The 57,671-nt window shown below is 64.0% G+C and carries 49 protein-coding genes and 1 tRNA gene (1 of these 50 running past the window's edge); 21 read left to right on the top strand and 29 right to left on the bottom strand.

Translation table 11 applies throughout. The features are described from left to right. Positions 1 to 1,055 carry the 5' portion of a glycoside hydrolase family 15 protein gene (locus QX010_RS03835; RefSeq protein WP_315805430.1) on the bottom strand. The gene continues 757 nt to the left of window position 1, outside the view, so the window shows 1,055 of its 1,812 coding nt (coding positions 1–1,055); it begins with the start codon at positions 1,053 to 1,055; its stop codon lies beyond the left edge, outside the window. A gap of 39 nt (positions 1,056 to 1,094) precedes the next feature. Beyond that, on the bottom strand, positions 1,095 to 3,047 hold the full coding sequence (gene malQ, locus QX010_RS03830) for a 4-alpha-glucanotransferase (RefSeq protein WP_316177734.1): 1,953 nt from the start codon (positions 3,045 to 3,047) through the stop codon (positions 1,095 to 1,097). Positions 3,048 to 3,401: 354 nt separating this feature from the next. Here malQ and treS point away from each other — a divergent pair, with 354 nt between their 5' ends. From treS to treY, 5 genes are read left to right on the top strand one after another with little or no spacing between them, the layout of a single operon-like run. Then, a complete protein-coding gene (treS, locus tag QX010_RS03825) occupies positions 3,402 to 6,707 on the top strand; it encodes a maltose alpha-D-glucosyltransferase (RefSeq protein WP_316177732.1) in 3,306 nt (1,101 codons plus the stop codon). Next, positions 6,704 to 8,842: a 1,4-alpha-glucan branching protein GlgB gene (gene glgB, locus QX010_RS03820; protein ID WP_316177730.1), complete on the top strand. Its 2,139-nt coding sequence runs from the start codon at positions 6,704 to 6,706 to the stop codon at positions 8,840 to 8,842. The genes treS and glgB overlap by 4 nt, the downstream gene beginning before the upstream one ends. Before the next feature lie 4 nt (positions 8,843 to 8,846). Then, a complete protein-coding gene (gene glgX / locus QX010_RS03815) occupies positions 8,847 to 10,922 on the top strand; it encodes a glycogen debranching protein GlgX (protein ID WP_316177729.1) in 2,076 nt (691 codons plus the stop codon). Next, on the top strand, positions 10,919 to 12,685 hold the full coding sequence (treZ, locus tag QX010_RS03810) for a malto-oligosyltrehalose trehalohydrolase (protein ID WP_316177727.1): 1,767 nt from the start codon (positions 10,919 to 10,921) through the stop codon (positions 12,683 to 12,685). Before glgX ends, treZ begins: the two co-directional genes overlap by 4 nt. A 2-nt stretch (positions 12,686 to 12,687) precedes the next feature. Beyond that, positions 12,688 to 15,489 (top strand): malto-oligosyltrehalose synthase, encoded by a 2,802-nt coding sequence (gene treY / locus QX010_RS03805; RefSeq protein WP_316177725.1) that lies wholly within the window; start codon positions 12,688 to 12,690, stop codon positions 15,487 to 15,489. Here treY and QX010_RS03800 read toward each other — a convergent pair whose 3' ends face one another. Then, on the bottom strand, positions 15,490 to 15,801 hold the full coding sequence (locus tag QX010_RS03800; RefSeq protein WP_315717996.1) for a polyhydroxyalkanoic acid system family protein: 312 nt from the start codon (positions 15,799 to 15,801) through the stop codon (positions 15,490 to 15,492). A gap of 170 nt (positions 15,802 to 15,971) precedes the next feature. Here QX010_RS03800 and QX010_RS03795 point away from each other — a divergent pair, with 170 nt between their 5' ends. After that, complete coding sequence (locus tag QX010_RS03795; RefSeq protein ID WP_006614022.1) at positions 15,972 to 16,136, top strand: DUF3309 family protein; 165 nt, start codon at positions 15,972 to 15,974, stop codon at positions 16,134 to 16,136. Positions 16,137 to 16,184: 48 nt separating this feature from the next. Here the strand turns inward: QX010_RS03795 and ligD are convergent, their stop codons facing one another. After that, on the bottom strand, positions 16,185 to 18,881 hold the full coding sequence (gene ligD / locus QX010_RS03790; protein ID WP_316177722.1) for a DNA ligase D: 2,697 nt from the start codon (positions 18,879 to 18,881) through the stop codon (positions 16,185 to 16,187). Positions 18,882 to 19,549: 668 nt separating this feature from the next. On the opposite strand from ligD, the gene QX010_RS03785 reads away from it, so the two are divergent. Next, positions 19,550 to 20,428, top strand: a complete 879-nt coding sequence (locus QX010_RS03785) for a Ku protein (RefSeq protein ID WP_316177720.1) — start codon at positions 19,550 to 19,552, stop codon at positions 20,426 to 20,428. 238 nt (positions 20,429 to 20,666) lie between these two features. Here the strand turns inward: QX010_RS03785 and QX010_RS03780 are convergent, their stop codons facing one another. The 8 genes from QX010_RS03780 to QX010_RS03745 form a co-directional block, all read right to left on the bottom strand. Beyond that, positions 20,667 to 20,957: a DUF6496 domain-containing protein gene (locus QX010_RS03780; protein WP_315805422.1), complete on the bottom strand. Its 291-nt coding sequence runs from the start codon at positions 20,955 to 20,957 to the stop codon at positions 20,667 to 20,669. A gap of 84 nt (positions 20,958 to 21,041) precedes the next feature. Beyond that, positions 21,042 to 21,731 (bottom strand): response regulator transcription factor, encoded by a 690-nt coding sequence (locus QX010_RS03775; protein ID WP_316177718.1) that lies wholly within the window; start codon positions 21,729 to 21,731, stop codon positions 21,042 to 21,044. After that, positions 21,728 to 24,445, bottom strand: a complete 2,718-nt coding sequence (locus tag QX010_RS03770) for a sensor histidine kinase KdpD (protein WP_315805420.1) — start codon at positions 24,443 to 24,445, stop codon at positions 21,728 to 21,730. Before QX010_RS03770 ends, QX010_RS03775 begins: the two co-directional genes overlap by 4 nt. A 55-nt stretch (positions 24,446 to 24,500) precedes the next feature. Continuing rightward, positions 24,501 to 25,103: a K(+)-transporting ATPase subunit C gene (locus QX010_RS03765; protein WP_315805419.1), complete on the bottom strand. Its 603-nt coding sequence runs from the start codon at positions 25,101 to 25,103 to the stop codon at positions 24,501 to 24,503. A gap of 114 nt (positions 25,104 to 25,217) precedes the next feature. Beyond that, complete coding sequence (kdpB, locus tag QX010_RS03760) at positions 25,218 to 27,338, bottom strand: potassium-transporting ATPase subunit KdpB (protein WP_315805418.1); 2,121 nt, start codon at positions 27,336 to 27,338, stop codon at positions 25,218 to 25,220. A gap of 16 nt (positions 27,339 to 27,354) precedes the next feature. Then, positions 27,355 to 29,058: a potassium-transporting ATPase subunit KdpA gene (kdpA, locus tag QX010_RS03755; RefSeq protein WP_316177716.1), complete on the bottom strand. Its 1,704-nt coding sequence runs from the start codon at positions 29,056 to 29,058 to the stop codon at positions 27,355 to 27,357. A 34-nt stretch (positions 29,059 to 29,092) separates the two neighbouring features. Then, positions 29,093 to 29,182 carry a K(+)-transporting ATPase subunit F gene (locus tag QX010_RS03750; RefSeq protein ID WP_042340291.1) on the bottom strand — a complete coding sequence of 30 codons (90 nt, stop codon included), beginning with the start codon at positions 29,180 to 29,182 and terminating at the stop codon, positions 29,093 to 29,095. A 10-nt stretch (positions 29,183 to 29,192) separates the two neighbouring features. Further along, positions 29,193 to 29,348, bottom strand: a complete 156-nt coding sequence (locus QX010_RS03745; RefSeq protein WP_316177714.1) for a hypothetical protein — start codon at positions 29,346 to 29,348, stop codon at positions 29,193 to 29,195. Positions 29,349 to 29,645: 297 nt separating this feature from the next. On the opposite strand from QX010_RS03745, the gene QX010_RS03740 reads away from it, so the two are divergent. The 4 genes from QX010_RS03740 to dapA all read left to right on the top strand — a co-directional run bounded on the left by QX010_RS03740 (position 29,646) and on the right by dapA (position 31,748). Continuing rightward, positions 29,646 to 30,086 carry a hypothetical protein gene (locus QX010_RS03740; protein ID WP_316177712.1) on the top strand — a complete coding sequence of 147 codons (441 nt, stop codon included), beginning with the start codon at positions 29,646 to 29,648 and terminating at the stop codon, positions 30,084 to 30,086. Between the two features lie 18 nt (positions 30,087 to 30,104). Then, positions 30,105 to 30,389 carry a hypothetical protein gene (locus QX010_RS03735; RefSeq protein ID WP_316177710.1) on the top strand — a complete coding sequence of 95 codons (285 nt, stop codon included), beginning with the start codon at positions 30,105 to 30,107 and terminating at the stop codon, positions 30,387 to 30,389. A 136-nt stretch (positions 30,390 to 30,525) separates the two neighbouring features. Beyond that, positions 30,526 to 30,801 (top strand): hypothetical protein, encoded by a 276-nt coding sequence (locus tag QX010_RS03730; protein WP_316177708.1) that lies wholly within the window; start codon positions 30,526 to 30,528, stop codon positions 30,799 to 30,801. Next, positions 30,798 to 31,748: a 4-hydroxy-tetrahydrodipicolinate synthase gene (gene dapA, locus QX010_RS03725; RefSeq protein WP_316177706.1), complete on the top strand. Its 951-nt coding sequence runs from the start codon at positions 30,798 to 30,800 to the stop codon at positions 31,746 to 31,748. The genes QX010_RS03730 and dapA overlap by 4 nt, the downstream gene beginning before the upstream one ends. A gap of 25 nt (positions 31,749 to 31,773) precedes the next feature. On the opposite strand, the gene QX010_RS03720 is transcribed toward dapA, so the two are convergent. From QX010_RS03720 to mobB, 4 genes are all read right to left on the bottom strand, one after another. Next, positions 31,774 to 32,019: a hypothetical protein gene (locus tag QX010_RS03720; protein WP_316177704.1), complete on the bottom strand. Its 246-nt coding sequence runs from the start codon at positions 32,017 to 32,019 to the stop codon at positions 31,774 to 31,776. A 172-nt stretch (positions 32,020 to 32,191) separates the two neighbouring features. Then, positions 32,192 to 33,847 (bottom strand): OFA family MFS transporter, encoded by a 1,656-nt coding sequence (locus QX010_RS03715; protein ID WP_315805413.1) that lies wholly within the window; start codon positions 33,845 to 33,847, stop codon positions 32,192 to 32,194. 732 nt (positions 33,848 to 34,579) lie between these two features. Then, positions 34,580 to 34,819 carry a sulfurtransferase TusA family protein gene (locus QX010_RS03710; protein ID WP_315805442.1) on the bottom strand — a complete coding sequence of 80 codons (240 nt, stop codon included), beginning with the start codon at positions 34,817 to 34,819 and terminating at the stop codon, positions 34,580 to 34,582. 116 nt (positions 34,820 to 34,935) lie between these two features. Next, on the bottom strand, positions 34,936 to 35,469 hold the full coding sequence (gene mobB, locus QX010_RS03705) for a molybdopterin-guanine dinucleotide biosynthesis protein B (RefSeq protein ID WP_316177702.1): 534 nt from the start codon (positions 35,467 to 35,469) through the stop codon (positions 34,936 to 34,938). Positions 35,470 to 35,710: 241 nt separating this feature from the next. Here mobB and mobA point away from each other — a divergent pair, with 241 nt between their 5' ends. The 5 genes from mobA to QX010_RS03680 all read left to right on the top strand — a co-directional run bounded on the left by mobA (position 35,711) and on the right by QX010_RS03680 (position 39,644). After that, positions 35,711 to 36,340, top strand: coding sequence for a molybdenum cofactor guanylyltransferase MobA (mobA, locus tag QX010_RS03700; RefSeq protein WP_316177700.1), 630 nt, complete (start codon positions 35,711 to 35,713; stop codon positions 36,338 to 36,340). 9 nt (positions 36,341 to 36,349) lie between these two features. Continuing rightward, complete coding sequence (locus QX010_RS03695) at positions 36,350 to 36,940, top strand: cation transporter (protein WP_316177697.1); 591 nt, start codon at positions 36,350 to 36,352, stop codon at positions 36,938 to 36,940. 186 nt (positions 36,941 to 37,126) lie between these two features. Beyond that, positions 37,127 to 38,338: an ABC transporter substrate-binding protein gene (locus QX010_RS03690; RefSeq protein WP_316177696.1), complete on the top strand. Its 1,212-nt coding sequence runs from the start codon at positions 37,127 to 37,129 to the stop codon at positions 38,336 to 38,338. Positions 38,339 to 38,421: 83 nt separating this feature from the next. Next, the gene (locus QX010_RS03685) at positions 38,422 to 39,393 is read left to right on the top strand and encodes a tripartite tricarboxylate transporter substrate binding protein (RefSeq protein WP_316177694.1); all 972 of its coding nucleotides are present in this window, start codon (positions 38,422 to 38,424) and stop codon (positions 39,391 to 39,393) included. Between the two features lie 175 nt (positions 39,394 to 39,568). After that, a tRNA-Ile gene (locus QX010_RS03680) sits at positions 39,569 to 39,644 on the top strand. A gap of 13 nt (positions 39,645 to 39,657) precedes the next feature. Here QX010_RS03680 and QX010_RS03675 read toward each other — a convergent pair. From QX010_RS03675 to QX010_RS03665, 3 genes are all read right to left on the bottom strand, one after another. Next, a complete protein-coding gene (locus tag QX010_RS03675) occupies positions 39,658 to 39,813 on the bottom strand; it encodes a hypothetical protein (RefSeq protein ID WP_410051918.1) in 156 nt (51 codons plus the stop codon). 266 nt (positions 39,814 to 40,079) lie between these two features. After that, the gene (locus QX010_RS03670) at positions 40,080 to 41,168 is read right to left on the bottom strand and encodes a hypothetical protein (protein ID WP_316177692.1); all 1,089 of its coding nucleotides are present in this window, start codon (positions 41,166 to 41,168) and stop codon (positions 40,080 to 40,082) included. Positions 41,169 to 41,392: 224 nt separating this feature from the next. Further along, on the bottom strand, positions 41,393 to 42,628 hold the full coding sequence (locus tag QX010_RS03665) for a hypothetical protein (protein WP_316177690.1): 1,236 nt from the start codon (positions 42,626 to 42,628) through the stop codon (positions 41,393 to 41,395). Between the two features lie 230 nt (positions 42,629 to 42,858). Between QX010_RS03665 and groL the strand changes: the two genes are divergently transcribed. The 3 genes from groL to QX010_RS03650 all read left to right on the top strand — a co-directional run bounded on the left by groL (position 42,859) and on the right by QX010_RS03650 (position 46,023). Continuing rightward, positions 42,859 to 44,481 carry a chaperonin GroEL gene (gene groL / locus QX010_RS03660; protein ID WP_316177688.1) on the top strand — a complete coding sequence of 541 codons (1,623 nt, stop codon included), beginning with the start codon at positions 42,859 to 42,861 and terminating at the stop codon, positions 44,479 to 44,481. 152 nt (positions 44,482 to 44,633) lie between these two features. Further along, a complete protein-coding gene (locus QX010_RS03655) occupies positions 44,634 to 45,488 on the top strand; it encodes a universal stress protein (RefSeq protein WP_316177687.1) in 855 nt (284 codons plus the stop codon). A 109-nt stretch (positions 45,489 to 45,597) separates the two neighbouring features. Continuing rightward, a complete protein-coding gene (locus QX010_RS03650; protein ID WP_315805378.1) occupies positions 45,598 to 46,023 on the top strand; it encodes a DUF2267 domain-containing protein in 426 nt (141 codons plus the stop codon). Between the two features lie 173 nt (positions 46,024 to 46,196). On the opposite strand, the gene QX010_RS03645 is transcribed toward QX010_RS03650, so the two are convergent. The 4 genes from QX010_RS03645 to QX010_RS03630 form a co-directional block, all read right to left on the bottom strand. Beyond that, complete coding sequence (locus QX010_RS03645) at positions 46,197 to 46,544, bottom strand: c-type cytochrome (RefSeq protein WP_316177685.1); 348 nt, start codon at positions 46,542 to 46,544, stop codon at positions 46,197 to 46,199. A 163-nt stretch (positions 46,545 to 46,707) separates the two neighbouring features. After that, a complete protein-coding gene (locus QX010_RS03640; RefSeq protein WP_316177683.1) occupies positions 46,708 to 47,037 on the bottom strand; it encodes a hypothetical protein in 330 nt (109 codons plus the stop codon). A 75-nt stretch (positions 47,038 to 47,112) separates the two neighbouring features. Then, positions 47,113 to 48,828 carry a DNA polymerase/3'-5' exonuclease PolX gene (gene polX, locus QX010_RS03635; RefSeq protein WP_315805375.1) on the bottom strand — a complete coding sequence of 572 codons (1,716 nt, stop codon included), beginning with the start codon at positions 48,826 to 48,828 and terminating at the stop codon, positions 47,113 to 47,115. Positions 48,829 to 48,895: 67 nt separating this feature from the next. Further along, positions 48,896 to 50,239, bottom strand: coding sequence for a nicotinate phosphoribosyltransferase (locus QX010_RS03630; protein WP_316177681.1), 1,344 nt, complete (start codon positions 50,237 to 50,239; stop codon positions 48,896 to 48,898). 20 nt (positions 50,240 to 50,259) lie between these two features. Between QX010_RS03630 and QX010_RS33035 the strand changes: the two genes are divergently transcribed. Continuing rightward, positions 50,260 to 50,622, top strand: a complete 363-nt coding sequence (locus QX010_RS33035; protein WP_410051917.1) for a ChaB family protein — start codon at positions 50,260 to 50,262, stop codon at positions 50,620 to 50,622. A 12-nt stretch (positions 50,623 to 50,634) separates the two neighbouring features. Here QX010_RS33035 and QX010_RS03620 read toward each other — a convergent pair whose 3' ends face one another. Next, positions 50,635 to 51,297 carry a phosphoribosyltransferase gene (locus QX010_RS03620; protein WP_316177680.1) on the bottom strand — a complete coding sequence of 221 codons (663 nt, stop codon included), beginning with the start codon at positions 51,295 to 51,297 and terminating at the stop codon, positions 50,635 to 50,637. Positions 51,298 to 51,349: 52 nt separating this feature from the next. Between QX010_RS03620 and QX010_RS03615 the strand changes: the two genes are divergently transcribed. Beyond that, positions 51,350 to 52,477, top strand: coding sequence for a hypothetical protein (locus QX010_RS03615; RefSeq protein WP_316177678.1), 1,128 nt, complete (start codon positions 51,350 to 51,352; stop codon positions 52,475 to 52,477). Between the two features lie 10 nt (positions 52,478 to 52,487). Here the strand turns inward: QX010_RS03615 and QX010_RS03610 are convergent, their stop codons facing one another. The 5 genes from QX010_RS03610 to QX010_RS03590 form a co-directional block, all read right to left on the bottom strand. Beyond that, a complete protein-coding gene (locus tag QX010_RS03610) occupies positions 52,488 to 53,480 on the bottom strand; it encodes a ribose-phosphate diphosphokinase (RefSeq protein ID WP_316177677.1) in 993 nt (330 codons plus the stop codon). 56 nt (positions 53,481 to 53,536) lie between these two features. Then, entirely contained in the window at positions 53,537 to 54,103 is a 567-nt protein-coding gene (locus tag QX010_RS03605) for an HPF/RaiA family ribosome-associated protein (protein ID WP_316177675.1), read from the bottom strand. 287 nt (positions 54,104 to 54,390) lie between these two features. After that, on the bottom strand, positions 54,391 to 54,639 hold the full coding sequence (locus QX010_RS03600) for a hypothetical protein (RefSeq protein WP_315805369.1): 249 nt from the start codon (positions 54,637 to 54,639) through the stop codon (positions 54,391 to 54,393). A gap of 23 nt (positions 54,640 to 54,662) precedes the next feature. Further along, positions 54,663 to 56,111: a radical SAM/SPASM domain-containing protein gene (locus tag QX010_RS03595; RefSeq protein ID WP_316177673.1), complete on the bottom strand. Its 1,449-nt coding sequence runs from the start codon at positions 56,109 to 56,111 to the stop codon at positions 54,663 to 54,665. 20 nt (positions 56,112 to 56,131) lie between these two features. Continuing rightward, positions 56,132 to 57,334 (bottom strand): C39 family peptidase, encoded by a 1,203-nt coding sequence (locus tag QX010_RS03590; RefSeq protein ID WP_315805367.1) that lies wholly within the window; start codon positions 57,332 to 57,334, stop codon positions 56,132 to 56,134. Positions 57,335 to 57,671: the final 337 nt, after the last annotated feature.

Below are 57,671 nucleotides of genomic sequence, written 5' to 3'. Positions count from 1 at the left end.
GCGTCCATCAGCTCGCCGTAGACGTCGAGCTGGAGCTGGGCGTGCGCGGCGTTGCCGATCCGCACCGGCCGGGCGCCTTCGTAGCCGGGCAGCCACTCGGCCTCCCACTCCATCAGCCGCCGCTGGCCCATGATGCCGTACATGATCTGCATATAGGCCGGTGCGCCGGCGGCGGCGCGCAGCAGCCAGTTGTGCCAGGCCAGCGCTTCCTCGGTGTAGCCCGAGTTCATCAGCGCGAGCAGCGTGAACGTCGCGTCACGCAGCCAGCAGAAACGATAGTCCCAGTTGCGCCGGCCGCCGAGCTTCTCCGGCAGCGACGTGGTCGGCGCCGCGACGATGCCGCCGGTCGGCGCATAGGTGAGCGCCTTCAGGGTGATCAGCGAGCGCATCACGAGTTCGCGGTGCTCGCCCTGATAGGTGCAGCGGCGCGACCAGTCGGCCCAGAAGGTCTCGGTGTCATCAAGCGCCTGAAGCGGATCGATCGCCTTGGGCACCGGTAGATGCGAGGGACCGTAGGTCAGCACGAACGGCACGGTGTCGCCGGCCGCGACCTCGAACTCCGCAACCGTGGTCATGTCCTCGCCGCGGGTGGCGATCGGCGTATGCAGCACCGCCATGTCCTGGCCGCAGATGGCAAGCAGCGCGGAGCGATCCTCGGAGCGCTTGACCCAGGGAATCTCGATGCCGAAGCCGAAACGGATGATCAGCTCCATCCGCATGGCGACCCGGCCGGCGACGCCGCGGACCAGCCGGACGACGTCGGAGGCGCTGCCCCGCGGCGGCATGAAATCGACCAGCTCGACGGTGCCGGTCGCGGTTTCGTACCGCGTCTCGAGGATGAGGCTGTCGCCACGATAGCGGCGGGACGTCGAGCGGATATCGCCGCGTGGCGCGATCAGCCAGCGGCCATGGCTGCGATCGCCCAGCAGGGAAGCGAAACAGGCGTCGGAATCGAACGCCGGCCAGCACAGCCAGTCGATCGAACCGTTTCGGCTTACGAGGGCAGCCGTCTCACAATCACCGATCAGCGCGTAGTCTTCGATCCTGCAGGACATTCGGCATCCGCGTGCAATTGCCCCCTCGATCCCCGCATTCTAAACGCCGGCCGGGCTGATCCGTTCGGCGGTCGCCGCCTTCAACGCCGCGACGCTGGTCGCACCCGTGATGTCCTCGAGCTTGACCGGCATCTTGCGGCGCCAGTTCGGATGCTCGTCGATCGTGCCGGGAATATTGGGCTGATCGACCACCTGCAGCAGATCCTCCAGGGAAATCACCAGCAGCCGCGACCGTGTCCGCGACAGGAAGGCGATCGCCGAGTGGACGTCGTTGGCCTGAATGCCGTTGTGGCGGAGCACCTCGTCCCACAGCCCCAAGGCGTCCCAGCGATCCTGGTCGCTTTCGCCGGGATCGATACCGAGCCCGCGTTTGGTCTTGAGATCGCCGAACGAGCGCCAGCCGGCATAGGTCGAGAGGTCGTGGGTGTTCAGCGTCACCAGCGCATTCGGCGGATAGAAGTCGACGTCGCGAAAGCGGCCGTTGTCGTCGCGTTCGAAGATCATCACCTTGTAGGACCACAGTCCCCAATCGGCCATCTGCTCGCGAAAGCCTTCCGGCACGGTGCCGAGATCCTCGCCGATGACGATGCAGTCGTTGGCCACGCTCTCGATGACGGTCGCGGCGAGCAGCGCATCGAACGGCATCTGCACATACGCGCCCTGCTTGGCCGGAAATCCGTGCGGCACCAGATAGAGCCGCTTCAAACCGAGCACGTGGTCGAGCCGGATCGCGCCGGCATGGCGCATCGACGCCCTGATCATCTCCCGGAACGGCTCGAAATTCCTCAGCGCCAGCCCCGGCGCGTTGAAGCCGGCCAATCCCCAGTTCTGCCCGACCGTGTTCAATGGATCGGGCGGCGCTCCGACCGACAGCGTGCGCGAGATGGCGCCCTGCTCGTTCCAGGCATCGAAGCCGTCGGATTGAACGCCGACTGCGACGTCGAGATACAAGCCGACCTTCATTCCCAGCCGATGCGCGAGATCCCGGCAATGGCGCAATTGTCGCTCGGCGAGCCACTGCACATAGGCGATGAACTCGGCCTCCCTCCGGTCGGCGCCGCTGAGCAGCGCCGCGCAGCGCGCGGCATCGGGCCGCCGCCACTCCTCAGGCCAGTCCCACCAGGGCTTCTGGAAGCGATGCCGCAACACCTCGAAGCAGGAGAAGCGCGCCAGCAGCTCGCCGCGCTCGGCCCGATAGGCCTTGAACTCCGCAGCGGCCGCGGCGTCGGGCGCGGCCATGAAGGCGTCGAAGGCGGCGCGCAGGGCCGGCCATTTCAACGCCGCCACACCCTTGTAGTCCACCAGCTCGGCTTGTCGCAGCGGCTCCAGCGCCTTGCTGCCGGGCCCCTTCGCAAAGCCCGGCGCCTGCTCCACATCGACATAGAGCGCATTCAGGAACAGCCGGCTGTTCGGTGCATAGGGGCTGAAGTCACCCGGCCGGTCGTCGAACAACGCGTGCAGCGGATTGAGCCCGACACCATCGGCGCCGAGCTTGGCGCAAAGCGTGATGAGATTGGCAAGGTCGGTGAAGTCGCCCATGCCCCAGTTGCGGGCCGAGCGGATGCCATAGAGTTGGATCGCCAGCAGCCAGACGCGGTCGAAATCGCCGGCGAAGGCCTTCGCCGGCGCGACCAGCAGCGGCAGCTCCTCGCGGTAGGATGACGCATCCACCAGCTCGAGGCGGTAGCTGCCGACCGGCAGATCACCCGGCCACTCGACCAGGGCCTCGCCGGCGTCTCCCTTTGCGATCTCGGTGTCGCCACGCCTGATGGTCCACCTGACCGGCAGCTTCGCCGCCTCGTTCAGGCGGCTTCGCGCCGGCTGGCCGGACCGAATCACGATCGCACCGCTCAGCAGCCGGTGCGGCGTGGGCCTGGGAAAGGCCTCCACGATGATCTTGAGTGCCGCTTCGTCAGTGACGCGACGCTGCCCCTGACCATCGTAGAATTCTGTCAGGATTCCGAGACTATGGGCTTCGCTGTAGAGATCCATTCGGCACGCGATCTGGACGTAACGGCAAGTCGTACGTCGTAAAATTGTTGTGGGACAGCAAGAGGATAAGCCTCTAACGCCGCGCCAAGGCCGTCGTTCCCCGGGGAACAAAACGAGCCTTGCAGCTTTGTAAGGGGGTCGTCTCGGTTTCTAGCGAACCGGGACGCCGTTTTCTTGTCAATGGCATCACCGTGAACAAATTTGCGCACACGTTCGAGAGCGTCGCCCTCAAGGACGCTTTCTCCCCTATTCTGCCCTCTTTTGAGGAGAGCCGCATCTGTCGAGGCCGAGACATCTTTCGAGACGCCTCCGATCGCAGCCGCATCATCATCCTCTCTCCTAGGTGAGGGCCTCATGAACCTGATGTCATCCCTGGATACGCCGAGCCTGCAGACCGAGACCGACGGCGACGGTCTCTGGTACAAGGACGCGATCATCTACCAGCTGCACGTGAAGGCGTTCGCCGACAGCAACAATGACGGCGTCGGCGACTTCGCCGGCCTCACGGACAAGCTGGATTATCTGCAGGACCTCGGCGTCACCACACTGTGGCTGCTGCCGTTCTACCCCTCGCCCGGCCGCGACGACGGCTACGACATCGCCGACTACGGCAGCATCAATCCCGATTTCGGGACCATGAAGGAGTTCAAGCGCTTCATCCAGGAGGCCAAGCGGCGCGGCCTGCGGGTGATCACCGAGCTCGTGGTCAACCACACCTCCGACCAGCATCACTGGTTCAAGCGCGCCCGGCGCAGCCCGCCCGGCTCCAGCGCCCGCGACTGGTACGTCTGGAGCGACACCGACCAGAAATATCTCGGCACGCGAATCATCTTCACCGATACCGAGAAGTCCAACTGGACCTGGGATCCCGAGGCCGGCCAGTTCTACTGGCACCGCTTCTTCTCGCACCAGCCGGATCTCAACTTCGACAATCCGCGCGTGGTCAACGCGATCGTCCAGGTGATGAAGCGCTGGCTCGATGCCGGCGTCGACGGCTTCCGGCTCGACGCCATTCCCTATCTCTGCGAGCGCGACGGCACCAACAACGAGAACTTGCCGGAGACGCATGCGATCATCAAGCGCCTGCGTGTCGAGCTCGACAATTACGCCAAGGATAAGCTGCTGCTGGCCGAGGCCAACCAGTGGCCCGAGGATGTGCAGGAGTATTTCGGCCAGGGCGACGAGTGCCACATGGCCTATCACTTCCCGCTGATGCCGCGCTTCTACATGGCGATCGCCCAGGAAGACCGCTTCCCGATCACCGACATCCTGCGCCAGACGCCCGATATCCCCTCGACCTGCCAATGGGCGCTGTTCCTGCGCAACCATGACGAGCTGACGCTCGAAATGGTGACCGATGTCGAGCGCGACTATCTGTGGTCGACCTATGCCAACGATCCGCGCGCGCGCATCAATGTCGGCATTCGCCGCCGCCTCGCGCCGCTGATGGACAATGACCGGCGCAAGATCGAGCTGATGAACTCGCTGCTGATGTCGTTTCCGGGCACGCCGATCATCTATTACGGCGACGAGATCGGCATGGGCGACAACATCTATCTCGGCGATCGCAACGGCGTGCGTACGCCGATGCAATGGACGCCCGACCGCAATGGCGGCTTCTCGCGTGCCGACCCCGCACGGCTCTACGCACCGATGATCATGGACCCGGTCTACGGCTACGAGGCGGTCAACGTCGAAGCGCAGTCGCGCAGCCTGTCGTCGCTGCTGAATGCCACCAAGAAGCTGATCTCGGTGCGCAAGTCGACGCTGGCCTTCGGCAGGGGCACCATGAGCTTCATCCGCCCGGCCAACCGGTCGGTGCTGGCCTATGTGCGGCAATACAAGGACGAGGTGATCCTCTGCGTCGCCAACCTGTCGCGCTCGGCACAGGCGACCGAGCTCGATCTTTCGCCGTTCAAGGATCGCGTGCCGATCGAGATGCTCGGCCGGTCGCGCTTTCCCGCGATCGGCGAGCTGCCCTACATGATCACGCTCGCGCCCTACGGCTTCTACTGGTTCCAGCTCAAGGAGCGCGACAAGTCCGAGCCGGTCGTTCAGCGCGCCGTGCCGGAATTCGAGACGCTGGTCGTCCCGCTCGGCTCGACCTGGGTGTCGCTGGCGCGCACCCGCAGCCTGTTCGAGCGCGACGTGCTTCCCGGCCACCTCGCGCGCACGCGCTGGTATCCCGAACGCTCGCCTGAGGCGATCCATCCGACGTTGACCTCCGCGATCCCGTTCTGTGACATCGGCGACAACAGGCCGTGGCTGATCTTCTTCAAGTCGGCCGAGCGCAAGGACGAGCAGCGCTACCTGCTGCCGATGCAGATCGAGTGGGTCCGCTTCGACCGCGAGCGCTATAATCCGCAGGCATTCGCCGCCGTGCGCCAGGGCGCCCGCGAGGGCACCCTGCTGGATGCCGCCACCAATCCCATCTTTCTGGCGCTGCTGCTGCGCAACCTTGCACAGTCACTTGTGGTCGAAGAGAACGGGATACGACTGGAATTCCGTCCGACGTCGCGATTTCCCGACAAGCCGATCCGCGAGTCGGAACAGGTGCGCATCATCGAGACCGACCGTTGCAGCAGCAAGGCTGTCGTCAACAACGAGTTCTTCATCAAGCTCCATCGCGAGCTCGAGGCCGGATCGCATCCGGAGATCGACGTCGGTCGCTTCCTGACCGAGACCATCGGCTTCGCCAACGTGCCGCCGCTGCTCGGCAGCGTCGAAGTGATCCAGGACGGTGAGCGGCAGACGATCGGCTGCGTCCATGGCTTTGTCGAGAACCAGGGTGACGGCTGGACCGTGACCGCCGCCTATCTCGACCGCTACATCGACGATCAGCGCGTGTTCGCCGCGAGCGGCGACGCGCGCCAGAGCGAGGAGCTGCCGCCCTATCTGCGCTACATGACGCAAGCCGGACGGCGGGCCGGAGAGCTGCATGCGGCCCTGGCCTCACGCAACGACATCGCCGATTTTGCGCCGGAGCCGACCACCGCAGATCATCTCGATCACTGGATCGATCGGCTGCGCGCCCAGGCAAGCCGAGTCCTGACGGGCCTGAGCGAGCGCCGCGATCGCCTCAAGGACCCGGAACGAGGGCTGGCCGATCAGGTGCTCGCGAGGCGTGGTGAGATATCGGAGCGCCTGAGCAGCCTGATCCCGCACCAGATCGGCGGCTGCGACATCCGGCTGCATGGCGATTTCCATCTCGGCCAGATCCTCATCGTCAAGGACGATATCTTCATCATCGATTTCGACGGGGACGAGGAGCAGCCGCTCGCCGAGCGTCGGCGCAAGGCGCCGCCGGCGCGCGACATCGCAGGCTTCCTGCGCTCGATCGATTGCTCGGTCCGCGTCGCCCAGGAGCGCGCTCTGAGGGCGGGCCCGGACGATCACGGCCGTATCGCCGCGGCGCTGTCGGAATGGCGCGACCAGGCCGCGACGGCCTTTTTGGCCGGCTATCGCGAGATCAAGGCCAATCAGCGCCTCTGGCCGGACGATCCGCATACGGCGGAGGCGCTCCTTAACTTTTTCATGCTGGAAAAAGCGCTCGGAGCGCTCGAATATGATCTGGCTCACCGGCCGGACTGGTTGCGCATCGCTTTGAGCAACCTGCTTCGCGTCCTGTCCGAGCCAGCATCAGTCAGCGAGTCCTCATGACCCATCTTTCTCCCGAGGCGTTTGCGATCATCGAGGGCCGGCACGCCGACCCGTTTCGCTATCTCGGTCAGCACAATGTCGACGGGCGCGCTGTCGTGCGCGCCTTCCTGCCCGAGGCGTCCCGCGTCGAAGTGGTCGGCGAGCACGGCGACGTCGCCCCGCTGACGCGCATCCATGATGCCGGCCTGTTCACCGGGACCATGCCATCGCTGCAGCGCTATCGCTTTCGGGCAACATTCGGCGACCACGTCACCGACCTCGAGGACCCCTATCGCTTCCTGCCGATCCTGAGCGACTTCGACCTGCACCTGCTCGGCGAAGGCAACCACGAGCGGCTCTACGACAAGCTCGGCGCGCATCCCATGGTCATCGACAGCGTCGATGGCGTCGGCTTCGTCGTGCTCGCGCCGAACGCGCGCCGCGTCAGCGTGGTCGGCGACTTCAACTTCTGGAATGCGCGGCGCCACCCGATGCGCGTGCGCGGCAACGGCTATTGGGAGCTGTTCATTCCCCGCGCCAGGGCCGGCGACCACTACAAATTCGACATCATCGGTCCGCAGGGCGAGCACCTGCCGCTGAAATCCGACCCGATGGCCTTCGCGGCCGAGATGCGTCCCAAGACCGCGTCGATCGTGGTCGACGAGACCAGCCTGCCGCGACCTCGGCCGGCGCCGCATGACATCAACAAGCTGAACAGGCCCGTCTCGATCTATGAGGTGCATCTCGGCTCCTGGCGGCGCAAGGACAACAATCAATGGCTGACCTATCGCGAGCTCGCCGAGCAGCTGCCGGCCTATGCACGCGACATGGGCTTCACGCACATCGAATTCCTCCCCGTGAGCGAGCATCCGTTCGACGGCTCCTGGGGCTATCAGCCGACCGGCCTGTTCGCGCCGACCAGCCGCTTCGGCAGTCCTGAGGACTTCTGTGCGCTCGTCGATGCGTGCCACCGCGAGGGCCTCGCGGTATGGCTCGACTGGGTGCCCGGCCATTTCCCGGATGATCCGCACGGCCTCGGCCATTTCGACGGCACCGCGCTCTACGAGCACGCCAACCCGATGCAGGGCCGGCATCTCGACTGGGGCACGCTGATCTACAATTTCGGCCGCACCGAAGTCGCCAATTTCCTGCGCTCGAACGCGCTGTTCTGGCTGGAGCGCTACGGCGTCGACGGCCTGCGCGTCGATGCCGTCGCCTCGATGCTCTATCTCGACTACAGCCGTCCCTCCGGCGGCTGGATTCCGAACAAATATGGCGGGCGCGAGAACCTCGAGGCCATCGAGTTTCTGCGCCGGACCAATATCGAGGCGTTCGGCCATTTCCCGCAGGCGACCACGGCTGCCGAGGAATCCACGGCGTGGCCTCAGGTGTCCCGCCCGGTCGACATGGGCGGGCTCGGTTTCGGCTACAAGTGGAACATGGGCTGGATGCACGACACCTTGCGCTACATCAGCAAGGACCCGATCCACCGCAAATATCACCACGGCGAGATCCTGTTCGGCCTGCACTACGCCTTTTCGGAAAACTTCATCCTGCCGCTGTCGCATGACGAGGTGGTGCACGGCAAGCGCTCCATCCTCGGCCGGATGCCCGGCGACGACTGGCAGCGTTTTGCCAACCTGCGCGCGTATTACAGCTTCATGTTCGGGCATCCCGGCAAGAAGCTGCTGTTCATGGGCTGCGAGATCGCCCAGGAGCGCGAGTGGAATCACGACACCTCGCTCGACTGGCACCTCCTCAGCGACGCCCGATATGCCGGCATCCAGGCCCTGATCCGCGACCTCAACCACCTCTACCGCAACGTTCCGGCGCTGCACGAGCGGGACTGCGAACCGGACGGCTTCGAGTGGCTGATCACCGACGACTCCGACCGCAACGTCTTCGCCTGGGCGCGCAAGGGCTTCGATGAGCACGCGCGCTGCGTCGTGGTCGTGAACTTTTCGCCCAACGTGTATTACAATTATCGGGTCCGCGTGCCGTTCGGCGGCAGATGGAGGGAAGCTTTCAATTCCGACTCCCTGCATTATGGCGGCAGCAATGTCGGCAATGTCGGCCAGGTCCATGCCTCTGAAGAACACCAGCTCAACCTCATCCTCCCGCCCATGGCAGCGGTATTTCTCCTCCCGGAAGCCTGACGCAATGCGCCTGGCCGCTGGAAGCCACGCCCGTCTCGGAGCAACCTGGGACGGACGGGGGACCAACTTTGCGTTGTTCTCCGCCAATGCCGAGAAGGTCGAGCTCTGCCTGTTCGACAGCCAGGGCCGGCGCGAGATCGAGCGGATCGAATTGCCGGAGCGGACGGAGGATGTCTGGCACGGCTATCTCAACGACGTCTCGCCAGGGCAGCTCTATGGCTACCGCGTCTACGGCCCGTACGAGCCGGAGCGCGGCCACCGCTTCAATGCCAACAAGCTGCTGCTCGACCCCTATGCCAAGCGGCTCGCCGGCCGGCTGGTCTGGAGCGATGCCCATTTCGCCTACCGCGCCGGCTCGCCGCGCGAGGACCTCTCGTTCGACCGGCGCGACAACGCCCGCGGCATGCCCAAGGCGGTCGTCATCGACGAGACCTTCAACTGGGGCCGGCGCGAGATGCGGCCGCAGATCCCGTGGGAGGACACGATCATCTACGAGGCTCACGTCAAGGGCCTGACCAACAAGCGCGACGACGTGCCGCCCAACCTGCGCGGCACCTATGGCGGTCTGTCGTCGCCGGCGATGATCAAGCATCTGAAGCGGCTCGGCGTCACCACAATCGAGCTCTTGCCGATCCACGCCTTCATCGACGACCGCATGCTGGTCGAGAAGAAGCTGGTCAACTACTGGGGCTACAACACCATCTCGTTCTTCGCGCCGGAGCCGCGCTACGCGCAGGACAATCCGCTCGATGCCTTCCGGACGACGGTGGCAAGGCTGCACGATGCCGGCATCGAGGTCATGCTCGACGTCGTCTACAATCACACCGCCGAGGGCAATCATCTCGGCCCGACGCTGTGCTACCGCGGCATCGACAACGCATCCTACTACTGGCTGCAGCCGGACAATCCGCGCTTCTATGATGACTTCACCGGCTGCGGCTCGTCGGTGAACCTGACGCATCCGCGCGTGCTGCAGATGGTGATGGACTCGCTGCGTTACTGGGTCGAGGTCTGTCACGTCGACGGCTTCCGCTTCGATCTCGCCACCACGCTCGCGCGCGAGAAGCACGGCTTCGACCGGCGCAGCGGCTTCCTGACCGCGATCCGCCAGGACCCGGTGCTGGCGAGCGTCAAACTGGTCGCAGAGCCATGGGACGTCGGTCTCGGCGGCTACCAGGTCGGCGCATTCCCCTCGCAATGGTCCGAATGGAACGACCGCTATCGTAGCGCCATGCGTCGCTACTGGAGCGGCGAAGGCAGCCTGATCGGTGAGGTGTCGAGCCGCATGACCGGCTCTTCCGACATCTTCAACCATGACGGCCGCACCCAGCGCGCCAGCGTCAATCACGTCACCGTCCATGACGGGTTCACGCTGGCCGATCTCTTCAGCTACAACAGCAAGCACAATGAGGCGAACGGCGAGGACAATCGCGACGGCTCCAACGACAACCTCAGCAACAATTTCGGTCATGAGGGGCCGACCAACGACGTGGCGATCACAGCGCTGCGGCGGCAGTCGCGCAAGAACCAGCTCGCCTGTCTGTTGCTCGCGCAGGGCCTGCCGCTGCTGCTCGCAGGCGACGAGGTCGGCAACTCGCAGCATGGCAACAACAACGCCTATTGCCAGGACAACGAGGTCGGCTGGGTGGACTGGAGCGGCATGGGCCGCGAGGGCGATGATCTCATCGACTTCATCGCGCACATGACCGAGCTGCGCCGCCGCTTCGGCCAGATTCGCGCGCGCCGCTGGCTCGACGGCCGCCGGTCGGACGGAAGCTTCGGCGTGCTGTGGCTGACGCCTTCGGCGGAGGAGATGACGCAAACCGACTGGACCTTTCCTGACGGACGATTTCTCGCCTATGTGCTCGCTCCGGTGGAACAGGAGCAGGCTCCGATCCTTATCGTTCTGAACGCGGCTCCCGAAGAGATCGGATTCAAATTGCCCAAGCTCGCCGAATACAAGACGTGGCAACAGGTCCTGAACACCACCGAAGCCCAGCAGACGCCGATCGACTTCGCGTCGGGCACGGACCTCAAGGCCCCGCCCCGCTCCGTGCTGGCGTATGCGGGCCAGTCATGAACGGCCGTCAATTCGGACCTCGGCTCACGCAGGACGGCACGACGTTCCGGCTGTGGGCGCCCGCCGCCAAGCGCGTCGATCTGATCCTCGACGTCAAGCATGAGATGCAGCGCGGGGATGGTGGTTGGTATTCGCTCGACGTCGCCGGGGTCGGCGCCGGCACGCGGTACAAGTTTCGTATTGATGATGAGCTCGACGTTCCAGATCCCGGCTCGGATTTCCAGCCAGAGGATGTCTCCGGCCCGAGCGAAATCATCGACCACCGCGCCTACACCTGGCGCTCCGAAAAATGGCGCGGCCGTCCATGGCAGGACGCCGTGTTCCTCGAAAGCCATGTCGGCACCTTCACGACGGAAGGCACCTACCGCGCGATGATCGACAAGCTCGATCATCTCGTCGAAACCGGCATCACCGCGCTCGAGCTGATGCCGCTGGCGGACTTCGCCGGCTCCCGCAACTGGGGCTATGACGGCGTCCTGCTCTACGCGCCGGACAGCGTCTATGGGCGTCCCGATGATCTGCGCGCACTGATCGACGAGGCGCATCTGCGCGGGCTGATGGTCTTCCTCGACGTCGTCTACAACCATTTCGGCCCCGAAGGAAACTACATCGGCCTGTATGCACCGACCTTCTTCACGGACGCTCACACGCCGTGGGGCAGCGCGATCGACTTCCGGCACCCCGAAGTGCGCGCCTTCGCGATTCAGAACGCGCTGCATTGGCTGACGGACTATCGCTTCGACGGGCTGCGTTTCGATGCCGTCAACCACATCCTCGCCAACGAGGGTGAGATCCCGATGCTGCATGATCTCAGCGCCGCCGTCGGCAGGCTTGTCGAGCAGACAGGGCGTCACATCCATCTCGTGCTCGAGAACGGTGATAACCGGGCCAGCATGCTCGACGCGGCAGAAGATCCGCCGCGGGGCAAGTTTCGCGCGCAATGGAACGATGATTATCACCACGTCTGGCATGTGATGCTGACCGGCGAGACCGGCGGCTACTACGGCGACTACCAACAATCGCCGCGGCGCGGGCTTGCTCGCGCGCTCGCCTCGGGCTTTGTCTATCAAGGCGAGCAGGCCGCCTTTTGGGGTGGCATGGCCCGGGGTGAACCAAGCGGTCATCTGGCCCCCGCGGCGTTCGTCAACTTCCTGCAGAACCACGACCAGATCGGCAACCGCGTGTTCGGCGACCGGCTGGAATCGCTGGCGCCGCCGGAAGGGATCGCAGCTGCGCTGGCCGTCACCTTGCTCGCACCGACCGTGCCGATGCTGTACATGGGCGAGGAATGGGGCTCGAAGCAGCCCTTCCCGTTCTTCTGCGATTTCCAGGGCGATCTCGCGCACGCCGTGCGCAAGGGGCGCCGCAAGGAATATGAGTGGGCATACGCCAAGTATGGCGACGAGGTCCCGGACCCGCTGGACATCGAGACGTTCAGATCCGCGATCATCGATTGGGACGCCCGCAACGCATCGCCGGGACGCGAGCGATTGACGCTGGTGCGCGGGCTCCTCGCCGTGCGCCACAGGGAGGTGGCACCGCGGCTGCCGGGCGCATCCTTCGGCAAGGCCGACGTGACGGAGGATGGCTGCCTGACTGCGCACTGGACGATGGGCGACGGCGCGACGCTGCGGTTGCTCGCCAACGTTTCGGACAACGAGGTGCCCGCGCCGCGCAGCGGCTCGGCGGGCACGCCGATCTGGGGCGGCACGCCCGGCGATCGCCTGCCACCCTGGTCGGTGTTCTGGAGCATCGGAGGATAATCATGCCTCCTGCCATTCCGCTCGCGACCTACCGCCTGCAGCTCACCGCCGACTTCAATTTCGAAGCAGCGGCGCGCGTCGTGCCGTATCTGAAGGCGCTCGGTATCAGCCATGTCTACGCCTCGCCGTTCATGACGGCGCGCAAGGGCTCGACGCATGGCTACGACATCACGGATCACACCAAGCTCAATCCTGAGCTCGGCGGTCAGGACGGCTTCGCCAAGCTGAGCGCCGCGCTGAAGGCGCACGATCTCGGGCTCATCCTCGATTTCGTTCCGAACCATGTCGGCGTCCATTTCGACGACAATCCATGGTGGCTCGATGTGCTCGAATGGGGCCAGGCGTCGCCGCATGCAGCCTCGTTCGACATCGACTGGGACCAATTGCCGTATCGCGCCCGGGGCGGCGTGCTGCTGCCGATCATCGGGACGTCCTACGGCCATGCGCTCGAACATGGTGAGATCGAGCTGCGCTACGACCCGGACGAAGGCTCGTTCTCCTGCTGGTACTTCGAGCATCGCCTGCCGATCGCGCCGGAGCGCTATGGCGAGGTGCTGCGCATCATCGTCAAGGAGGCCGGTGAGGAGAGCAGCGAGGCCGGCAAGGCGATCCTCGACCTGGCGTCGCGCTATCGCGGCCTGCGCCATCCGAACCGCAAGGAAGCCCCGGCGTTCAAGGCTGCACTCAAGGCCATTCCCGGGGCTGGCGACATTATCGCGCGAGGCCTCTCGGCGTATCAGGCTGGCGATGGCCGACCGACGCAGACGCTGGCCCTGCACCATTTGCTTGAACGGCAGAACTACAAGCTCGGGCATTGGCGGCTTGCGTCCAGCGACATCAACTACCGCCGCTTCTTCGACGTCAACACCCTGGCCGGCCTGCGCGTCGAGGATGCTGGCACGTTCGAAGCGATCCACCGGCTGGTCAAGAAGCTGATCGCGGATGGCCAGCTGCAGGGTCTGCGGCTCGACCATATCGACGGCCTGCGCGATCCCGCACAATATTTCCAGCGCCTGCGGCGGCTGATCCGCGACGCTCGGGGGCCCGCAGCCGGGCCATTCTACGTCGTCATCGAGAAGATTCTCTGCGAGCACGAGAAGCTGCCGAGCTTTGCCGGCGTGCACGGCACCACCGGCTACGAGTGGATGAACGTCATCACCCAGCTGCTCATCGACGGCAACGGCCTGGAGCCCTTGGACGAGATCTGGCGCCAGATCAGCAACAAGCCGCCGAAGCTCGCGCCCGTCATCAAGGAGGCCAAGCGGCGCGTGCTGGAAACGCTGCTGACCAGCGAGTTCACCGTGCTGACGCGCCTCCTGGCGCGCATCGCCAACGGCCACTACTCCACGCGCGACTATTCGGAAGACAGCCTGCGCCAGGCGCTCGAACTGTATGTGCTGCACTTCCCGGTCTATCGCACCTACCTCACCGCGGCCGGGGCGACCGAGGCCGATCGCAAGCTGATCGACCACGCCATCGCTGGCGCCCGCGCCGAATGGTTCGCCTCCGACGGCTCGATCTTCGACTTCCTGCGCGATACGCTCACCATGGATCTGATCAAGCGCGACCGCAGCACCAGCCACAGCGTCCCACGTGTGCGCCGCTTCGCGCTGAAGGTGCAGCAGTTCACCGGCCCGATGATGGCGAAGTCGCTGGAGGATACCGGCTTCTATCGCTTCCACCGACTGCTCGCGCTCAACGAGGTCGGCGGCGATCCGGCGGCGCATGCTCTGACGATCGCCGACTTCCACAAGCTGATGCACGATCGCGCCAGGCATTGGCCGCACGGCATGACCGCCACCGCTACCCACGACACCAAGCGCGGGGAGGATGCCCGCACGCGGCTGGCCGCCATCACCGAGTTGCCCAACGATTGGACGTCCGCGATGGCGCGCTGGAAGACCTTGAACGCGCCGCACGTCATCACCGATGGCAAGATGCGCGCGCCCTCGGCGGCGTTCGAATACATGCTGTACCAGACGCTCGTTGGCATCTGGCCCGCAACTGGCGCCGACCCGAGCCTTGCGGAGCGGTTGCAGGCCTATGCGCTGAAGGCGGCGCGGGAGGGCAAGGAGGAGACCAGCTGGCTCAATCCAAACGAGGCCTATGAGAACGGCCTGCGCAGCTTCATCGACCGCATCCTGGATCGCGACCGCTCGCCCGAGTTCCTGCAGTCGTTGGAGACGCTTTCCAGGCGGACCGCTTTGCTCGGCGCGCTGAACTCGCTGACACAGCTCACGCTGAAGGCGACGATGCCCGGCGTGCCGGATATCTATCAGGGCACCGAGTTCTGGGACCTCTCGATGGTCGATCCCGACAATCGCCGCCCGGTGGACTTCGCCGCGCGCGAACGGGCGCTGCGCGAGTGCGAGCGTCCCGACTGGGCCCGCCTGGCGGACCACTGGCCGGATGGCCGCATCAAGCTCGCTTGGACACGGCGGCTGCTCCGGCTGCGCAACGAGATGCCCTCGGTCTTCACCGACGGTTCCCATGAGCCGCTCGAGGTGAGCGGACGTCATGCCGATCACATCATTGCCTTCGCACGGCGGCATGGGCGGGACGCCGTCGTCGTCGTCACTGTGCGCAACTTTGCGCCCTTCACCGACGGTGGCCGGGTGTGGCCCCACCCGGATGGTTTCGAAGCCGAGGTTCATGCCCGCGGCTACACATCTGCGGACATACAGGACGGCATCCTTGCGGTGTCCTCCGTCTTCATACATTTGCCTGCAGCAGTGATCCCAGCGCGGACCGATGCGGCAACCCACCCGGCTGGTCGACGTCAGACAGCATCGACGCCGGGCTGATCAGCTCTTTTTCGTCAACAGCAGCTGGCCGCGGCTGCGGATCGCGGACTGCGCCGCCTCGGCAAAGCGCTGCAACAGCCAGGGCAGCACGACCTCGACACGCACGTGATCGTCGGCGACGTCGACATGGCCCGACGCCGCTTGACCCAGAGCGCGAACGCGAAAGATCATCTTGTCGCCCTCCCAGCGCTCTTCGTCGACCTTCAGGACCGGAACGCTGGTCGCGGCGCGGCTGAGACCGGCCTGGAGCCGGCGCACGGCCTCGTCCTTGCCGAGGCGATGCGGAATGGAAACGACAAGCGGTCTTGACATCGCGATCTCCTGACTAACAACTGCCTTCAGGTAGTCATTGCTGGTTACGACCGCAAAGACACGCTCCGAATTTTACCTGTTTCCCGCACGGAACTTTCGAAGTTCCGACCAGTTTCCTCGGCGAAGGCAGAGCACGTTGTCGCCCCGCTGCCGGGCACTGGAGGAAGCACATGTCCATCGGAACTATCATCCTGATCATTCTCATCATCGCCCTGCTCGGCGGCTTTTCCGGCATCGGCGGCGGTCCGTTCTACGGCACCGGCTACTATGGCGGCGGCGGTCTCGGCCTGATCATCGTCATCGTGCTGATCCTCGTCCTGCTCGGACGTATCTGATCCTTCTGAGGCGATCGGCTCGGGCAGACACCACGTCTGCCCGAGCGACTACGACGTCTCTGCGAGCTTCTTGATGGCCGCCTTGATCGAGCCCGCGGCATCTTCATAACCATCCCACGCCCTGGTCTTGGCCAGCAGCGCCGGTACGGTGCGGATGGTGTAGCGCTTGGGTTCGAGCCCGTTCTTCACCTGCGTCCAGGTCAGCGGCATGGACACGGTGGCGCCTTCGCGGGCGCGCGGCGACAGCACGGCGACCGCCGTCGACATCCGGTCGTTGCGCAGATAGTCGAGGAAGATCTTCCCCCCGCGCAGCTTCTTCGACATGTTGAGCAGGTATTGCTCCGGGCTGTCGTTCGCCATCCATAGGCACACACCTTGCGCAAACGCCTTCGCTTCGGGCCAGCTCACTCTGTCGCGCGCGCCGTGCAGCAACGGCGTCACCACGTGCAGACCCTTGCCGCCCGTGGTCTTGCAGAAGCTCTCGAGTCCGAGGCTCTTCAGGCGCTGGCGCATCTCCTTGGCGGCCGCGATCACCTCCCCGAAGGCGACGTTCGGCGCCGGGTCGAGATCGAACACCAGCCGGCCCGGAACGTCATAGGCGTCGGGTGCGCAATTCCATGGATGCAGCTCGACGGCGGCGACCTGGGCGACCGCGATCAATCCCTCGACACGGTCGATCTGCAGATACGGTTTGCGGTCGCCCGACACCTTGACCAGCTCGAGCAGGTCCGACATGCCCTGCATGCCGTGCCGCTGGAAGAATTTTTCGCCACCGATGCCATCAGGCGCACGTACGATCGAGCACGGCCGTCCCTTCAGATGATCGATCATCCAGTTGCCGACGGCTTCCAGATAGTTGGCGAGATCGAGCTTGGTGACGGGCTCGCCATCGCCGGCGTCCGGCCACAGCGCCTTGTCGGGCTTGGAGATCGCAACGCCCATCACGGTCGCCGCGCCCTTCGTGCGTGACGGCGTCTTGTGCAGCGTGGTGCCGACGGTCGCGACGCTCGCCGCGGCCCGCGCCACCGGCCGGGCAACCTTCGTCGTCACCACCGGCGGCTCGGCAACGACCTCGCGGGCCGGCTTGTCCTGGCGCAGTCCCTTGAACGAGGCCTGCCTGACGTTGTTGTCCGCGGTCCAGCCGGCAAACTCGATCTCGGCGACCAGCTCCGGCTTCAGCCAATGCACCTCACGCGTCTTGCGCGGCGCGTTCTTGCCGCCGAACGGGCTCTCGTCGGAGGCCGCCGCCTTCAGCGCCGGCATGATCTCCTTCACCGTGTCCTGGCCGAAGCCGGTGCCGACGATCCCGACATAAGCGAGATGATCGTCCTTGTTGACGCCGACCATCAACGAGCGGAATTTGCCGTTGGTGGTCTTCCAGCCACCGATGACGACCTCGTGGCCGGGCCTGGTCTTGGCTTTGGTCCAGCTCTCCGTCCGTCCCGAATGATAGGCCGAGTCCAGCTTCTTGGAGACGATGCCCTCCAATGACAGCTTGCGCGCCGACTCCAGCACGGCCTCGCCGTCGCTCTCGAAGTGCTCGACATAGCGGATGCGCGGCGCCTTGCCCTTGATGTGCGCCTTCAGCAGCTTCGCCAGCCGCGCCTTGCGCTCGCGCAAAGGCTGGCGGCGCAGGTCGAACTCCTCCGCGAACATCAGGTCGAAGGCAAAGAAGATCAGCTCGTCGGTTTCGCCCGCCGAAATCGCCGCCTGCAGCGCCGAGAAATTCGGATTGCCGTCCTTGTCGAGCGCGACGATCTCGCCGTCGATGATCGCGTCCGGCAATTCAGCCGCTTCCTCGGCGATGGCACCGAACTTGGCCGTCCAGTCCAGGCCCTTGCGCGTCTTCAAAGTCGCCTTCCCGTCCTCCACCCTGATCTGCACGCGGTAGCCATCGAACTTGATCTCATGCGCCCAGCCCTCACCGCTCGGCGGCTGGGCGACCGAAGTACAGAGCTCGGGCGGCACGAAGTCCGGCAGCGACGACACGGTTCGCGGTGCGACCGTCTTCGGAGCAGCGGCCGCTTTCGCGGCCTTGGACTTCGGCGTCTTCTTGGGAGACGCCTTCTCTGGAGAGGCACTGCCGTCGCCGCGGTTGGAGTGCCACACCGCGTCGGCATTCATGCGCTGCGTCTTGGCGAGCATGAACGGCTTCGGCGCTTTGCCCTTGCCGGCCGCGATCTGCTCCATCGTGCGGCCCGAGGCGACCGACTTGTCCGCCTCCAGGATGTCGTTGGCCTCGCCTTCCCGGGCGAACTCGTCGCGGTGCTTGATCAGCAGCCAATTGGTGCGCTTGCCGCCCGTGCGATCATGACGCATCCGTACCAGCACCCAGCTGCCATGCAGCTTCTCGCCTTCAAGGGTGAACTTGAGGTCGCCCTTCTTGAAGCCGCGCTCCGGGTCCTCGCTGTCCCAATGGCCGCGATCCCACAGCATGACGGTGCCGCCGCCATACTCGCCTTCCGGGATCGTACCTTCGAAATCGCCATAGTCGAGCGGGTGGTCCTCGACCTCGACCGCGAGCCGCTTGTCGTGCGGATCGAGCGACGGGCCCTTGGTCACGGCCCACGACTTGAAGACGCCGCCGAACTCCAGCCTGAGATCGTAGTGCAGCCGCGTCGCGTCGTGCTTCTGGATGACGAAGCGCGGCCGCGCCGCACGCGCGACCTTGGCGTCGCCGGACGGCTCTGCCGTCTTGTCGAAATCGCGCTTCTTGCGATAGGTGGAAAGCTTCCTGAGCGCCACGGTGATCCCTCGTGTTGAGTGGTAGCGTAGCAAAGCCGGCAGGGTCGTGGAACCGGCTCCGCCGCTGGCGCCGGCGCGGCTCGCATCCACCTGATAACACCGGGCAAAGTTCCGCGTTCCCGCGGCTGAGGAAAGCCCGGGTCTCGCGATGGTCCACCCTCTGCCGATGAGAGGGCGCAGGGAAGGCCGGGAGCTCGCCGCCCCCATGGCCCGCCTGCGAAAGAAAAATGCAGGCGGCAGGTACCACAGGTGCAGCCGAGTCATCCCGGCCCTCCCTGCGCGACGGTTTTAACAGCTGCTTCGCGTTCTCCCCGGTGCGCCGGGCTTGTTGGCCACCGTCATCCGCGCGATGCACAAAGCATCCTCGCAAACTTGACCTCAGCGTCGGGAGGCCAGGACCGCGCGACTTGACCGTGCGTGCCAGATCGTTCGTCGGCGCAACGTCAATCACGCTGCAACCCGACACGCCCATCGCATTCCGCTGCCGACGTCCGTGACGACCGCGATACGTCCCCTCCGACGCAACGGAATGGGTCGGACCATAATGCTGATTTTACGAAGTCGTCAAGCGAATTAATTTTTCCCGAAGCGACCCTCGGCGGGGCCCATGGAACCCACACCGATGCTTGCCCGTTGCAGCCTCGTCCGGATTGTCCAAGGAGACCACGATGGCCCCCCGCGCCTACTGGAAAGGCTCGCTCAAACTCTCGCTCGTCAGTTGCCCCGTCGTCCTCTATCCGGCGTCGACCTCGGTCGAGAAGACGCGCTTCCATCTGATCAACCGCGAGACCGGCAACCGGCTCAAGCAGCAGATGGTCGACTCTGAGACCGGCGACATCGTCGAAGGCGAGCAGAAGGGCCGCGGCTACGAGCTCTCCAAGGGGCAGTATGTCGAGATCGAGCCGGAGGAGCTGGAGGCGGTCCAGATCGAGAGTAACCATACGATCGATATCGACAGCTTCGTGCCGCGCGAGGAGATCGACCAGCGCTATCTCAACCATCCCTATTACATCGCTCCCGACGGCAAGGCGGCGGTCGACGCCTTCGCGGTCATTCGCGACGCCATGAAGGAGCAGGATCGCGTCGCGCTGGCGCGGATCGTGCTGACCAACCGCGAGCACGTCATCGCCATTGAGCCGATGGGCAAGGGCATGCTCGGCACCACGCTGCGTTTTCCCTACGAGCTGCGCGACGAGGCCGAGTTCTTCGACGACATCAAGTCGCCCCGGATCACCAAGGACATGGTCGAGCTCGCCGGCCACATCCTGCAGACCAAGGCGGCGCATTTCGATCCCTCGGAGTTCAAGGACCAGTACGAGACCGCGCTGAAGGCGCTGGTGAAGCGCAAGGCCTCGGGCAAGCCGATCAAGCTGCCGGAGCCGGCGGAGCGGCCCGACAACGTCGTCAGCCTGATGGACGCGCTGAAGCAGAGCCTGGGCAAGGGCGGAAAAAAGACAGCGCGTGCGGCGTCACGGCGGACGAGCGCGCATCGACGCCCCGCGAAGAAGGCGCATCGGTCGGCGGCGCGGCAGAGGAAGGCGGGGTGAAGGCCGGCAGCTGCCTGCGTGGCGCAAGCGGCCTCCACACCACCGCCCCGTCGTCCCGGCGAACGCCGGGACCCATACTCTGCGGCGGGTATTGTAAGACAAGACTCGTCCAACATCCCGCGCAATAACATCTCCCTGGGGTTATGGGTCCCGGCGTTCGCCGGGACGACAGCGGAGAATTTTGCGACGGCTGCGGGTCATGGCGTGCGCGATGATCGTAGCCCGAATGATCGCCTCGTCAGCTCTTCTTCTTCGACTTCTTCTTCGTCGTTTTCTTGGTAGTCTTCTTCGTGCTTTTCTTGCTCGCCTTCTTGGCGGACTTCTTCGCCGATGACTTGGCGCTCTTCTTCGGCGGCACCTTCTTGCCTTCGCGGCGCGCCTCCGACAGACCGATCGCGATCGCCTGCTTGCGGCTCTTGACCTTGCGGCCCGAGCCGCCGCTCTTCAACGTTCCTGCCTTGCGCTTCTTCATCGCGCGCTCGACGTCCTTGGACGCGCCCTTGGAATATTTGCGTGTTTTGCGTGCCATCAACATGGTCTCCCTGTGATATCACAGAAATCACGAGGGTGAGCGATGGTTCCGCTTTGAGGGACTGGCTCACATGAAGAAGCGCTAATCCGGCGCACGCAAGCGATAGCCGATGCCGGTCTCGGTCAACACGAATTGCGGGCGCTCGGGATCGGCCTCGATCTTCTGCCTGAGCTGGCGCACATAGACGCGCAGATATTGCGCGTCGGTCAATTCGTCCCACAGCTCCTTGAGCAGGAAGCGATGCGTCAGCACCTTGCCGGCGTGCTGCACGAGCACGCGCAGCAGATCGTACTCCTTCGGCGACAGCTTGACCTCGCGCTCGCCGACCTTGACGATGCGGCGGACGAGATCGACCGAGAGGTCGCCGGTGCGAAACACCGGCCGCTCGCCCTGCACCTGCAGCTGGTGCCGCAGCGCCGCGCGCAGGCGCGCCAGCAATTCATCCATGCCGAACGGCTTGGTGATGTAGTCGTCGGCGCCGAGATCGAGCGCCTGGACCTTGCCCGCCTCGTCGCCGCGGCTGGACAGCACCACGACCGGCACGGCCTCGTTGCGGCCACGGATGGTTCGCAGCAGCTCGAGTCCGTCGATGTCGGGGAGGCCAAGGTCGAGAATGATCAGCGCCGGCTCCTGGCTCAGCAGCTCCAGCGCGTTCCTGCCGTTGGAGGCCTCGAGAATCTCGTAGCCCTGCGTGGTCAGGCCCATCCGCAGCAGCTTGCGGATCGGCGGCTCGTCGTCGATCACGAGCACCTTGATCGGAGCGCCGGTCATGCGGCCGTATCCAGCGGTCTGGCCTGCGCCGGCACCGGCAGGCGGATGGTGAGGACCGCACCGCGCCGATCGGTACGGTTGCCGGCGAAGATGCGGCCATGCATCGCCTCGATGAAGCCACGCGAGATCGCAAGCCCAAGTCCGGTGCCGGGCCGCACCTGGTCGCCCTTCTGCACGCGATAGAACTTGTCGAACACGTGCTCGACCTCCGCGGCGGGAATGCCGTCGCCTTCGTCACGGATCTCGAGCACGATCCAGTTGCTGTCGCGGGCCGCACGGATCGCAATCGAGGTCTCGGGAGGCGCATATTTGGCGGCGTTGTCGAGCAGATTGAACAGCACCTGCTCGAACAGCACCGCGTCGACCTCGACCATCGGCAGATCGGGCGCCAGTACCAGCGAGACATGATGACCGGCGAGGATCTTGCCGGCACGCCGCAGCGCGCTGCCGACGATCTCGCCGACGTCATGGAGGGCGGCGTTCGGCACGATCGCGCCGGATTCCAGCTTGGTCATGTCCAGGAGGTTGGCGATGAATCGATTCAGCCGTTCGGATTCGTCGATCACGGTGGCGAGCAGGTCGAGCTTCTCCTTGTCGGACAGCCTGGCCGCGAGATCGCGCATCGTCGAGGCCGCGCCGAGCACCGAGGCGAGCGGCGTCTTCAGATCGTGCGAGATCGAGGTGAGCAGCGCCGAACGCAGCCGGTCCTGCTCCATGGTGCGCTTGACCTTGTCCATGTCCTCGACCAGCAGAACGCGCTCGATCGCCAGGGCGCCCTGGTCGACCAGGGCGTCGAGCAGCCGGCGCTGGTCGGGGGTCAGCAGCGGCCCGGTGCGGTCGTCGTCGATGCCGATGACGCCGATCAGGCCGCGGCCGGTGCGCATCGGCAGGAACAGCCGCTTGGCTCCCGGCAGCGTGTCGGAGCCGCGGCCGGCGGCGCGGTCGTTGCTCCAGGCCCAGCTCGCGGCGGCGAGGTCGGCGTCGTCGAGCTGATCCTCCGGCGGGTAGCCGGTCATGACCGTGAGCTTGCCGTCCTGCGGCAACAGCAGCACGACCCGCACCTTCAGCATCAACGCCGCCTGATAGGCCGTGGCCCACAGCACGTCATCGAGGGTCGCGGTGCCCGCAAGCTTGCGGCTGAAGGCATAGAGCTGCTCGGTGGTCCGGACGCGGTGGGTGGCGGCGTCAGCCTGAACGCGAACGCGCGCGGCGACGTTGGACACCAGGATCGCGATCAGCATGAAGAAGAAGAACGCGCCGATGTTGGTCGGATCGGTGATCGTGAACGTATACAGCGGCGGGAGGAAGAAGAAGTTGTAGCAGAGCGAGGCGGCGAGGCTCGCCAGCAGCGACGGTCCCAGGCCGTAGCGTGCGGCGACGCCGACCACCGCCGTGAGGAACACGAGATCGACGTTCTCGATGCCGAAGACGGGCTGGATCAGCTCGGCGAGGCCAAGGCCGACAGCCGTGATCAGCAGCGCCATCACATAGGGCTTCGGCTGCAGCGGCTCGCTGCGCGGCCGCGTCTGCACCGAGCTGCCCGCGGTGTCGGGCGCCTCCTCGCCGGCGATGACGTGGATGCTGATGTTGCCGGCGCGCCTGACCAGGTCATGCACCACCGAGCCCCTGATGATCTCGAACAGGCGCGAGCGGCTCGACTTGCCGATGATGATCTGGGTGACGTTGTTGGCCTGCGCGAAGCCGATGAGGTCATCGGCGATACGCCGGCCGACGCCCGGAATCGTCAGCGCCTCGCCGCCGAGGGTCTCGGCCAACCGCAGCGTATCGGCGAGCCGGTCGCGCTGCCTGTCACTGAGCTGCAGATTGCGCCGGGTCTCGATGGTCACGGCGGTCCACGGCGCATGGACACGGTCGGCGAGCCGCTTGGTGTAGCGCACCAGCCCTGTCGCCCGCGGATCCTCCGACACGCAGACGAGGATCCGCTCGCCGGCCGCCCAGGGCCCCGCAATGGCGTTGGCCTGCATGTGAGTGAGCAGTTGCTCGTCGACGCGCTCGGCCGTCCGACGCAGCGCAAGTTCGCGCAGCGCGGTCAGGTTGCCGGGCGAGAAATAATGCTCCAGCGCGCGCTCCGCCTGCTTGGGCACATAGACCTTGCCCTCCTTCAGTCGCTGGATCAGGTCGTCGGGCGTAAGGTCGATCAGCTCGATGGCGTCGGCGCGGTCGAGGATCGAATCCGGCACGGTCTCGCGCACGCGCACATGGGTGATCTGGGCGACGACGTCGTTGAGGCTCTCGATGTGCTGGACGTTGACCGCCGTGTAGACATCGATGCCGTGCGACAGCAGCTCCTCGACGTCGAGATAGCGCTTGGGGTGGCGGCTGCCGACAGCATTGGTGTGCGCGAGCTCGTCGACGATGGCGAGCTTCGGGCGGCGCGCAATCACGGCATCCAGATCCATCTCCTCGACGATCTGGTCCTTGTAGGAAATACGTTTGCGCGGGACGACCTCCAGGCCGCGGACCAGCGCCTCGGTCTCGGCGCGGCCATGCGTCTCGACGAAGCCGATGACGACATCGACGCCGGCCTTCAGCTTGGCATGCGCGCTCGACAGCATTTCATAGGTCTTGCCGACGCCGGGGGCGGCGCCGACGAAGATCTTGAGCTTGCCGGCAGGACTGTCCTCCCGCCGGGCCGCTTCGAGCAGGGCTTCCGGCGAGGGACGTTGGTCAGGATCGCGGCGTTGACTGGCCATGCGGCATTATAGACGGAGGAACTTCGGCGCCAAGGCCGGGACCTCTAAGGCCTCACTACGGCTTGGCAGCGTCGAGCGCCAGATTGAGCGCAAGCACGTTAACGCGGGGTTCGCCGAGCAGTCCGAGCAGACGGCCCTTAGTCTGCTGGGCGATCAGGCCCTGAACGCTGGCCTCCGGCAAGCCGCGCGCCTTGGCCACCCGCGGCACCTGGAACAGCGCCGCCTCCGGCGAGATGTCCGGATCGAGCCCGCTCGCCGAGGTCGTCACCAGATCGACCGGCACGGCCTGCCCAGGATTCTCCGCCTTCAGCCTGTCAACATCCTCCTTGACGCGGTCGGCCAGCGCCTTGCTGGTCGGGCCGAGATTGGAGCCGGAGGAGTTGGCGGCGTTATAGGGCGCCGGCACCGTCTTGGTCGCATCGTTCGGATCGGCGGCCGAGGTCGCCGACGGACGGCCGTGGAAATATTTGTCGTCCTTGAATTCCTGCCCGATCAGCGCCGAGCCGATCACCTGGCCGTTGCGCGTGATCAGACTGCCTTCGGCCTGCGCCGGGAAGATGGTGCCGGCGACGACGGTCATGGCGAGCGGATACAGCAGCCCGGTGATCAAGGTCAGCGCGAGCAGGACCAGGATGGCGGGACGGATTTCTTTGAGCATGGGAGATCTCCTGTGTCGCGGCGTCATTGCGAGGAGCGAAGCGACGAAGCAATCCAGGGCTGTGTACGAGACTCTGGATTGCGTCGCTTCGCTCGCAATCACGCCGGTGGTGGTTCAAGCCAGGTGCAAGGCGGTCACGATCAGGTCGATTGCCTTGATGCCGATGAAGGGGATGATGATGCCGCCCAGGCCATAGATCATCAGGTTGCGGCCGAGCAGCGCGCCGGCGCCGATGGCGCGGTAGGCGACGCCCTTCAGCGCCAGCGGGATCAGCGCGATGATGACGAGCGCGTTGAAGATGATCGCCGACAGGATCGCGCTCTGCGGGCTCGCGAGGTTCATGACGTTCAGCACGTTCAGCTGCGGGTAGAACGCCAGGAACATCGCCGGGATGATCGCGAAATATTTGGCGACGTCGTTGGCGATCGAGAACGTCGTCAGCGCGCCGCGCGTCATCAAGAGCTGCTTGCCGATCTCCACCACCTCGATCAGCTTGGTCGGGTTGGAATCGAGATCGACCATGTTGCCGGCCTCGCGCGCGGCCTGCGTGCCGGTGTTCATGGCGACGCCGACATCGGCTTGCGCCAGCGCCGGCGCGTCGTTGGTGCCGTCGCCGCACATGGCGACCAGCTTGCCCTTGGCCTGCTCGTCTCGGATCAGCTTGAGCTTGTCCTCGGGGGTCGCCTGCGCCAGGAAATCGTCGACGCCGGCTTCGGCGGCGATCGCCGCCGCGGTCATCGGGTTGTCGCCGGTGATCATGATGGTGCGGATGCCCATCCGGCGCAGCTCGGCGAAACGTTCGCGGATGCCGCCCTTGACGATATCCTTGAGCTGGATGACGCCGAGCAGGCGCCCGTCCCTGGCGACCGCGAGCGGCGTGCCGCCGGATTTGGCGATGTCGTCGGAGATTGCACGGATCTCGCGGACAAGCTCGCTCTCGACCGGCTGGACCGCGCGCGCCGTGTTGCCGGAGACGGGCTGGGTCGGGCCGCCGCCGCCGATGGAGTTGAGGATGGCGTCGACCGCGCCCTTGCGCACCGAGGAACCGCCGGCATCGACGCCGCTCATGCGGGTCTGCGCCGTGAACGGCACGAAGGTGGCGCCGAGCTCGGCCATGTCGCGGCCGCGGATACCGTATTTGTCCTTCGCGAGCACCACGATGGAGCGGCCCTCCGGGGTCTCGTCGGCGAGCGAGGCGAGCTGCGCCGCGTCGGCCAGCTCCTGCTCGCTGACGCCCCGGACGGGACGGAACGCAGTCGCCTGCCGATTGCCGAGCGTGATGGTGCCGGTCTTGTCGAGCAGCAGCGTATCGACGTCGCCGGCGGCCTCGACCGCGCGGCCGGACATCGCCAGCACATTGAAGCGCACCAGGCGGTCCATGCCGGCGATGCCGATCGCCGACAGCAGCGCGCCGATCGTGGTCGGGATCAAGGTCACGAACAGCGCCACCAGCACCACCACCGAGATCGAGCCGCCGGCATAGGCCGCGTAGCTCGGGATCGTCACCGTCGCGAACACGAAGATGATGGTGAGGCCGGCGAGCAGGATGTTGAGCGCGATCTCGTTCGGCGTCTTCTGTCGCTCGGCTCCCTCGACCAGCTTGATCATGCGGTCGATGAAGGTCGAGCCCTGGGCCGCGGTGATCCTGACGCGGATCCAGTCCGACAGCACCTGCGTGCCGCCGGTTACCGCCGAGCGGTCGCCGCCGGACTCCCGGATGACCGGAGCGGACTCGCCGGTGATCGCAGCCTCGTTGACCGAGGCGACGCCCTCGATCACCTCGCCGTCGGAAGGGATCGTGTCGCCGGCCTCGACCAGCACGAGGTCGCCGACCTTCAGGCTGGTTCCGGGCACGAGCTTGTAGGTGTGGTCGGCCGGGTTCGTGCCCGTCAGCAGCTTGGCCTGGCTCTCGGTGCGCGTCTTGCGCAGCGAATCCGCCTGCGCCTTGCCGCGGCCTTCGGCGACGGCTTCGGCGAAATTGGCGAACAGCACGGTGAACCACAGCCAGAGAATGATCTGGAAGGTGAAGCCGAGATTCGCGCCGCCGGTCGCGACGTCGCGCAGGAAGATCACCGTGGTGAGCGCCGCGACGACCTCGACCACGAACATCACGGGGTTCCTGATCATCAGCCGCGGGTCGAGCTTGACCACCGCGGCCTTGATGGCCGGCAGCACGATCTTCGGGTCGAGCATCGTCGACATCGACGAGCGCTTCTGCAGTTTGATGGTGTCCATGGAGGTCGCTCCGAAATCAGAACACGGTGCCGGCGGCCATCGCGAGATGCTCGACGATCGGACCGAGGGCGAGAGCCGGGAAGAAGGTGAGGCCGCCGATGATCAGGATGACGCCGACGACGAGGCCGACGAACAGGCCGCCGGTGGTCGGGAACGTGCCGGCCGAGGGCGGGATCGACTTCTTCTGCGCGAGCGAGCCCGCGATCGCCATCGCCGGGATGATCATGAAGAAGCGGCCGACGAACATCGAGGAGGCGAGCGTCAGATTGTAGAAGAAGGTGTTGCCGGTGAGGCCCGCGAACGCCGAGCCGTTGTTGGCCGTCGCCGAGGTGTAGGCGTAGAGCACCTCGGTGAAGCCGTGCGGTCCGGCATTGGCCATCGAGGCGACGGCCGGTGGCAGCACCACCGCGACCGCGGTCCAGCCGAGATACATCAAGGGCAGCACCAGGATTGCCAGCATCGCCATCTTGACCTCGCGGGCCTCGATCTTCTTGCCGACATATTCCGGCGTACGCCCGACCATCAGGCCGGCAACGAAGATCGCGAGCACGACGAACAGCAGCATGCCGTAGAGGCCGGCGCCGACGCCGCCGACGATGATCTCGCCGAGCTGCATGTTGATCAGCGGAATCATGCCGCCGAGCGCGGTGAAGCTGTCGTGCATGGCGTTGACCGCGCCGCAGGAGGCGGCCGTGGTGATGACGGCGAACAGCGACGACGCGACGACGCCGAAGCGGACCTCCTTGCCCTCCATGTTACCGCCGGTCAGTCCCAGCGCGTTCAGCGTGGTCGTACCGTTGGCCTCGGCCCAGTAGGTGATGGCGACGCCGGCGATGAACAGCACGCCCATCACGGCGAGGAGCGCCCAGCCCTGGCGCTGATTGCCGACCATGCGGCCGAACACGTTGGTCAGGGCAGCACCGAGCGCGAAGATCGAGAGCATCTGGATGAAGTTCGACAGCGCGGTCGGGTTCTCGAACGGATGCGCGGCGTTGGCATTGAAGAAGCCGCCGCCATTGGTGCCGAGCATCTTGATCGCGACCTGCGAGGCGACCGGGCCGAGCGCGATGGTCTGCTTGGCGCCTTCCAGGGTCGTCGCCTCGACATAGGGCCCGAGCGTCTGCGGGATGCCCTGCCAGACCAGAAACAGCGTGTAGATGATGCAGAGCGGCAGCAGCACATAGAGCGTGCAGCGTGTGATATCCACCCAGAAATTGCCGACGGTCCGCGCCGAGGCGCGCGAGAAGCCGCGGATCAGCGCGATCGCGAGCACGATGCCCGTCGCGGCCGACAGGAAGTTCTGGTGGGTGAGCCCGAGCATCTGGACGAGATAAGAGAGCGTGCTCTCGCCACCGTAGTTCTGCCAGTTGGTGTTGGTCAGGAAGCTGATCGCGGTGTTGAAGGAGAGATCCTCGGCGACCGCGGACTGTCCGGCGGGATTGAACGGCAGCACGGCCTGCAGCCGCATCACGCCGTAGATGATCAGGAAGCCGCCGACATGGAACAGCAGCATTGCGACCGTGTAGGTCAGCCAATGCTGCTCGCGGCGCTCGTCGACGCCGCCGATCCAGTAGATCGCGACCTCCACCGGCCGCAGCACCGGCGACAGCAAGGTGCGCTCGCCATTGAAGACGCGCGTCATGTACCAGCCGAGCGGCTTGGCGAGCGCGACGATGACGGCGCAGTAGAGCAGGATCTGGATCCAGCCGATCACGGTCATGGGGATGTTGTCCTTGAAGGTGCGACGGTGGCGGTCAGAACCGCTCGGGCCGCAACAGCGCGTAGGTGAGGTAGATCAGAAGGCCGAGCGACACCGCGCCGGCGAGCGAATAGTCGAAGATCATGGCTCGTCTCCTAGAGCCGCTCGCAGGCGTAGGTGTAGCCGATCGCCAGGGCGAATAAGCCGGCGGCCAGCGCCAGCATCAGGATGTCCAGCATGGTGTGCTCCTCATGCGCGCGAGGCGCGCAAAGCGTAGGGTCTGCGGGAGCGCGCAACTTGTGATGGATCAAACCCCCATCCGCGCCCCGCGGTCCGTTGCATCGGCACAGATGGCATTCGGAACCATAGGTTTTCGAGACCGCGCCGCCGGCAAAGTTATAGGAATCTCATAAAGATCGCGGCATTCCGCGGCCGAAGCCGGCCGACGATGAGCGCCGCTGCATAGGGAGCGCCCACGGTGGCGCCGCACGCTTATGCGCCGCTTATTTCTTCCTGGCCTCGCCCGTCTCGCATTCCTACGGCCGCTGCCGCCAGATTGTTGGCACGGCCCGGTGCGGGCCGTCGCTCAATCACGACGGAGCATCATCATGCCGGTCACGACACCCCGAGATTTCGCCGAGCCACGGCAGGCCGCGCAGGAAACAGCCGCGCTGCTGACCGACCTTCTCGGCGAGGACGATGGCGTCTCGCCGCTGTCGGCGCGCGGACGGCGCCGGATCCGGATCGGCCGGATGATGCAGGCGGAGGCCCGGATCGATGCCGCGCTGGAGCTGATCGCGCTGCAATTGCCGCGATGGTCGCTCCGCCGCCTCGCCTATGATGACGGCGAATGGCACTGCGCGCTCTCACAACGACGCGAGTTGCCGGACTGGCTCGACCATTGCGCCGAGGCCAGACACACCGATCTCGCCCTCGCCATTCTCCACGCAGCCGCCGAGGCGCGTCGCCTCGAGCCGACGCTGCCCGTCTCCGGAGAACGCTCCGCCGAGCCCGTGCTCGCAACCCTGCTCTGCTGCGACAATTTCTGAGAGGACGAGAGCGCGGCGATGATCCTCCCGGCCGGCGAGCCCGTGGAGCTGTCCCCGGCCAGAGTATTGCTTCGCTTCGGGCTGCGAACCGCGATCCTCGTTCTGTTCGCGACGTTCGGCAGCATCGGCTTCGGGCGCAGCCTCGCTGCCCTGCTCTGGATGACCGTCATCCTATGTGCCGTGCTCGCCACGCTGCGCCGTGAGCGCGTCTTCAACGCAAGCCTCAATCATTGGGACGAGATGGTCGGCTATCTCTCGCTCTACTGCGGCGTCATGGCACTCAACCAGCTCTCGGAATCCTGACCGGCGCGTGCCTACGCGGCGCCTATGACGTCGACCGCTCCGCCGCCTCGAATTCCTATCCGTACACCGCGATATTCGATGAACCAACGCAACGTCATCTCACGAGATGCGCGCTTGAACCAGAAGGACCACGTCCATGAAGCTCGTCGAACCTCCGTCGTGTCACAAGCCTGCTGCCGCCCTCGTCCTCATCGGTCGGAATAGCTGCGGCCAATGGGTTGCCCAGGAGCAGAACGGCCTCTATGGCGGCCTGTTCGTCAGCCGCGCCGAAGCGATGAAATATGCACTGTTCGAGAATGGCCATCATCCGGAGACGATCGTCGAGCTGTCGCGCACGATCGAGCTCGACACCAACGGACGCTTCGCGCCCGTCGGACTGTTGTTTGGCAGCAGCCGGCGGCCGATCGCATGAGTGCCGCCCCGACGCCGCCGCGTGGACCTGCCGCACGATGGCTGACCGGCACGATCGCAGACATTCCGACGCCGTTCGATGCGACCGGCGCAGTCGACATCGCCGCACTCGCCCGATTGTGCGAGCGGCAGATCGAAGCCGGCGCCAGTGCGATCCTGGTCTGCGAGACCGCGGGTGAAGCGTCCACGCTGACGGCAGCGGAGCGCGAAGCGGTCATTCGCGCGGCTGTGACCGCGGCCTGCAATCGGGTTCGCGTCATTGCCGGCGCGGGCTCCAACGCGACGCTCCAGGCCGTGCAAAACACCCGGCAGGCGGCGGCCGCGGGCGCCGATGCGATCATGTCGGTGGTCCCCTACTACAACCGGCCTACGGCAGAGGGCATCTACGCGCACTTCCGCGCGGTCGGAGACTCAACCACACTGCCGGTCATCCTGCATGATTGCCCCTCGCGCACGGGGCGCGCGCTGCCGGACGAGACGCTGATCCGCCTGTCGCGATGGGCGCAATTCGTCGGCTTGCGCGACAGCACCGGTGATACCGCGCGCGCCGTTCATCTGCGATCACTGACGCCACCCGGCTTTCGCCTGTTGTCGGGCGACGATATGGCGGCGGTGCCGTTCGCGGCCGCTGGTGGCGATGGCTGCTTCTCGCTGGCGGCCAACGTCGCGCCGGAGCTCTGCAACGTGCTGTTCGCCACCTGCCAGCGCGCGCGCTGGCGCGCGGCACGACGGCTGCACGGCAGGTTGCTGCCGCTGATCGAGGCGTTCAATCGCGATGCGCCGGCGGCATTGAAATATGCCCTGAGCCTGCAGGGCCTTGTTGCGGCCGGTGTGCGCTTGCCGTTGACCGAGCTTGACGGGGCGGCGAAGACAATGATCGGACAAGCGATGGCGCGGCTGAGCGCCTCGTCTGCCGCGACGTCTCCGAAGCACGCAGCACAGCTTTGAGAGGGCGATCCGCAGGCCGAAGGCCTCAGAAGTCCCATTTGTCGCCGAGAAGCAAAGGCGCTTGCGGCCGATGCCTGGCGTCGAGTTCGATCGTCGCTCCAGAGCCGCGCCGGAAGAGCAACTCGTTGCGCAGGCGCCGGAGCTTGGCTACGGCAATCGCCGCACGGATGGCCCTGACAGTCTTGCGCAGCGTCTTGATCAGGCGCGAAGGCCGCAGGGCCCAGGCGACGTAAGCGCCACGGACGTCGCGAAACGGTTCGACCGAGCTCATGTTCATTCTCCGCCAAGGCCGGCGCGACATCCGGCCGGCAAAGCGGAAGATGGAGCCCCTCGCCGTAGGAATGCGAGACGGGCTGACTTCATCTCTCATAGGAAAAGCATAAGTCGCCCAAAAAAACGGGGCGGCCGAACCGGCCGCCCCGCACGCTCCGATCCGGTTCGGATCAGAAGATCTTGACCGCGCTTTCCAGCGTCTTCCAGACACCCCATGCCAGCGGCACGCCGACGAAGGCCCAGAACAAGCCGGCCTTGACGTCGAGGCCACCCTTGCCGATGCCGAACGACCCGTGCTGGATCGCCGACTCGTTCTTGGCGAGCTCCGCCTGGTACTTCGCGACGTCGTCCGCGCTCATGTTCCACTTGTCATCGACGGGCTTGATCAGGAAGTTGCAGATCAGGCCGGCCAGGAGCATGGCGCAGAGAATATACATCGTCGTGTTGTACAGCTGGTCGCGCGGCACGCCGGCGGCGAGCTGGAACTCGCGGATGTAGTTGACGACCACCGGACCGATGATGCCGGCCGTGGCCCAGGCCGTCAGCAGACGGCCGTGGATGGCGCCCACGAACTGGGTGCCGAACAGGTCGGCCAGATAGGCCGGGACCGTCGCGAAGCCGCCACCATACATCGAGAGGATGATGGCGAAGGCCGCCACGAACAGCAGCTTCGAACCCATCGCTGCGAAGGTCGGCGCCAGCGCATAGAGCACGATGCCGATCAGGAAGAAGCAGTAATAGGTGTTCTTGCGGCCGATGTGGTCCGACAGCGACGCCCAGAAGAACCTGCCGCCAATGTTGAACAGCGACAGCAGGCCGGCAAAGCCTGCCGCGATGCCCGCAATCGCCGCCTTCTGGGTGGCGTCGAGCTGGTTGAAGCTGACGTCGGGCAAACCGATCAGCTTGCCGGCGAAGATCTCCTGCAGCATCGGCGAGGCCATGCCGATCACGCCGATGCCTGCCGACACGTTCAAGCAGAGCACCCACCAGACCAGCCAGAACTGCGGAGTCTTGTGCGCGTTGTCGAGATGCACATGGTGCTCCGAGATCATCGCCTTCTTCACTGCCGGCGGCGTCCAGCCCTCGGGCTGCCAGCCGACCGGAGCGACGCGATAGGCGAAGGCGCCGATCATCATGAACACGAAATAGATCACGCCCATCGTGACGAAGGTCTCCCAGACACCGACCGAGGTCGGGGTCTTGAAGTAGTTCATCAGCAGGTTGGCGAGCGGGGCGCCGATCATCGCGCCGCCGCCGAAGCCCATGATCGCCATGCCGGTCGCCATGCCGCGCCGGTCCGGGAACCATTTCACCAGGGTTGACACCGGCGAGATGTAGCCGAGGCCGAGGCCGATGCCGCCGATGACGCCGGCACCGAGCCACATCATCCAGAGCTGATGCACGTAGATGCCGAGCGCTGCGAACAGCAGGCCGCCGCCCCAGCAGCAGGCCGCGACGGCGCCCGCCTTGCGCGGTCCGGCCCGTTCGAGCCAGCCGCCCCAGATCGCCGCGGAGGCGCCGAGCAGCACGAAGAACAGGGTGTACATCCAGCCGAGGCTCGCGACCTTCCAGTCGCAGCTCGTCGTGAACAGCTCCTGCACCAGGGACATGTCCGGACAGGCCTGGGTCTTGGTCACGCCGATCGCGCGTGACAGCGGCAGCCAGAACACCGAGAAGCCATAGGCCATGCCGATGCACAGATGGATGCACAGCGCAGCCGGAGGAACCAGCCAGCGGTTGAACCCGGCCTTGGCGACCGTGTGCTCACGATCGAAGATTCCCGCCTGCGCGCCCGGGAGCGTGCCCGCGCTTTCAATGGTAGCCATGCATTCCTCCCCTACGGACTCTCGCCCAACGCAACAACGTCATGTTCTGTCCCCTTGATCAGAATCAATACGCCCACTCACCCCGCCCGCTATCGCGTACCAGAGCAGTCTTGCAACGCACAAACGCTCATCACTGCCTCGATGCGCATAACACCCCACCCGAGACGTTATGCCGTCACCATTCTTGCTTGTGCCGCTGTTCTGCCTGGCCCGCTCCCCAGCGGGCATGACTCGCCCCCCGCAACCTCCGCGGAAGCGCCCCAATTGGTGCAGAACCGAGGCAAATTGTCGATAGTAAAATGGTAATAATCGGTCAATCTTGGTGGATTGATCGCACTGCAGCGCGAATGTGTTGCTAACAAACACACAAATTCACGTGCAACCAACGCGACCGCCACTCACGGCTGTAGTCATGTTGCTCTCGATTACTTTCCCGACGCGTCACTGCCATCCCTGATGGAATCAACTAATGAGATGTGCGGACCATCAGCGACGGACACGGCTCGACGCCGCATGCGCGCGCTCGCGGAAACGTGAAGAAGGAACAACTTGTCCTTGCCTGGCAACAGCATCGCAAGCCTGGACTGAGAACGCGGCATTGTTGTGAGCTCGGGTTGGCGCCCCTGCGACGATAGGAAGCAGCACGATCCCTTGACACATCGATGCGCCGAGACATCGCGCGAACTACGTAGTTCGAGCAGCCAGCAGCAGAGGATGTCGTCGCCGCGCGGATCATCCGGCCGGTTCCGCGGCCTTCTCGATCCGAAACAGAATGCCGCGCTCGGTGCGATCGACGCTCTCGACCCGATCCCCGGTCTGCCGCACCAGATTCGGGATGTCGATCACTGCGAGCGGATCGGTACAGCACACTTCGAGCCGCTCTCCCGCCTTGAGCGTCTGCAGCGCCTTCCGGGTCTTCAGCACCGGCAATGGGCACTTCAGGCCCGTCAGATCCAGCCTCGTCATCATCATGCGCGCGACCATGGAGAAGCGGTTCCGGCACGTCAACCCGGGTCGCATCATCCCATGGAACCCGGAACGGGGTTCCATGAATGCCAGAAGATGCGGGTGCGAACTCGCGAGTTCCATCATGGAACACCAGGTTTGTCGCCCAGCGCGAGAACGTCCGCCCGCGGCATCGCCAGATATTGGACGAGTGCCGCGACCGCCGGGATATCGTCGAGATGAGCGCGCGGCAACGCCGTCTCGGCATCGCCGTCGCTGACGAGCCCGACAATGCCCGGATCGTCGGGAAACATCAGCGGCTTGCCATTGGCTGCGCGATGCACCTCGATGCGGCGATGCGGGCCGGCCTTGTAGCCTTCGATGACGACCAGATCGACGGGAGACAATCTCGCCAGCAGCTCCGCGAGGGCCGGCTCCCTTGCGCCTCGCAGCTCGTGCATCAGCGCCCAGCGCGTGCCCGACGCGACGAGAACCTCCTCGGCCCCGGCCTCGCGATGCCGCCACGAATCCTTGCCCGGGACGTCGACGTCGAACTTGTGATGGGCGTGCTTGATCACCGAGACGCGCAGTCCCTGCCCCCTGAGATGAGGAATCAGCCGCGTCAGCAGCGTGGTCTTGCCGGCGCCGCTCCAGCCGGCGAGGCCGATGACTTTCATCGCAGTCTCCAGAAAGGCCCCGGCGCTTTTGCACAGCCAGGAGCGCGGGATCGATCGATGGCCCGAAGGCCCCGTGGAACGCCATATCCAGTCTTGGCGATGTCATGCCAGCAGCCGCGCGGACCAGGCAAGGGCTCGTCAGGGAGGGGCATGCCGGTACGGCCGCCGCGCAGGCGCAAATGGTGGATCGCGCGCGGGCCGACGCTGACGCCCTGGCAGCAGTCGTGGTAACGAGCCCGCGATGACAGCCATGACCTCGACTTCGATCCCCGGCGTGCTGCTCGCCGGCGGTCGCGCGCAGCGGATGGGCGGCGGCGACAAGCCGTTGCGCATGGTCGACGGCCGCACCATCCTGGAGCGCGTGATCGCGCGGCTGGCGCCGCAGTGCAGCCGGCTGATCCTCAATGCCAACGGCGACCCCGCGCGCTTCGCGGGCAACGGCCTGGCCGTCGTGCCGGATGGCGTCACCGGCTTCCCGGGCCCGCTCGCCGGCATTCTCGCCGGGCTCGACTGGGTTGCGGCGCATATGCCGGAGGCACGTTGGATGCTGAGCGCCGCCGGCGACTGCCCCTTCCTGCCGCGCGATCTGGTCGCGCGGCTGGCGACAGCGCGGGCGGCGGAGCAGGCCGAACTGGCGGTGGCGGCGTCCGGCGGACAGACCCATCCGGTGATCGGGCTGTGGCCGGTCGGGCTGCGCGAGGATCTCCGGCACGCCCTGGTCGCGGAGGACATCCGGAAGGTCACCCGCTTCACGGCGCGCTACAAGGTCGCGACCGTGAGCTGGCCGTCGGTTCCGCTGGATCCGTTCTTCAATGCCAATACCGCGCTCGACCTCGCCGAGGCGGAGCGGCTCGCGGCTCTCGATGATTGAGGACGCCTGATGGACGCGACAACCATCGTTCGCCGCGCCGTGCTTGTCGTTGCCGCGCTCAATCTCGGCTATTTCGGCATCGAGTTCGCCGTGGCGCTGGCGATCGGCTCGGTGTCGCTGTTTGCCGACAGCGTCGACTTTCTGGAGGATGCCTCGGTCAACATCCTGATTGCGCTGGCGCTGCGCTGGAGCGCGCCGCAGCGGGCGCTGCTCGGCAAGGCGCTGGCGCTGATCCTGCTGGCGCCCGCGGTCGCCGGACTGTGGACCGCCGGCGAGAAGTTCTTCACGCCGATCGCACCCGCACCGCTGCCGCTCACCGTGACCGGCCTCGGCGCGCTGATCGTCAATCTCGGCTGCGCGTTGATCCTGGCGCGGGTCAGGGACCACCAGGGCAGCCTCACCCGCGCCGCCTTCCTGTCCGCACGCAACGACGCCTTCGCCAACATCGCGATCATCGCGGTCGGTCTCGTGACCGCCTTTGTGTGGCCCTCGATCTGGCCGGACCTGATCGTGGGTGTCGGTATCGCGCTCATGAATGCGGACGCCGCGCGCGAGGTGTGGGAGGCTGCGCACGAGGAGCAAAAGACCGCCAAGGCCTGAACGGCCGAGCATCCCGCGCGCGTGCGCGACGACCTCACTCCTTGCGGCATTGCAGCGCACAGGACCGCTCCACCGCTCCGCCGTCCGGCATGATTGACGGCCGCCCTGGATTGATTGCAGATAGGCGGACCGGCCGGCAGAGCCGGAACAAACAACGGCGTCACGCCGGTACCGGTGGAGGACTGATTGCAACTCAGCTGTTTGAAGCGGGCGGCGTGGGCCGCAGCCGCGCTGCTGGTCACGACCGCCGCGCAGGCCGAGATCTCCGACAACGTCGTCAAGATCGGCGTGCTCAGCGACATGAACGGCCCGGCCTCGACGCCGACCGGACAAGGATCCGTCACCGCGGCGCAGATGGCGGTCGATGATTTCGGCGGCAAGGTGCTGGACAAGCCGATCAGCGTCATCGTCGGCGATCATCAGCTCAAGCCCGACATCGGCGCTGCGATCGCGCGCCGCTGGTACGACACCGAGCAGGTCGATCTCATCGTCGACGTGCCGGTCTCCGCGGTGGGCCTCGCCGTGCAGACCATCGCCACCGAGAAGAAGAAGCTGTTCATCACCCAGTCGACCGGTGCCGCCGATTTCCACGGCAAGTTCTGCTCGCCCTACGCGATGCAATGGGTGTTCGACACCCGCGCGCTCGCCACCGGCACGGCGAAGGAGGTCGTCAAGCGCGGCGGCGACAGCTGGTTCTTCATCACCGACGACTACGCCTTCGGCCATTCGCTGGAGCGCGACGCCTCGAGCGTCGTCACCGCCAATGGCGGCAAGGTCGTGGGCGCGGTGCGGCCGCCATTCGCGACGCCCGATCTGTCGTCCTTCATCCTGCAGGCGCAGGCCTCCAAGGCCAAGATCATCGGCATTGCCGCCGGCCCGCCCAACAACATGAACGAGATCAAGACCGCATCCGAGTTCGGCCTGCTCAAGGGCGGACAGCAGATGGCGGCGCTGCTCGCGCTGGTCACCGACATCCATTCACTCGGCCTGCCGGCCGCGCAAGGGCTCCTGCTCACCACCTCGTTCTACTGGGACATGGACGACAAGACGCGCGAATGGTCGAAGCGCTATTTCGCCAAGATGAACCGGATGCCGACGATGTGGCAGGCCGGCGTCTATTCCGCCGTCATGCACTATCTCAACGCCATCAAGGCGGCGGGCAGCGACGATCCGCTCGCGGTCGCCGCGAAGATGCGTGAGACGCCGGTCGAGGACTTCTTCGCCCGCAACGGCAAGCTGCGCGCCGACAATCTGATGGTGCATGATCTCGTGCTGGCGCAGGTCAAATCGCCGGAGGAGAGCAAATATCCGTGGGACTACTACAAGATCCTCGCGACCATCAAAGGCGATGACGCGTTCGGCCCGCCCGATCCCGCGTGCCCGCTGATCAAGAAGTGACGGCGCACTGAACGATCGGCGGCCGGGGCGACCGGGCCGCCGCATGCGAGCTGAACGACAACAATCAATGGGGGAAGACGGGCATGAAGCTGGCGCGCGCGCTGCTGTTCGGGCTGATCGTCGCGGCGGGACTCGCCGCCAAACCGGGACCGGCGCTCGCCGCCTATCCGGACCGTCCCATCCGCTGGCTGATCGGCTTTGCCCCCGGCGGGCCGGTCGACATCGTCGCCCGCATCATGGCGCAGTGGCTGTCCGACCACCTGGGCCAGCAGGTCGTGGTCGAGAACCGCACCGGCTCGGGCGGCAACATCGCGGCCGCGGCCGCGATCAACTCCCCGCCCGACGGCTACACGCTGCTGTTCGTCGCGCCCAACAACGCGATCAGCACCTCGCTCTACAAGAAGCTGCCTTATGACTTCATCCGCGACACCGTGCCGGTCGCCAGCATCATGCAGCTCACCAACATGCTGGTGGTGAGCAACGACGTGCCGGCCAAGACCGTCAAGGAGTTCATCGACTACTGCAAGGCCAACCCGGGCAAGATCGCCTTCGCGTCCTCCGGCAACGGCACCTCGGTGCACATGGCGGCCGAGTTGTTCAAGGCGATGACCAAATGCGACATGCTGCATGTGCCCTATCGCGGCTCGGCGCTGGCCTTTCCCGACATCATCTCCAACAAGGTGCAGTTGATCTTCGACAACCTGCCGACGGCGCTGGAACAGTCGCGCGGCGGCAGCGTCCGCGCGCTCGGCGTCACCTCGCCGCAGCGCTGGCCGACGGTGCCGGACGTGCCCGCGATCGCCGAGACCGTGCCCGGCTACGAATCGGTCGGCTTCTACGGCATCTCGGCGCCCAAGGGCACGCCGCCCGAGATCATCGAGATCCTCAACAAGGCCGTCGGCGAGGCGCTGAAGGACCCCAAGCTGGTGGCGCGGCTCACCGAGACCGGCGGCATCCCGCGCGCGATGACACCGGCGGAGTTCGGCAAGCTGGTCGTCGACGAGACCGAGAAGTGGCGCAAGGTGGTGGAATTCGCCGGGGTTTCGGTGGACTAGCGTCGCGGCGGGCCTGGACGGGACCGTGCGACGGAGCCGCGCCAAAACAATCGGGCAGCGGCATTGCCGGATTGCTGGCCAGGCTGTAAACGGAGCCCGAGCCGTCGTTGGGGTTCCGATGCCGCGCCGGACAGGCCCGCTCCTGCCCGCCGTCGGCAAGACCTCAGCGTCGCGGGGGCCTGTAGCTCAATGGTTAGAGCCGACCGCTCATAACGGTCTGGTTGCAGGTTCGAGTCCTGCCGGGCCCACCAATGAGCTCAAGAGTTACGGCTTACGCGCCAAGTGTTTTTCGAAGTGAGCCACCGTTTCGACCACCGATAGGTTCTGCTTGCGATCCTTCGAGGCATTCGCGGCCGCGGCCTCGCGCACGTAATCCGCGCGATGATGGCCGAAGGTGTCGAGCAGCACCTTGACCGACATTCCGAGAAAGCCTGCGGCCTGCCACGAACCCCGCGCCGCTGCATAAGCCACGTCGCCGCCGTGTGGCGCGGCGCGAGCGCCAAGAGCGGGCTCTGCGCCCAATCCCCACCTGCATCTGCGAGCCGCGTAGCATCTCGACACGTCGAACAGGACGCAGTTGTGGGCGGCACCCGGCGGCGCACCTGGCCCAAGACCGCCTCGTATGTTCCCGCACCTTGACCTGCGATCCACTGAACGATCAGCGTAGCGAATACTGCACTGTTGCCTCAAGAAGCTGGCACAGCGGGATTCTTGTTACCGGCAACAGGAACACCGTGCAGCGGCGCGTAATTGGCGGCGAAATCCGAGCAGAGCTTGTTTTGATACTCGGCAGGTAAGGACGCAAGCACTGATGCGGCCGCTACCGCCCTTGCATCGTCCTTTGACTTCACGGTGAAGTAGGAGATCATTCGATGAAGTGTCAGAAAAATCGAGAAAAAGTTCCGTGTGTTGACGTAGAAGCAACGATTGCTTTTGAGCTTTGTGCCCGGCCGGTCCTGCCAGTGCCGCTGCACGATTGCGGTCCCCGCATCGAAATCGGTAACGGCAAAATTGCCGTAGCCGAGCCGAGTAAATAGCGGACGATTGCTGAGAAACTTGGTGAGGTCGAGCTGCTGTCCGCGCACAGCCCCGATCAACAACATCTGATCCGCGACAGGAATGTTCTCACGGATCTGAAATCCCTTCGACAGTTCGAGCGCGCAGACTACGTAGCGCGGAAGGCGGGTCGTTTCCATCGCCCTTCCCTGTGCGGCCGGGGTGCACAGATCCTGCCTGACGAGTTGGGAGAGATGAGCAAGCGCGCCGGATAGCCCGACCGCCTTTCCCTTCAGAAGCAAAGGAGCCGGGTCCTTCTCACGCAACGAGACTCCAATATCCAGCAGGCCGTCAAACTCATCGTCTGCGGGAAGGTCGATCTCGAGCATGGAAGACCAGCCGAACGGCCAAAGCCACATCGTTGACCGCACTTTCCCTGCGGTGTGCCACACGGCCTCGTTGAGCGTTAAATCGAGATTCCGGGGCCTGCAGCGCAGAGGCCACACAAGATCGCAGGCATCTCCAAACGAGGTTATGGTCCCCGCGATATTGCTGGCGACCGCCTGATAGCGCGGCCAGAAGTGATTCCGGCGCAGGTCGAATTCATCGTTCAGTGGAAGAAGGACAAGGTTCGCGAGCTCAATCTTGGCCCCCTGCCTGCGCATCTCACGATATTCACGAGCGGACCAAAGGAAGTGAACCCGTGGATCAAAATCGGCCGCAACGAACGGCTGCGACCAGAGGTGGACGTCAAAAACACAATAGACAACGCGCGCCATTGTCGATTTCCTCACAAGATCGATTACCTCACAAGCGCAGCATCCCCGGCATCTCGCTTCACCGGTCATCCGCAAACCATTGTCTTCTCGCGCTATGCGCGCTAGTCTCACCGCGCTGTACAGCTGGGCGACTGCCCAAATATGCCGCCAGTGCTTACCGACCAGGCGAGCAAGGCGGCAGCGATCTCCCGGGACCGGCCGCAAGGCCGGTCCTGGCTGGCTGTTCAGGTCAAGGTGAGCGGTTTCATTTGTGCAAGATCCTCGCGCCCGGCGGGCAACCGCGCAGCCTTTTCGTCAAAGTACATCCAGAGAAATTCGGTCGGCTCCAGATTGCCGGCCTTTGATTCCTTGATCGGATCGAACATGGTCGGTTCGACTCCCCATCGGGCTGCTGCTTCAATCGGTTTGACGAACTCATCCTTATCAAACCATTCTTTCAGTTCCGATCGGCACTTCGCATCAGGGGCCTTCAGCTGAAACCAGCCGAGCAGAATCCTGCCACCATTGCTCGCAGGCACGACAAGCGAGCCGAAGTATTGCCTGCCATCCGCGATCATCATAACCGGATCGAATTTGCCCCCGGCCGCACGCACAGCTTTCTGAATTATCGGGCCGACCCCATCGTTTTCTTGGACAATGCGCGCATTGCGCTCCCGAGCGCCGATCCTCGAAATACCTTGCAGGACGGCAGCCAAGACTCCGCCAAGCACAATTGCAGTGCCACACAGCGCGAGAAACGCGATCGCGCTCACGGTTGATCCGATCCCCGCAAAACGCAGCTGCAAGGAAGGAATGAGATACGCCGTCCCAAGGAACAAAAGAGTCGAGATAAAAATGCTGAGTGTAACGGACTCGGTCGCGCCGAGTTCGATTTTTGACTCCTTGGGTGCGAATAGCCGCAAAATCATCAAGAAGAACGTGCCGGGAATGACGTACGACGCGAGGCGGAGCGAAACACCGCCGACGCTCTCAGTCCCAAAAAGGCCGATGCTCATCTTCTTTTCCGCTACCAATGCGCCGGCGGTCGTTCTGCTGTCCTTCACGTTTTGGAGCGAATAACTGACACTGAACGCCAGGTTCTCGTCGCGCTCTTCGATGCTGGAATCGGCTTTGAGGCACATTCTGCTGCGCACCAAAGTCGAACCGGGCTCAACAGTGCCGAGACCGATGGTGTCTTTTACGGCGCATGTGCCGTCTGGCCCGAGGCTTCCGATCCTCAAAAACGGAGGACCAAACAAGCTAAGACCCGCGTCAATGATCCTGGCTTCGGTCGCATTCTCAATCCATATGCCGAAGCTCATCGTCTGGCCGGCGAGGATTTCATTGCGCTCGAGAACAACCGTCAACGCCGGCTTGCTGGGAGCGTCGCCCCACGCCAGGCCGGGAAGCAAGCATGTCGCCAGTTGAAGGACGATGGTCCAAAAAGGCCCATTGAGCCGAGGAATTGGAATAGAGCGCACGTCCCGCTCCCAATGAATTTCGCAGCGAGAGCTGCGCGGCGCGTTGCCGCAGCAAAGCTGATTTCTACCAAGGCTTGCAACAAGCTAGGCTTGCTCTGGGGGCAATGCAAGGCTGCTCGGCGTCCAGCCGGCCAGCCGCTCCCAGGCCTAGGCTTGATCAGGATCAAGCGTTCAAAACGGCGTCACTTCTATTTTGGTCTGATGAAAGCCGTCCTTCTGAGGAGCGATTGATGCCTCACAAGCAGGTGCTGTTTCATTCCGCGGCCCGCGAGAAGATCCTGCGCGGAGCCTCGCTGCTTGCGGACGCAGTGCGGGTGACGCTCGGCCCGAAATCAAAATCAGTACTGATCCAGAAGAGCTGGGGCACCCCGATCGTATGCAACGATGGCGTCACGATCGCCAAGGAATTCGACCTCAAGGATCCGGAGGAGAATCTCGGAGCGCAGGTGCTGCGTCAGGCCGCGGAGAAGACCGGCGATCTCGTTGGCGACGGAACAAGCACCTCCACGATCCTGGCACATGCGATTCTTGCCGACGGCGTCAGGAACGTCGTCGCCGGCGCCAGTGCCATCGATCTGAAACGGGGCCTCGACCGCGCTGCCCGCGCGACGATAGCGGCCCTCCATGCAATGGCGCGACCCGTCAGGACAAAGGCGGAAAGAGCTCAGGTCGCCACCATCTCGGCTCATAATGATCCGTCCATTGGCGCGCTGGTCGCCGATGCGCTCGAGAAAGTCGGAAGCGATGGAGTGATCTCGGTGGAGGAATCCAAGACCATCGAAACGTCGCTCGACGTGGTCGAAGGGATGAAATTCGACCGCGGCTTCCTGTCGCCCTACTTCGTGACCGATGCCGATCGCATGGAAGCGGTTCTCGAAGAGCCGCTCATCCTGTTGTGCGACCACAAGATCAGCGCTCTGCGCGACATTATCCCGCTGCTCGAACAGATCGCAAAATCGGCACAACCGCTCCTGATCATCGCCGAAGACATCGAAGGCGAGGCGTTGGCCACGCTCATCGTTAATCAACTTCGCGGCGTGCTGAAAGGCTGCGCCGTCAAGGCGCCCGGCTTTGGTGAGCGACGCAAGGCCATGTTGCAGGATATTGCAATCCTCACTGGCGCCCAGGTCGTCTCCGACGATCTTGGTTCGAAGCTTGAAAACGCTACTTTGCAGCAGCTGGGGCATGTCGCCCGTGTGGTTGCCGACAAGGAAAACACCACGCTGATCGGCAGCAAAGGCGAACGCAGCCAGATCGATGCGCGGACGCAACAACTTCGCCGCGAGATCGAGAAAACGACCAGCGAGTACGACAAGGAGAAGCTTGAGGAGCGGCTCGCCAAGCTGTCGGGCGGGGTTGCCGTTATCCGTGTCGGAGCGCCGACTGAAGCCGAGATGAAATCACGAAAAGAGGCGCTCGACGACGCCATCAGTTCGACAAAGGCGGCCGTTGCAGAAGGTATCGTGCCAGGCGGCGGGCTTGCCTTGCTTCGATGCGTCGAAGCCGTCGGCAAGGAGGAAGCACTCTGCGATGGCGACGAAAGGACCGGTGTACAGATCTTGAAGCGCGCGCTCGAGGCCCCCGCTCGCCAAATTGCTGAGAACTCGGCAACGGATGGCGGCGTGGTCGTCGCGCGCATGCTGAGTGGCGTCGGCAATTTCGGGTTTGACGCCGCGCGCAAGCAATATGTCGACCTGGTCGAGGCCGGCATTGTCGATCCCGCGAAGGTCGTTCGGACAGCCCTCGAGAACGCGGTGTCGGTTGCCGGCATCCTCCTGCTCACCGAGGCGACGATGACCGAAATCGCGGAGCCAAAGCGCGAACGGCTAGCGGAATCGGAAATGCCGGCGTGACGCTGAACCATGAAGACGGGGCTGTGCCCCCGAGCGGAGCAACAACTTTGCGGGGGCCCGCTGGGTGACGGCCGGTCATTGACTGTTGATTCAAGTCAACATGCCGCTTCATCCGACTGAGAGTATGGATTTGGTCCCGGAGTGAGGTCGTCATGATCAAGATCAACGACATTCTCGTCTACATTCCGACCGAGCAGCCACCGCAGCCTGTCGTTTCTGCCGCAGTCTCGTTGGCTGCCCGGTTCGACGCCCATCTCGATGCGATTGCAGTCGGATACATCCCGCCCAGTAGCGCGTATGTGGTCGATGGAGGCGCGGGCGCAGCGGTCGTCTCTTCAGAGATCTTCGAAATGGAGCGGCAACGCGCCGCCCAACGCAGCGCGGCCGCACTCGCCATTTTCGAGACGGAAGCCCGGAATGCAAACATCTCTCACGCAAGCCGCTCGGTCGAGGACCTGCCCGGTGAAGCCGCGTCCGCGCTCGGCGCTGCGGCCAGGCTCTATGAGCTGACGGTGGTCCTGCAGACGGACGCAACACAGGACAGTCACGACAATAGGACTGCGACCGAGATCCTGCTCCAGGCGGGCGGACCCGTCCTGTTCGTGCCGCATATTTTCCGCGGCACTTTCAAGGCCAACCGTATCGGCATCTGCTGGGATGGAAGCCGCCTTGCCGCCCGTGCTTTCAAGGACGCAACACCGTTTCTCTCTCGGGCAGAAGCGCTGGTCACGATTTCGATCAATGAGGCGCAGGTTGCTCCCACCGAGGCTTCAGCGCGAAAATTGACCGAACACATGGCTCGTGCCGGACTTACGACAACGCTGCTTGAGCTGACGGCGGAGCATTCCGAGGTTCAGCCGTCCATCCTGTCCCTGGCCGCCGACGAAAGTCTCGACATGCTGGTGATGGGGGCATATGGGCATTCCCGCCTGCAGGAAGGCATTTTCGGCGGCGTCACCCGTGAAATGCTGAAGACAATGACGATCCCGACCCTGCTGTCGCATTGAATCGAGGCCGGCATCCGTGCTCACCGGATCATGACAATGGACGTGATTTCGATGACGCCGTCGATCCGGGATGCCGCTATTCTGATGTGCCAATCTAGGAGAACGCATCATGGGCGTAACAGGTGTTACCGCGCTGGATCACACCATTCAGGAGACGAATCTCTGGCTCAAGGCGATCGAGGAGCAGCTGGAACTCGGTAGCCGTCAACAGGCCTACAACGCGCTCCGGGCTGTTCTGCATGCGTTGCGCGATCGCGTACCTCCGGAGGTGGCGACCAAGCTTGGCGCCCAGCTGCCGATCCTCCTGCGCGGGATTTACTACGAGAACTGGCATGCGGCGGGAACGCCGACCAAGGAGCGACATGCCAGCGACTTTGCTGATCACGTCGCAATGGAGCTGCCCCAGCAATTTCCCATCGAGCCGCTGAGCGTCATTCGCGGGGTGTTCGAGATCGCGTGGGAGAAGCTCGATCCCGGTGAATTTGAGAAACTGATGCACCATCTGCCGGCGCAGATCCGCGAATTGAAATCATAATCCGGGCATCTGGCCACGTCCGCCGAGCGCCCACCGACGGGAAGCCTTCATACCGGTCCAGCTGCGTGCCGCCAGACCAGTGGCGATGCCGTCAGACCGTCGAATGGACCCACGCAGCCCGACCACGTGAACTTCGATGTGCAGGGATCAACACTTTCCTGGGCAACGAGCATTCATTTCCTGACTGCAAGAACGTAGAGGTAGCTCATGATCGCGTAAACGTCCTCGTCGGAAAATTCAATTTGCGGCAGATCCCTGTGCCTCGACACCATGCCTTCCGACAGCTCCGCCTGCAACTCGCGCCGATTGAACCGGGCGTAGATATCGCGCATCGGCGGAGCATTCTCGAGCGGGCTTTCGCCAACCGATCTGATCGCATGACAGCGCCCGCATTTTTCCTGCAGGATGGCCCTGCCTCGTTGCGCTGCCTTGCTGAGGTTCGCGGCGCCCACGTTTGTCGGCCAACACGAGAGCAGCCCGACCAGGAGGCCCAGAGCCCGAACCTTGAAACGCCCTGACATGCGTCCGACTCTCCGCAAGTGATCGGCACCGGCCCGGCTTGACCGATCCGCATACCGTCGCCCGTTGCACGTCATCCAGCACGCGACAGCCAATCACGTGTCCTTCGTCCGCATGAGACGCAGCAACATGACAGCCCTGCACGTTGCTCGAGTGCAAGCGAATTCAATAGCAGACCCGCACGTAGTGCACGTGCCGCCTGTGCCGGACCGCCCGGACATGGCAGTCGCCGTATCCGTACGGTCCCCAAAACGGACCTGGCCCCCAATACGGCGCCGGTGGATAGTAATAGACTGGCCCCGGATAGCCGTAATAGGGATACGGGCCCCAGTAGCCGCCGCCGAGGGCCGCGCCGAACAGCGCGCCGGCAGCCAGGCCGCCGACGATTCCCGCGGCAACGCGGCCGTTGCGGGCGTCGGCGCCCGTGGGCACAAGCAACGCGAGGGTCAGGACAGCCGCGGTCGCAATCGCGCCAATCTTCTTCTCGAGGCTCATTTCGTCCCTCCTGTGCTGTTACGTAACAGAACGCAACATCGCGTGCGCAACGTTGCGAAGGATCAAACAATGCGGCTAGCGCTTCAGCATCTTCTTCGCCCGCGACAAGGGTTGGGTGTTGATGACGTCCGCGGCTTCGAGCCAGCCTCGGCGCGCCTGATCGACGCCGAAACGCATGTTGGCGAATCCAGCCGTCGAATGTGCGTCCGTCGAGATTGCCAGCTTGACGCCCGCGGACTTGGCGGCATGAGCATGGATATCGTTGAGATCGAGCCGGTCCGGGTCGGCGTTGAGTTCGAGATGACAGCCGCGCTCGCGCGCCGCCGCAATGACGGCTTCCATGTCGATCTCGTAAGGCTCGCGGTCCCCGATCAACCGTCCGGTCGGATGACCGATAATCGAGACATGGCGATTGTCCATCGCCCGGATGATGCGCTCGGTCTGCATCTTGCGCGAGAGCTCGAATTTGTAGTGAACGGAAGCAACGACCAGATCGAGCCGCGACAGGATCTTGTCGGGCAGATCAAGCCGTCCATCCGCCAGAATATCGACTTCAGCACCTTTCAGCACCGTAAAGCCATCCAGCCGGTCGTTCAAACGATCGATCTCATCGATCTGACGCGACAGACGTCCGGCATCGAGACCATGGGCGACAGTGACGTGTTGGCTATGGTCGGTCAGAGCCATATAGGCATAGCCCCTTGCCTTGGCGGCAGCCGCCATCTCGGCGATCGCGGCGGTGCCGTCGGTCCATTTGGAATGGACGTGCAGGTCGCCTCGAATATCGGACAGCGTAATCAGTTTCGGGAGCTTCTTTGCCTTTGCGAGCGCGATCTCGCCGCGATCCTCGCGCATCTCGGGCGGAATCAGGGGCAGCCGGAGCTTGCCGTAGATCTCCTCCTCGGTTGCTCCGGCGATGCGCCGTTTACCGGCGAAAAGGCCGTATTCGTTCAGCTTCCAGCCGTGGTCGTTAGCGAGTCCGCGCAAGGAGATGTTGTGCGCCTTGGATCCGGTGAAATACATCAGCGCGGCGCCGTAGCTTGCCTCAGGAACAACCCGCAGGTCGACGTGCAGCCCGGAGCGCAGCACCACCGCCGTCCGCGTATCGCCATGAGCAAGCACATCAGCGACATTGTCATATCGAGAGAGTCTCTCGCCGGCGGCGTGGCCGTCACGCGCCACCATCAGGATATCAAGATCGCCGACGGTGTCGCGCCTGCGGCGGTAGCTTCCGGCGACGATCACCCGTCCGTTGCTCGCGTTCGGCCTCAGATGGCTGAGGAGTGCTTCCGCTTCGGCTTCGGCCTCGGATAATCTGAAGCGCCTCTCGGCGCGAGGCTTGGCCAGCGCCGCGGCGAGCTTTTCCTCGCTCTTGGCACCGAAGCCTCGAAGCTCTCTCAGCCGACCCGACTTCACCGCGCGCCTGAGGTCCTCAAGTGACCGCACGCCCAGCTTGTCGTAGAGCAGTTTGACGCGCTTCGGACCCAGGCCCGGGAGCGCCGCGATCTCACCGAGATCGCCGGGCAGTTCACGCTTGAGTTTGTCCAGCACATCGAAATGATGGGTCGCGACGATCGTTTCGATCTTTCCTGCCAGATCCTTGCCGATACCTGGCAGCTCGGAAAGATCCTCGCCCGCCTTCAAGAGGTTGGTGATGCTCTTGGGAAGGCGCTCGATCACCCGCGCAGCATTGCGATAGGCCCGCGAACGAAACGGATTGCCGCCCTTGATCTCGAGAAGTTCGGCGGTCTGGTCGAACATCTCTGCAATTTCGGCATTCTGTACCGGCATCGATGCACCTCCGTCGCTCGACAGGCTAGAGACGGATCGAGCTGTTTCCCTTGATGCAGATCAGAATTCAGGGACGCGAGCCTATCCGGTCGGCGACAGCTGCCAGCTGTTCAAGACGGCTTGAAATCTGCACCGGATAGTGCGCAGCCGACTTGGCGGTTCTCAGCTCCGGCGGCAGTTGATCCAGTTGCCGGCGCGCGTGAGCCCGGATGTCGTGAAGTGAAGGTCGAGAGGCGACAGGGCGTCCGCCGAGCATCACAACTTGGATCAGCGTTTCCCCCTCCTGTTGGTCCTCTTCGGTCGAAAGAATGTCGGCGAGCATACGGCCATCGCTGTCATACCGGCGCCAAACCTGCTTGCGGCCGGGCCAGGTGGCCTTTCCCGGCGAGCGCTTGCGGCGCGGCAAGCCCGCATACTCCTGCAGCTTATAGGCACAGTCGAGTGCTGGCGCATCGGACGACGTGACGAGGCCCGTGCCGATGCCGATACCGTCGATCGGCGCCGCGTCCCGAGCGAAGGCAATCAGGGTGCCCTCCTCTATTCCGCCACTGACAAAGATGCCGGTGTCGTGGAGTCCGCCGGCATCCAGAATGCAGCGCACGTTCCTGGCGAGCGCAGACAGATCCCCGCTGTCAATCCGCACGGCGCTGACGGCAATTCCAAGCTCCTTCAATCGGGGCGCCAGCATGACGACCTTCCTCGCGGCCGCCTCGGTGTCATAAGTGTCGATCAGCAGGACGAGATTCTTCGGCCGGGCGCGCGCAAACGCTTCGAATGCTGCAGCTTCGTCATCAAAGGATTGAACGAACGAATGCGCCATGGTTCCATAGGTCGGAATGCCGAATGACTTCTCGGCCAGGAGGGTTGCCGTGCCGGAAAATCCCGCGACATAGCTCGCGCGGGCAGCCAGCAGCCCTGCCTCGGCGCCATGGGCGCGACGCAAGCCGAAGTCGACCAGGAGCTTGTCTGGCGCGAGCAAGACCATGCGCGCGGCCTTGGAGGCAATCAGTGTCTGAAAATGCAGGATGTTGATCAGGCGCGTCTCGACAAGCTGCGCCTCTGGCAAAGGAGCTGTAACCCTAAGGATCGGCTCGTTGCCAAAGAACACGGTGCCTTCCGGCATCGCGTGGACCTCGCCGGTGAAGCGGAAATTGGCCAGATAATCGACCAACGACTTGCTGAACTTTTCCGTTCGCTCAAGCCAGCCAAGTTCGTCTTGCGAGAACCGTATGTTTTGCAGGAAGTCGAGCGCCTGCTCCAGTCCGGCCGCCATCAGGAAGCTGCGCTGAGGCGGCAGCTTGCGCACAAAGAACTCAAATACGGCTGTATCAGTCTGACCCGATTCAAGATACGCTTCGACCATGGTCATCTGATACAGATCGGTTAGCAGCGCGCTCGGTAACGGGTCCATCGATGTTCCTCGGCGCTCACATGACGTCGGTCATCCTGTCGATTTATGCGCATTTCCTGTTTGACGCCGGTCAAGAGGCGGCAGCAAGCTGCGTCTATCCTTTCTGGTGGAAACGCCGCGGCGTCCCGAGCAAGGCGCGGCAGTTTACGTCCGAGGCACGAGCCATGCCGTATCGCACAAATATCGATCTTCCCCCTCCTGTTCGCGCGCACCTCCCATCACACGCGCAGGACATTTATCGCGAAGCGTTCAACCACGCCTTTGCCTCCCATGCGGAAGACGAACGGCAGGAGGAGATTGCTCACCGCATAGCCTGGGCGGCGGTGAAGCGATCCTACGTGAAGGTCGGCGACCGCTGGGAACCGCTGCCCCACGATCATTAGACCGCCGGCTCGTCAGGAAGCGGGCATGGATCTGTTTGATGGAAACTGTCTCAAAGTGGCAATCACCTCGTCGTCGCCGACCTGATGAAAGTCGCGATAGAAATAGCCGATCGCGCCAAACTCCTGAGGCTCATGCAGACAGACGACGGCATCGACTTCCGCATGCAATTTCCTGATGGTGTCCAGCGGCGCGACCGGGACCGCAAGCACGAGCTCTTTCGGTTCCTGCTTCCGAACAGCCTTGATGGCAGCAAGCGTGGTTGCGCCTGTCGCAACGCCGTCATCGACGATGATCGCGACCTGCCCCTTGACTTCGGCACGAGCCCGATCGCCCAGATAGCGCTCGCGACGCCGTTCGATCTCAGCACGTTCCTTTTTGCAGACGACCTCAAACTCTTCTGAAGTGACGCCGGACAGCTCGATCACGTCCTGGTTACGAATGGTGGTCATGCCCTCCCCATCCGCGATGGCACCCATTGCGAGCTCCGGCTGCCCCGGCAGCCCGATCTTGCGGACCAGCAGCAGATCGAGTGGCGCATTGAGGGCTGCTGCGACTTCCGCCGCAACCGGCACGCCGCCCCGCGGCAGCGCAAGAACGACCGGGTGCCGCCCCTTGTATTTGAGCAGAGCCTCGGCGAGTTGCCGGCCGGCATCGGTTCGGTTCTGGAACAGCATGGCAGACCTCACGCGGAAGAGGCGCAGGATATGAGCCGGACAGCCACTGCTATTGATCCGTATCAAGCTGCCGACAGCCGCGATTGGCGATAGGCATCATATGCCCGGATGGCAGAATGAACCCTGGGACGATGACGCTGAGAATAGCAGCGCGACAGCTCTTGCTCGCAAGGTGGCGTTTCTCAGCCGGCCGGACAGCTATGTCCCGACGCCCGACGCCGTGATCACGCGGGAGACCCACATGTCCTGGGTCTTCATGGTTGACGAGCGCGTCTACAAGCTCAAGAAGCCGGTTCATTTTCCATATCTCGATTTCTCCAGCCTTGAGCGCCGCGCAGACGCCTGCCGCGCTGAGGTTTCGCTGAACCGAAGGCTGGCGCCCGATGTCTATCACGGCGTGGTGCCGCTGACGGCTGCGCCGGGTGGCTACGCCATCGGAGGCGGCGGACACATCGTTGATTGGCTCGTCGTCATGCGCCGGCTCGACGAAGGCCAGACGCTCGAAGCCGGGCTTCGCGATCGCAAGGTCTCCCAGGCCCAGATCGATGGCCTGGCCAGTCGTTTGAGCCGCTTCTATTCGCATGCGCGCCGGATCATGATCAATCCGGAGAGCTACATGGTGACCCTGCAACAGGCAGTTCTTGCGGATCGGCGAGGTTTGCTCGAGCCGGCCTTCGACCTCCCCTGCGGCACCATCGAGCGCATTGCCGACCTGCAATGCCGTTTCCTGCGGCAGCGGACCGAGCTGCTGGCGCAGCGGGTGCATCACCGGCACGTCCTTGACGGCCATGGCGATCTGCGGCCGGAACATATCTGGTTGAGCCCTCCCTTCCCCATCATCGACTGCCTGGAGTTCAATGCCCGCTTGCGGACATCCGATGCTCTGGACGAAATTGCCTTCCTGCACTTGGAATGCGCCCGACTGGGAGGACTGTGGGTCGCTGAGAGGCTTCGGCGGCATCTGGCCGTCCAGCTCAATGATGACCCGGCCAGCGGACTGTTCTTATTCTATCGGATTGGCCGGGCCATGCTGCGCGCCAGGCTATCCATCGCTCATCTCGCCGACGCCCATCCACGGACGCCGGAAAAATGGCCGCGGCTGACGCGCACCTATCTCAAACTTGCCAAGGCGGACGCAGCGCAGCTCGAGCGGCAACTTACGGCGAGAGCCAGAATTTGAATTGTAGGGATCAATCCTGATACGGAAGCAGCTCCGTCAGCGGCTCGTTGTGGTGCAGCCGACGAATGGTCTCTCCGAGAAGGGGCGCCGCCGAGACGATCTCGAGCTTGTCGCGAACCGCGCCCGGCGGAAGCCTGAACGGCGGCACGCTGTCGGTCGCAATGATGCGGTCGATCGCAGGATCGGCGAGCGTCGTTGCCGCGCCCGGCATGAACAGGCCGTGCGCGACGCAAGCTATCACCTCTTCGGCTCCATGGGCACGGGCCGCCTTCGCCGCCCGCACCAGGGTTCCACCGCTGCTGATGAGATCGTCCACGATCACGCACAGCGAGTTCGCCACCTCCCCGGCGAACAAATCGCCCGAGACGACACCGGAGCTGCGATGCTTCTCCACGAACGCCTTGCCGATCGGACGGCCGAGCGCCTTCCCAAGAACCTCGCGAAGCAGGTCCGCTCGCTTGCCGCCTCCGAGATCCGGCGAAACCACGGCAATCGGCCGATCAGCTGCGATCGCCCTGATCCTGCCGATCAAGAGCGGCGCCGTGCTCAACGCGACCGATGGGCAACGGAACGCGTTCTCGAACGCGGCCTCGTTGTGAACTTCGAGGGTCACCACCGCGTCAACACCGATCGCCTCGAACATGGTCGCAAGATAACGGATCGTGACCGGGTCATTGGCCTTGGTGCGACGATCTTTTCGCGCATAGCACAGATACGGTGTGACCGCCGTCACCCGCGCGGCACCGGCATCCTTCAATGCCCCGACGAGGAACAGCAGCCGGCACAGCTTGTCGTTCGGACTCTCGTCAGGACCGCCATGGAGGCTATGCAGAACGTAGACGTCGCAGCCGGCGACAACCTCCAGCGGCCGCACCTTGTGTTCGCCGTCCTCGAAGCTGCGTTCTTCGACAGCGGCGAGACGGCATCCAAGCGCATGAGCAACTTTTTTGCCAAGCACCTCCGTGCCATGAAGACAGAACAAGCGCAGGCGATCACCAATCATCGGTTACCTCCAACGTCAAACCTGCCCGTCGTCCGCGTCCCCACTCAGCCGCCGAGCTAAGCCCGCAGCCCATGTTTCCCGAGCATTCTGACCGTGCTCGCCTGCGGTCCCTTCTCTCCGATCTCTTCGACGTAGCTGACGCGGGCGCCGGGCACGATGCTTGATCCACCCTCAACGACGCTATTGCAGTTGAAATAGACTTCGTGGCCGTCCGCGGCTTCCAGAAAGCCGAACTGGCCGCTTGGATCGATACGCGCAACGGTTCCGATGGGTTGAGGCTCATGCGTCTTGACGTCGCCCCGCATCAGTCGCGCCCGGTCCTGCAGTTGTCGACGCGCGCGTTTGAATGCGTTGTCCACGGCGAAGGTCAAGTCGTCGTACCGTTCATCCAGCTTCGGGGTACGTCCAACGTGGACCTCCCGACCGTCAGGCAGCGCCAGCCGAACGCTCACCAGATATTGACCGCCGGTTTGGTGATGACCGCCCGGACCTTTGACCATGATGCGAGCCGCAGTGATCCGGCCAAAGCGACTCTCCAGTTCCGCGACATGTTGCTCGACGGCAGCCCGGATTTCGGCGGACACGCGGATCCCTTCAAATTCAATTTGAACTGATGTTTGCATTTCCGGCTCCTCTCCCGTGTCAAACTTATTGGACCACGGGCGCGAGGAACAGCTTTGAGCAAGATCAACCTGCCTTAAGCAAGAATGTTGCGGCCACAGAACCGCTCAAGCGTGACCACCTGTATTGGCAGGGCCGTGTCACCGTCCAAGCTTCCGCCAACGATCGCACTTCTTCCGGATCCGCCAGTGTTTCGCGCAGCACACCGCGGCCAGATGCAATGACGCGCGCCTGGCCGAGGTGATGGCTGCCGATCATGCGGTCCGACGATTGGCTTCGCCGGAGTCCCTCACGCGGACTTGTTCAAGCCGCAGACGCTGTCGGCTCCGCAAAGCCAACCCTCGGGCTCCTCGTCGACCGAGATCGCATCGGCTGCCCCGGCTTCCGGTCGCTTGAAGCCGAGCATCTCGAGAAGCTGGCCGACCGTCAGCTTCTCGTATTTCAGGTTCGCTCCCTTCTGGTTCAGAACCTTGATGTGCTGGGTCGTCATCAGCTTGAAGACGTCCAGCTTGTCTTCGGGCATCTTGATGTCAGACATGACTTGATCCTCTCTCCACCTTGCTACGCACATACGACCAGTTTACGAATCTCGTCGCCAACCTTGGCCACCGAAACGGCATATCGCTTGTCGAAATTGTCGCAGTATTTATCGTTCATGCTTCCAATCTGCTGGTGAGCATGCTGGGCGCACCCGCCGCTACAGATGAGCGCAAAACGGCATGACTGGCATTTTGCCATGCCTTCAAGTTGGCGCCCCTTCCACTGATCGTCTCTGCCATTGAGCACCACCGGCCGCTCTCGATAGCTGCCGACCAGCGAGCGAGCTGCGCCAATGTCTTCCCAACATTTGTAGAGGCCGCCGTCGGGTGCGAAGATGTACATTCCCGCATTGGCCGCACAATAAGAACCGGAGAACCGGAATTCTTCCCGCTTCCGGATCGCGCTCACGATCCGGCCCGCGACGCCCGCATTGAAGCAATCCAGCGACACATTCGTTTTCGGCGCCTGCGCCAGCACGATATCCAATAGCTCGCGATCGGACCGCAGTGTCTTCCGACCATTAGCCTTGTCGTAGATGATGTTTGCATTGAGATCGAAATTCGGATTCTGCAGGAAGCCGCGCGAACCGAACAATTCGTGCAACGGTCTGAGCTCGTGGAAATTGGCGCGGCTGAAATTGAAGCGCACAACGACGCGAACGCCGGGCCGCTCCCTCAGGACCAGATCGATATTGTCCACGATCCTGTCAAAGGTCCCTCCGCCATTGGTCAGGAATCGTTGCTTGTCATGGATCGCCCGCGTGCCATCGACCGAGATGTTGAGTGAATGGATTGCGTCGACCCCGATGACGTCCATGAACCGATCGACGTCATAGCCGTTGGTAACCGCCGAGAAGCGGAAGCCTCGCGAGCTGCCGAGCTCGACGGCGCGTTGGATGACCGGAAGATTGGAAACCCACAACGGCTCTCCGCCGAACAAGGTGATGTTCCTGGACCATTGTTTGGTCTCCGACTGCTCGATCAGATCATCGATGCCGGCAAACACCGCATCGACATCGTCTCGCGACATGCTCACCTTGTCGCCGTGGCCCATGAAACAAGCGCCCGAGTCGGCACCAGGTCGATCGCTGGTCGCACGATCGATCTGCGAAAGCGGGTTTGGTCGGCGATCGATGTCGTTCTGCAGCTCCCGCTCAAAACAGTAACTGCAGCGGAAATTGCAGTCAAAGGTTGGCGCGATAACGAAATGTAGTTGCCGGCGACGTGCCTGCAGGGATCTGGAGATCTCCACCACCGCCTCTCGCTCCTCCAAGGGGGTAAGGCTCGTGATGAAGCCGCGCAGCCATAAGGCATCAAACTCGTCCTGATATCTCTGACGTATCAGGTCGAGCGAGCCTCTCTCGGTCAACGACTCGAACAGATCCTGCGAAACGAGGACCATGCCCCCGGTGTAGCCATGCAGGCCGAATACCGCGCCGTCCACAGGCGTCCAGATGCAGTACTTGCTCACGCGCAAATCCGGACACGGCATCATGTGCCTCCCATTCGGCTGAAGCTGATCGCATTGGCGTAGTTGTGATTCTTGAGGTTCTCCCAGCGAATGCTGCCCTCGCCCACGGGATATGGATCATTGATCAGAAAATAGTGCTCAGTTCCCGTCACATTTCCGGTGAGAGACGATACGAAGGAATATTGCTTCCAGCCGCGGCAGACACGCGCATGGCCCGGGAGACCGCTCTTGAACGGAATGAATTTCTGCAACGCGTCGAGGGCGTGATCGAAACTCGGAGCTTGATCAAAGGTCGGCGCCAATCGCCCTCCCGCAAAAAACTGATACGCCGAGACTTGGGCTTTGTTGGTGGCGCCCTTGGGGCCAGGCTTCATCTGTTCGGCAATTTGCTCGGGTGTCGCCGTGAATCCGAAATACGCCAGGATCATCTGCGCGGATGCGACCGCGCAATAGACAGGCGTAATCTGCGCAAAGAGAGGAACCGGCAGGATCGAGGATGCGATCGCCGGCGGCGTCGCAGCAAAGTAGGCCTGCAGCGTCTTATAGTCGGAATCGTCAAACTTGATGTCCGGCAGATCACCGCTTTCCGGCAGAATCCCAGACACGATGCTGCGAATCATTTCTCGCTCGCTCTGGCCACGTAGCGGCTCTGGCTCCGACACGTCGAGAAAACCGAGCTTCTGAGAGTCCAAGATCGAGTGGGGAATGAGCCCGTCGATGCTATCCAGCAAATCGACCGGCGGCGGACTCGGAGCGAGATCGGTCTGCGTGAGAACCGATCGATCATAGTAGTCGACGATGAACGATGCGGGGTGACCATCCTTGACGTAGGAAACGCGAACGCCGATCTTTGCGTACGAATATGCGACGAAGGAATGGCTGACGAGGGTTGCGTCCGGCGCGATCTTGTTCATCGCTTCCGTCGCGATCTTGAGTGCGTTCGTGTCGGACAGCTGCCGCGACGGCGGCTCGAACGCCCAGGCTGCGGATTGCAGCCTCGTGTCCGCCGTGCACCTGATGACGCCGACGAGTAGAGCCTGTTGATAGAAGCTGAAATCATAGAATGCCGGCGTGCCGGTCAGATCAAAAATAATGATCGGGTTTGGATCGAGGTCCGAGCCGAAAAACCGCGCCATTTGTCGATCGGCGATATCCGGAGCGCTTTTCGAAGCGGCGTGGAACATCGCAACCGAGCGTGCCTGCTCAACTGGAATGGTCGCCATCTCGCCTCCCCCGCCGTCCAACCGCTCGGGTATTTGAAATCACAAGTAGAATGTATGATTTGATTCAAATCAAAATAGAGTCGTCATTTCCTTGCGCTCTCGATGGCCGTTTCAGATTCGCCTCATGGCGGACGCGACCGGATGGGTCGACAATCCATCATGCCACGCAGATCCTCCGGCGAGACACGATCTCACGCTCCCGTGGCGCGCAACGCCCAGGTGATGCATTCGTCATGTCGCCCTGAAACGAGAGGGCGCGGGGAAGGCCGGACCTCGGCTGAGGCCCGTGGCCCGCCTGCTCAAAAGAATGCAGGCGGCAGGTACCACAGGTACAGCC

It is taken from the genome of Bradyrhizobium sp. SZCCHNRI1009, assembly GCF_032487575.1.
GTDB lineage: Bacteria > Pseudomonadota > Alphaproteobacteria > Rhizobiales > Xanthobacteraceae > Bradyrhizobium.
This window is presented reverse-complemented; position numbering and strand designations above follow the sequence as displayed.

What these genes read in the sequence shown, in the direction of transcription:
- QX010_RS03800 (WP_315717996.1), bottom strand. Translation starts at nt 15,801, where the DNA reads ATGTCAAGACCGCTTGTCGTTTCCATTCCGCATCGCCTCGGCAAGGAC.
- QX010_RS03740 (WP_316177712.1), top strand. Translation starts at nt 29,646, where the DNA reads ATGCCGGTCACGACACCCCGAGATTTCGCCGAGCCACGGCAGGCCGCG.
- QX010_RS03590 (WP_315805367.1), bottom strand. Translation starts at nt 57,334, where the DNA reads ATGGCGACCATTCCAGTTGAGCAGGCACGCTCGGTTGCGATGTTCCAC.
- QX010_RS03785 (WP_316177720.1), top strand. Translation starts at nt 19,550, where the DNA reads ATGGCCCCCCGCGCCTACTGGAAAGGCTCGCTCAAACTCTCGCTCGTC.
- mobB (WP_316177702.1), bottom strand. Translation starts at nt 35,469, where the DNA reads ATGAAAGTCATCGGCCTCGCCGGCTGGAGCGGCGCCGGCAAGACCACG.
- QX010_RS03630 (WP_316177681.1), bottom strand. Translation starts at nt 50,239, where the DNA reads ATGGACCCGTTACCGAGCGCGCTGCTAACCGATCTGTATCAGATGACC.
- QX010_RS03620 (WP_316177680.1), bottom strand. Translation starts at nt 51,297, where the DNA reads ATGCTGTTCCAGAACCGAACCGATGCCGGCCGGCAACTCGCCGAGGCT.
- QX010_RS03735 (WP_316177710.1), top strand. Translation starts at nt 30,105, where the DNA reads ATGATCCTCCCGGCCGGCGAGCCCGTGGAGCTGTCCCCGGCCAGAGTA.
- QX010_RS03695 (WP_316177697.1), top strand. Translation starts at nt 36,350, where the DNA reads ATGGACGCGACAACCATCGTTCGCCGCGCCGTGCTTGTCGTTGCCGCG.
- QX010_RS03640 (WP_316177683.1), bottom strand. Translation starts at nt 47,037, where the DNA reads ATGAGCCTCGAGAAGAAGATTGGCGCGATTGCGACCGCGGCTGTCCTG.
- QX010_RS03710 (WP_315805442.1), bottom strand. Translation starts at nt 34,819, where the DNA reads ATGATGATGACGAGGCTGGATCTGACGGGCCTGAAGTGCCCATTGCCG.
- malQ (WP_316177734.1), bottom strand. Translation starts at nt 3,047, where the DNA reads ATGGATCTCTACAGCGAAGCCCATAGTCTCGGAATCCTGACAGAATTC.
- QX010_RS03675 (WP_410051918.1), bottom strand. Translation starts at nt 39,813, where the DNA reads ATGTCGGTCAAGGTGCTGCTCGACACCTTCGGCCATCATCGCGCGGAT.
- dapA (WP_316177706.1), top strand. Translation starts at nt 30,798, where the DNA reads ATGAGTGCCGCCCCGACGCCGCCGCGTGGACCTGCCGCACGATGGCTG.
- mobA (WP_316177700.1), top strand. Translation starts at nt 35,711, where the DNA reads ATGACAGCCATGACCTCGACTTCGATCCCCGGCGTGCTGCTCGCCGGC.
- QX010_RS03795 (WP_006614022.1), top strand. Translation starts at nt 15,972, where the DNA reads ATGTCCATCGGAACTATCATCCTGATCATTCTCATCATCGCCCTGCTC.
- treS (WP_316177732.1), top strand. Translation starts at nt 3,402, where the DNA reads ATGAACCTGATGTCATCCCTGGATACGCCGAGCCTGCAGACCGAGACC.
- QX010_RS03720 (WP_316177704.1), bottom strand. Translation starts at nt 32,019, where the DNA reads ATGAGCTCGGTCGAACCGTTTCGCGACGTCCGTGGCGCTTACGTCGCC.
- QX010_RS03715 (WP_315805413.1), bottom strand. Translation starts at nt 33,847, where the DNA reads ATGGCTACCATTGAAAGCGCGGGCACGCTCCCGGGCGCGCAGGCGGGA.
- groL (WP_316177688.1), top strand. Translation starts at nt 42,859, where the DNA reads ATGCCTCACAAGCAGGTGCTGTTTCATTCCGCGGCCCGCGAGAAGATC.
- QX010_RS03730 (WP_316177708.1), top strand. Translation starts at nt 30,526, where the DNA reads ATGAAGCTCGTCGAACCTCCGTCGTGTCACAAGCCTGCTGCCGCCCTC.
- polX (WP_315805375.1), bottom strand. Translation starts at nt 48,828, where the DNA reads ATGCCGGTACAGAATGCCGAAATTGCAGAGATGTTCGACCAGACCGCC.
- QX010_RS03670 (WP_316177692.1), bottom strand. Translation starts at nt 41,168, where the DNA reads ATGGCGCGCGTTGTCTATTGTGTTTTTGACGTCCACCTCTGGTCGCAG.
- QX010_RS03770 (WP_315805420.1), bottom strand. Translation starts at nt 24,445, where the DNA reads ATGGCCAGTCAACGCCGCGATCCTGACCAACGTCCCTCGCCGGAAGCC.
- QX010_RS03775 (WP_316177718.1), bottom strand. Translation starts at nt 21,731, where the DNA reads ATGACCGGCGCTCCGATCAAGGTGCTCGTGATCGACGACGAGCCGCCG.
- QX010_RS03645 (WP_316177685.1), bottom strand. Translation starts at nt 46,544, where the DNA reads ATGTCAGGGCGTTTCAAGGTTCGGGCTCTGGGCCTCCTGGTCGGGCTG.
- treZ (WP_316177727.1), top strand. Translation starts at nt 10,919, where the DNA reads ATGAACGGCCGTCAATTCGGACCTCGGCTCACGCAGGACGGCACGACG.
- QX010_RS03750 (WP_042340291.1), bottom strand. Translation starts at nt 29,182, where the DNA reads ATGATCTTCGACTATTCGCTCGCCGGCGCGGTGTCGCTCGGCCTTCTG.
- QX010_RS03655 (WP_316177687.1), top strand. Translation starts at nt 44,634, where the DNA reads ATGATCAAGATCAACGACATTCTCGTCTACATTCCGACCGAGCAGCCA.
- treY (WP_316177725.1), top strand. Translation starts at nt 12,688, where the DNA reads ATGCCTCCTGCCATTCCGCTCGCGACCTACCGCCTGCAGCTCACCGCC.
- kdpB (WP_315805418.1), bottom strand. Translation starts at nt 27,338, where the DNA reads ATGGACACCATCAAACTGCAGAAGCGCTCGTCGATGTCGACGATGCTC.
- QX010_RS03600 (WP_315805369.1), bottom strand. Translation starts at nt 54,639, where the DNA reads ATGTCTGACATCAAGATGCCCGAAGACAAGCTGGACGTCTTCAAGCTG.
- QX010_RS03685 (WP_316177694.1), top strand. Translation starts at nt 38,422, where the DNA reads ATGAAGCTGGCGCGCGCGCTGCTGTTCGGGCTGATCGTCGCGGCGGGA.
- QX010_RS03650 (WP_315805378.1), top strand. Translation starts at nt 45,598, where the DNA reads ATGGGCGTAACAGGTGTTACCGCGCTGGATCACACCATTCAGGAGACG.
- glgB (WP_316177730.1), top strand. Translation starts at nt 6,704, where the DNA reads ATGACCCATCTTTCTCCCGAGGCGTTTGCGATCATCGAGGGCCGGCAC.
- QX010_RS03765 (WP_315805419.1), bottom strand. Translation starts at nt 25,103, where the DNA reads ATGCTCAAAGAAATCCGTCCCGCCATCCTGGTCCTGCTCGCGCTGACC.
- glgX (WP_316177729.1), top strand. Translation starts at nt 8,847, where the DNA reads ATGCGCCTGGCCGCTGGAAGCCACGCCCGTCTCGGAGCAACCTGGGAC.
- QX010_RS03610 (WP_316177677.1), bottom strand. Translation starts at nt 53,480, where the DNA reads ATGATTGGTGATCGCCTGCGCTTGTTCTGTCTTCATGGCACGGAGGTG.
- QX010_RS33035 (WP_410051917.1), top strand. Translation starts at nt 50,260, where the DNA reads ATGACGTCGGTCATCCTGTCGATTTATGCGCATTTCCTGTTTGACGCC.
- QX010_RS03780 (WP_315805422.1), bottom strand. Translation starts at nt 20,957, where the DNA reads ATGGCACGCAAAACACGCAAATATTCCAAGGGCGCGTCCAAGGACGTC.
- kdpA (WP_316177716.1), bottom strand. Translation starts at nt 29,058, where the DNA reads ATGACCGTGATCGGCTGGATCCAGATCCTGCTCTACTGCGCCGTCATC.
- QX010_RS03605 (WP_316177675.1), bottom strand. Translation starts at nt 54,103, where the DNA reads ATGCAAACATCAGTTCAAATTGAATTTGAAGGGATCCGCGTGTCCGCC.